At 36.4% G+C, this 56,589-nt stretch carries 61 protein-coding genes and 5 tRNA genes (2 of these 66 cut by a window edge); 30 read left to right on the top strand and 36 right to left on the bottom strand.

The annotated features are described in order from the left end of the window. From WC460_02925 to WC460_02875, 11 genes are all read right to left on the bottom strand, one after another. On the bottom strand, positions 1–571 hold the 5' portion of the coding sequence (locus WC460_02925) for a TM0106 family RecB-like putative nuclease (GenBank protein ID MFA5188287.1). The gene continues 923 nt to the left of window position 1, outside the view; 571 of the gene's 1,494 nt are visible here — the first part of the coding sequence; its start codon is at positions 569–571; its stop codon lies off the left edge, out of view. 7 nt (positions 572–578) lie between these two features. After that, complete coding sequence (locus WC460_02920; protein ID MFA5188286.1) at positions 579–791, bottom strand: KTSC domain-containing protein; 213 nt, start codon at positions 789–791, stop codon at positions 579–581. Positions 792–1,302: 511 nt separating this feature from the next. Continuing rightward, positions 1,303–1,833, bottom strand: a complete 531-nt coding sequence (locus tag WC460_02915) for a DUF4411 family protein (protein ID MFA5188285.1) — start codon at positions 1,831–1,833, stop codon at positions 1,303–1,305. Further along, positions 1,830–2,939: an XRE family transcriptional regulator gene (locus WC460_02910; protein ID MFA5188284.1), complete on the bottom strand. Its 1,110-nt coding sequence runs from the start codon at positions 2,937–2,939 to the stop codon at positions 1,830–1,832. The genes WC460_02915 and WC460_02910 overlap by 4 nt, the downstream gene beginning before the upstream one ends. A gap of 179 nt (positions 2,940–3,118) precedes the next feature. Continuing rightward, a complete protein-coding gene (locus tag WC460_02905; protein ID MFA5188283.1) occupies positions 3,119–3,655 on the bottom strand; it encodes a hypothetical protein in 537 nt (178 codons plus the stop codon). A gap of 13 nt (positions 3,656–3,668) precedes the next feature. Then, a complete protein-coding gene (locus WC460_02900) occupies positions 3,669–6,644 on the bottom strand; it encodes an N-6 DNA methylase (GenBank protein ID MFA5188282.1) in 2,976 nt (991 codons plus the stop codon). A 32-nt stretch (positions 6,645–6,676) separates the two neighbouring features. Further along, complete coding sequence (locus tag WC460_02895; protein ID MFA5188281.1) at positions 6,677–7,960, bottom strand: nucleotidyl transferase AbiEii/AbiGii toxin family protein; 1,284 nt, start codon at positions 7,958–7,960, stop codon at positions 6,677–6,679. Beyond that, entirely contained in the window at positions 7,957–8,601 is a 645-nt protein-coding gene (locus tag WC460_02890; GenBank protein ID MFA5188280.1) for a hypothetical protein, read from the bottom strand. The genes WC460_02895 and WC460_02890 overlap by 4 nt, the downstream gene beginning before the upstream one ends. Positions 8,602–8,757: 156 nt before the next feature. Further along, positions 8,758–9,810 carry a DUF4325 domain-containing protein gene (locus tag WC460_02885; protein MFA5188279.1) on the bottom strand — a complete coding sequence of 351 codons (1,053 nt, stop codon included), beginning with the start codon at positions 9,808–9,810 and terminating at the stop codon, positions 8,758–8,760. A 115-nt stretch (positions 9,811–9,925) separates the two neighbouring features. Continuing rightward, a complete protein-coding gene (locus WC460_02880) occupies positions 9,926–11,851 on the bottom strand; it encodes a VanW family protein (GenBank protein MFA5188278.1) in 1,926 nt (641 codons plus the stop codon). 28 nt (positions 11,852–11,879) lie between these two features. Continuing rightward, positions 11,880–12,356, bottom strand: a complete 477-nt coding sequence (locus WC460_02875) for an Hsp20/alpha crystallin family protein (protein ID MFA5188277.1) — start codon at positions 12,354–12,356, stop codon at positions 11,880–11,882. 246 nt (positions 12,357–12,602) lie between these two features. Between WC460_02875 and WC460_02870 the strand changes: the two genes are divergently transcribed. Continuing rightward, positions 12,603–12,752: a hypothetical protein gene (locus WC460_02870; protein MFA5188276.1), complete on the top strand. Its 150-nt coding sequence runs from the start codon at positions 12,603–12,605 to the stop codon at positions 12,750–12,752. A gap of 311 nt (positions 12,753–13,063) precedes the next feature. On the opposite strand, the gene WC460_02865 is transcribed toward WC460_02870, so the two are convergent. The 4 genes from WC460_02865 to WC460_02850 are packed head-to-tail and all read right to left on the bottom strand — an operon-like array spanning position 13,064 to position 15,598. Beyond that, positions 13,064–13,840, bottom strand: a complete 777-nt coding sequence (locus tag WC460_02865; protein ID MFA5188275.1) for a helix-turn-helix domain-containing protein — start codon at positions 13,838–13,840, stop codon at positions 13,064–13,066. A 13-nt stretch (positions 13,841–13,853) separates the two neighbouring features. After that, positions 13,854–14,411 (bottom strand): class I SAM-dependent methyltransferase, encoded by a 558-nt coding sequence (locus WC460_02860; protein ID MFA5188274.1) that lies wholly within the window; start codon positions 14,409–14,411, stop codon positions 13,854–13,856. A gap of 3 nt (positions 14,412–14,414) precedes the next feature. Then, entirely contained in the window at positions 14,415–15,020 is a 606-nt protein-coding gene (locus tag WC460_02855; protein ID MFA5188273.1) for a CDP-alcohol phosphatidyltransferase family protein, read from the bottom strand. Between the two features lie 38 nt (positions 15,021–15,058). Continuing rightward, positions 15,059–15,598 carry a CDP-archaeol synthase gene (locus WC460_02850; protein ID MFA5188272.1) on the bottom strand — a complete coding sequence of 180 codons (540 nt, stop codon included), beginning with the start codon at positions 15,596–15,598 and terminating at the stop codon, positions 15,059–15,061. Between the two features lie 143 nt (positions 15,599–15,741). On the opposite strand from WC460_02850, the gene WC460_02845 reads away from it, so the two are divergent. From WC460_02845 to WC460_02820, 6 genes are all read left to right on the top strand, one after another. Next, a tRNA-Arg gene (locus WC460_02845) sits at positions 15,742–15,815 on the top strand. A gap of 377 nt (positions 15,816–16,192) precedes the next feature. Next, positions 16,193–16,265 (top strand) — tRNA-Lys (locus WC460_02840). Between the two features lies 1 nt (position 16,266). Further along, positions 16,267–16,572, top strand: a complete 306-nt coding sequence (locus WC460_02835) for a GIY-YIG nuclease family protein (protein MFA5188271.1) — start codon at positions 16,267–16,269, stop codon at positions 16,570–16,572. Positions 16,573–16,584: 12 nt separating this feature from the next. Then, a tRNA-Lys gene (locus WC460_02830) sits at positions 16,585–16,665 on the top strand. 32 nt (positions 16,666–16,697) lie between these two features. After that, positions 16,698–17,303: a hypothetical protein gene (locus WC460_02825; GenBank protein MFA5188270.1), complete on the top strand. Its 606-nt coding sequence runs from the start codon at positions 16,698–16,700 to the stop codon at positions 17,301–17,303. A 4-nt stretch (positions 17,304–17,307) separates the two neighbouring features. Next, the gene (locus tag WC460_02820) at positions 17,308–17,475 is read left to right on the top strand and encodes a hypothetical protein (GenBank protein ID MFA5188269.1); all 168 of its coding nucleotides are present in this window, start codon (positions 17,308–17,310) and stop codon (positions 17,473–17,475) included. A gap of 238 nt (positions 17,476–17,713) precedes the next feature. Here WC460_02820 and WC460_02815 read toward each other — a convergent pair whose 3' ends face one another. Then, positions 17,714–17,956 (bottom strand): hypothetical protein, encoded by a 243-nt coding sequence (locus WC460_02815; GenBank protein ID MFA5188268.1) that lies wholly within the window; start codon positions 17,954–17,956, stop codon positions 17,714–17,716. A gap of 55 nt (positions 17,957–18,011) precedes the next feature. Between WC460_02815 and WC460_02810 the strand changes: the two genes are divergently transcribed. Together WC460_02810 and WC460_02805 are read left to right on the top strand one after the other, a co-directional pair. After that, on the top strand, positions 18,012–18,491 hold the full coding sequence (locus WC460_02810) for an 8-oxo-dGTP diphosphatase (GenBank protein MFA5188267.1): 480 nt from the start codon (positions 18,012–18,014) through the stop codon (positions 18,489–18,491). 101 nt (positions 18,492–18,592) lie between these two features. Beyond that, positions 18,593–19,162 carry a CYTH domain-containing protein gene (locus WC460_02805; protein ID MFA5188266.1) on the top strand — a complete coding sequence of 190 codons (570 nt, stop codon included), beginning with the start codon at positions 18,593–18,595 and terminating at the stop codon, positions 19,160–19,162. 31 nt (positions 19,163–19,193) lie between these two features. Here the strand turns inward: WC460_02805 and WC460_02800 are convergent, their stop codons facing one another. The 5 genes from WC460_02800 to rpmF form a co-directional block, all read right to left on the bottom strand. After that, positions 19,194–19,475, bottom strand: a complete 282-nt coding sequence (locus tag WC460_02800) for a hypothetical protein (GenBank protein ID MFA5188265.1) — start codon at positions 19,473–19,475, stop codon at positions 19,194–19,196. A gap of 214 nt (positions 19,476–19,689) precedes the next feature. Continuing rightward, a complete protein-coding gene (gene rnc / locus WC460_02795; GenBank protein MFA5188264.1) occupies positions 19,690–20,382 on the bottom strand; it encodes a ribonuclease III in 693 nt (230 codons plus the stop codon). 127 nt (positions 20,383–20,509) lie between these two features. Beyond that, positions 20,510–20,659, bottom strand: a complete 150-nt coding sequence (locus WC460_02790) for a hypothetical protein (protein ID MFA5188263.1) — start codon at positions 20,657–20,659, stop codon at positions 20,510–20,512. 68 nt (positions 20,660–20,727) lie between these two features. After that, complete coding sequence (nusB, locus tag WC460_02785; protein MFA5188262.1) at positions 20,728–21,162, bottom strand: transcription antitermination factor NusB; 435 nt, start codon at positions 21,160–21,162, stop codon at positions 20,728–20,730. Positions 21,163–21,263: 101 nt separating this feature from the next. Continuing rightward, the gene (gene rpmF / locus WC460_02780) at positions 21,264–21,506 is read right to left on the bottom strand and encodes a 50S ribosomal protein L32 (GenBank protein ID MFA5188261.1); all 243 of its coding nucleotides are present in this window, start codon (positions 21,504–21,506) and stop codon (positions 21,264–21,266) included. 323 nt (positions 21,507–21,829) lie between these two features. On the opposite strand from rpmF, the gene WC460_02775 reads away from it, so the two are divergent. Both WC460_02775 and WC460_02770 read left to right on the top strand, forming a co-directional pair. Further along, positions 21,830–22,045 (top strand): hypothetical protein, encoded by a 216-nt coding sequence (locus tag WC460_02775; protein MFA5188260.1) that lies wholly within the window; start codon positions 21,830–21,832, stop codon positions 22,043–22,045. 11 nt (positions 22,046–22,056) lie between these two features. Next, positions 22,057–22,356, top strand: a complete 300-nt coding sequence (locus WC460_02770) for a hypothetical protein (protein ID MFA5188259.1) — start codon at positions 22,057–22,059, stop codon at positions 22,354–22,356. A 138-nt stretch (positions 22,357–22,494) separates the two neighbouring features. On the opposite strand, the gene gyrA is transcribed toward WC460_02770, so the two are convergent. The 3 genes from gyrA to WC460_02755 all read right to left on the bottom strand — a co-directional run bounded on the left by gyrA (position 22,495) and on the right by WC460_02755 (position 26,555). Continuing rightward, on the bottom strand, positions 22,495–25,086 hold the full coding sequence (gene gyrA, locus WC460_02765) for a DNA gyrase subunit A (GenBank protein MFA5188258.1): 2,592 nt from the start codon (positions 25,084–25,086) through the stop codon (positions 22,495–22,497). 8 nt (positions 25,087–25,094) lie between these two features. Next, positions 25,095–25,829, bottom strand: a complete 735-nt coding sequence (locus tag WC460_02760) for a hypothetical protein (GenBank protein ID MFA5188257.1) — start codon at positions 25,827–25,829, stop codon at positions 25,095–25,097. A gap of 87 nt (positions 25,830–25,916) precedes the next feature. Beyond that, on the bottom strand, positions 25,917–26,555 hold the full coding sequence (locus WC460_02755) for an MBL fold metallo-hydrolase (protein MFA5188256.1): 639 nt from the start codon (positions 26,553–26,555) through the stop codon (positions 25,917–25,919). 176 nt (positions 26,556–26,731) lie between these two features. On the opposite strand from WC460_02755, the gene WC460_02750 reads away from it, so the two are divergent. The 3 genes from WC460_02750 to WC460_02740 all read left to right on the top strand — a co-directional run bounded on the left by WC460_02750 (position 26,732) and on the right by WC460_02740 (position 29,758). Continuing rightward, entirely contained in the window at positions 26,732–27,775 is a 1,044-nt protein-coding gene (locus tag WC460_02750; GenBank protein MFA5188255.1) for an adenylate/guanylate cyclase domain-containing protein, read from the top strand. A gap of 279 nt (positions 27,776–28,054) precedes the next feature. Beyond that, positions 28,055–29,320, top strand: a complete 1,266-nt coding sequence (locus tag WC460_02745) for a S1 RNA-binding domain-containing protein (GenBank protein ID MFA5188254.1) — start codon at positions 28,055–28,057, stop codon at positions 29,318–29,320. Between the two features lie 147 nt (positions 29,321–29,467). Then, positions 29,468–29,758, top strand: a complete 291-nt coding sequence (locus WC460_02740; GenBank protein MFA5188253.1) for a hypothetical protein — start codon at positions 29,468–29,470, stop codon at positions 29,756–29,758. A 33-nt stretch (positions 29,759–29,791) separates the two neighbouring features. Here WC460_02740 and WC460_02735 read toward each other — a convergent pair whose 3' ends face one another. Next, positions 29,792–30,088, bottom strand: a complete 297-nt coding sequence (locus WC460_02735; GenBank protein ID MFA5188252.1) for a hypothetical protein — start codon at positions 30,086–30,088, stop codon at positions 29,792–29,794. A 2,109-nt stretch (positions 30,089–32,197) separates the two neighbouring features. Here WC460_02735 and WC460_02730 point away from each other — a divergent pair. Beyond that, a complete protein-coding gene (locus tag WC460_02730; GenBank protein MFA5188251.1) occupies positions 32,198–33,559 on the top strand; it encodes an MBL fold metallo-hydrolase in 1,362 nt (453 codons plus the stop codon). Positions 33,560–33,683: 124 nt separating this feature from the next. Here the strand turns inward: WC460_02730 and WC460_02725 are convergent, their stop codons facing one another. Further along, the gene (locus WC460_02725) at positions 33,684–33,944 is read right to left on the bottom strand and encodes a KH domain-containing protein (GenBank protein MFA5188250.1); all 261 of its coding nucleotides are present in this window, start codon (positions 33,942–33,944) and stop codon (positions 33,684–33,686) included. Between the two features lie 226 nt (positions 33,945–34,170). On the opposite strand from WC460_02725, the gene WC460_02720 reads away from it, so the two are divergent. After that, complete coding sequence (locus WC460_02720; GenBank protein ID MFA5188249.1) at positions 34,171–34,452, top strand: HU family DNA-binding protein; 282 nt, start codon at positions 34,171–34,173, stop codon at positions 34,450–34,452. 48 nt (positions 34,453–34,500) lie between these two features. Here WC460_02720 and WC460_02715 read toward each other — a convergent pair whose 3' ends face one another. Further along, entirely contained in the window at positions 34,501–35,064 is a 564-nt protein-coding gene (locus WC460_02715) for a hypothetical protein (protein MFA5188248.1), read from the bottom strand. A 311-nt stretch (positions 35,065–35,375) separates the two neighbouring features. On the opposite strand from WC460_02715, the gene WC460_02710 reads away from it, so the two are divergent. The 3 genes from WC460_02710 (at position 35,376) to WC460_02700 (ending at position 38,893) form a co-directional block, all read left to right on the top strand. Then, positions 35,376–38,018, top strand: coding sequence for a lamin tail domain-containing protein (locus WC460_02710; GenBank protein MFA5188247.1), 2,643 nt, complete (start codon positions 35,376–35,378; stop codon positions 38,016–38,018). Between the two features lie 50 nt (positions 38,019–38,068). Continuing rightward, positions 38,069–38,416, top strand: a complete 348-nt coding sequence (locus WC460_02705; GenBank protein MFA5188246.1) for a four helix bundle protein — start codon at positions 38,069–38,071, stop codon at positions 38,414–38,416. A 96-nt stretch (positions 38,417–38,512) separates the two neighbouring features. Continuing rightward, on the top strand, positions 38,513–38,893 hold the full coding sequence (locus WC460_02700; protein ID MFA5188245.1) for a four helix bundle protein: 381 nt from the start codon (positions 38,513–38,515) through the stop codon (positions 38,891–38,893). Between the two features lie 138 nt (positions 38,894–39,031). Here the strand turns inward: WC460_02700 and WC460_02695 are convergent, their stop codons facing one another. The 7 genes from WC460_02695 to WC460_02665 all read right to left on the bottom strand — a co-directional run bounded on the left by WC460_02695 (position 39,032) and on the right by WC460_02665 (position 42,596). Further along, on the bottom strand, positions 39,032–39,289 hold the full coding sequence (locus tag WC460_02695) for a hypothetical protein (protein ID MFA5188244.1): 258 nt from the start codon (positions 39,287–39,289) through the stop codon (positions 39,032–39,034). Between the two features lie 174 nt (positions 39,290–39,463). After that, entirely contained in the window at positions 39,464–40,096 is a 633-nt protein-coding gene (locus WC460_02690) for a hypothetical protein (GenBank protein MFA5188243.1), read from the bottom strand. A 53-nt stretch (positions 40,097–40,149) separates the two neighbouring features. Further along, positions 40,150–40,896: a ZIP family metal transporter gene (locus tag WC460_02685; protein MFA5188242.1), complete on the bottom strand. Its 747-nt coding sequence runs from the start codon at positions 40,894–40,896 to the stop codon at positions 40,150–40,152. Positions 40,897–41,004: 108 nt separating this feature from the next. Beyond that, a tRNA-Leu gene (locus WC460_02680) sits at positions 41,005–41,090 on the bottom strand. 43 nt (positions 41,091–41,133) lie between these two features. Continuing rightward, the gene (locus tag WC460_02675) at positions 41,134–41,631 is read right to left on the bottom strand and encodes a YbaK/EbsC family protein (GenBank protein MFA5188241.1); all 498 of its coding nucleotides are present in this window, start codon (positions 41,629–41,631) and stop codon (positions 41,134–41,136) included. Positions 41,632–41,684: 53 nt separating this feature from the next. Next, positions 41,685–41,757: transfer RNA gene (locus WC460_02670), tRNA-Gly, on the bottom strand. Positions 41,758–41,852: 95 nt separating this feature from the next. After that, complete coding sequence (locus WC460_02665) at positions 41,853–42,596, bottom strand: helix-turn-helix domain-containing protein (GenBank protein ID MFA5188240.1); 744 nt, start codon at positions 42,594–42,596, stop codon at positions 41,853–41,855. Positions 42,597–42,854: 258 nt separating this feature from the next. On the opposite strand from WC460_02665, the gene WC460_02660 reads away from it, so the two are divergent. The 6 genes from WC460_02660 (at position 42,855) to WC460_02635 (ending at position 46,885) form a co-directional block, all read left to right on the top strand. Continuing rightward, complete coding sequence (locus WC460_02660) at positions 42,855–43,037, top strand: hypothetical protein (protein ID MFA5188239.1); 183 nt, start codon at positions 42,855–42,857, stop codon at positions 43,035–43,037. Between the two features lie 149 nt (positions 43,038–43,186). Then, positions 43,187–43,558, top strand: a complete 372-nt coding sequence (locus WC460_02655; protein ID MFA5188238.1) for a hypothetical protein — start codon at positions 43,187–43,189, stop codon at positions 43,556–43,558. A 141-nt stretch (positions 43,559–43,699) separates the two neighbouring features. Further along, complete coding sequence (locus WC460_02650; GenBank protein MFA5188237.1) at positions 43,700–44,074, top strand: hypothetical protein; 375 nt, start codon at positions 43,700–43,702, stop codon at positions 44,072–44,074. Further along, complete coding sequence (locus WC460_02645; protein ID MFA5188236.1) at positions 44,058–44,591, top strand: hypothetical protein; 534 nt, start codon at positions 44,058–44,060, stop codon at positions 44,589–44,591. Before WC460_02650 ends, WC460_02645 begins: the two co-directional genes overlap by 17 nt. A gap of 84 nt (positions 44,592–44,675) precedes the next feature. Continuing rightward, complete coding sequence (gene ruvB, locus WC460_02640) at positions 44,676–45,713, top strand: Holliday junction branch migration DNA helicase RuvB (GenBank protein MFA5188235.1); 1,038 nt, start codon at positions 44,676–44,678, stop codon at positions 45,711–45,713. A gap of 602 nt (positions 45,714–46,315) precedes the next feature. Continuing rightward, complete coding sequence (locus WC460_02635) at positions 46,316–46,885, top strand: PH domain-containing protein (GenBank protein ID MFA5188234.1); 570 nt, start codon at positions 46,316–46,318, stop codon at positions 46,883–46,885. Positions 46,886–46,948: 63 nt separating this feature from the next. On the opposite strand, the gene WC460_02630 is transcribed toward WC460_02635, so the two are convergent. Then, positions 46,949–47,557 carry a hypothetical protein gene (locus WC460_02630; protein MFA5188233.1) on the bottom strand — a complete coding sequence of 203 codons (609 nt, stop codon included), beginning with the start codon at positions 47,555–47,557 and terminating at the stop codon, positions 46,949–46,951. A 17-nt stretch (positions 47,558–47,574) separates the two neighbouring features. Further along, complete coding sequence (locus WC460_02625; GenBank protein MFA5188232.1) at positions 47,575–49,755, bottom strand: SpoIID/LytB domain-containing protein; 2,181 nt, start codon at positions 49,753–49,755, stop codon at positions 47,575–47,577. Positions 49,756–50,278: 523 nt separating this feature from the next. On the opposite strand from WC460_02625, the gene WC460_02620 reads away from it, so the two are divergent. From WC460_02620 to WC460_02600, 5 genes are all read left to right on the top strand, one after another. Beyond that, positions 50,279–51,733, top strand: a complete 1,455-nt coding sequence (locus tag WC460_02620; protein MFA5188231.1) for a flippase — start codon at positions 50,279–50,281, stop codon at positions 51,731–51,733. Between the two features lie 276 nt (positions 51,734–52,009). After that, complete coding sequence (locus WC460_02615) at positions 52,010–54,349, top strand: N-acetylmuramoyl-L-alanine amidase (protein MFA5188230.1); 2,340 nt, start codon at positions 52,010–52,012, stop codon at positions 54,347–54,349. 6 nt (positions 54,350–54,355) lie between these two features. Continuing rightward, on the top strand, positions 54,356–54,691 hold the full coding sequence (locus tag WC460_02610; protein MFA5188229.1) for a hypothetical protein: 336 nt from the start codon (positions 54,356–54,358) through the stop codon (positions 54,689–54,691). 220 nt (positions 54,692–54,911) lie between these two features. Next, positions 54,912–55,781 carry a UTP--glucose-1-phosphate uridylyltransferase GalU gene (gene galU, locus WC460_02605; protein ID MFA5188228.1) on the top strand — a complete coding sequence of 290 codons (870 nt, stop codon included), beginning with the start codon at positions 54,912–54,914 and terminating at the stop codon, positions 55,779–55,781. A gap of 169 nt (positions 55,782–55,950) precedes the next feature. After that, on the top strand, positions 55,951–56,589 hold the start of the coding sequence (locus WC460_02600) for an extracellular solute-binding protein (protein ID MFA5188227.1). Its footprint extends 738 nt past the window's final position; the window shows 639 of its 1,377 coding nt (coding positions 1–639); its start codon is at positions 55,951–55,953; the stop codon falls past the right edge of the window.

The following is a 56,589-nucleotide window of genomic DNA, read 5'->3' as shown; positions in this document are numbered from 1 at the left end:
TTTCTAGATATATTTGCCACCATGTTTTAGGAGTTTTAGGACCAACCTGGGAATCTAAATCATACTCCACCTCACTTTCTCTAATATCAATAATTAGTCCTTTATTTTTATTGGTAAATTTCAAATTTTTCAATAATTCAACGTAAAGACATAGCTGTACTGCATAATGCTTTTTTATTTTACCTTCTGTTTCTTCAGTTTCACCTTCCAAACCAGATCCGGCCTTTATATCTATAGGCAAATAACTGCCGTCAGCTTGACGTCGCAATAAATCAGGGATGCCCATCATATCGCCATATTTCAAAACCCCCTGATAAATAAGTTCGTCCCCGCGCTCCATAGCCTTAATAGTTTCTTTGGCCGCATCATCATAATCCCAACCGCTAAAATCAGTAAACTTACCCAGTTTGCTGACCACGTTTTTCTCGTGCTGAATACCCTTATCCCAAAGAAGTTCTACAAAAGGATTTGCCTCTTTGATCTTTTCATTTTGAGGACCATAAATATCCCGCCAAACTCTATGCTGGCATTGTAGATAATTGTATAATTTTGATGCTGTAATATGAGTCATAAAAAATTTATCTAATTTTTCTAAAACTGAAATGTTTTTTAATATGCGCATTAAAATACTTCCCGTGAGAAGCAGCCCCTATGAGGCCAGTATAAATATAATCTGGAACTTCGGAATATTGATAAATGCTTCCTTTTTTAAATTCAATTTCTAAAATATTGGTTTGAGGCTCATAGCCGACAGACTTCAGATCTGTTGAATTAACACTTTGTCTTTGCATAAAATTTACATTATTTGACTAAAATTATATTGAGTATTAAAATTTTATCAAAGGCTCTTTGAATAGCTGGCGAGGATTTACTTCGGGACTTAATTATATTTTCAGGTTAAGCCGCTTTTACCTCTCCTCTTTAGAATCTTTAAGGATTCTGGAGATGGGAGCAGCGTAAAAGTTGACTCCTGCTAATTATTAATTTGACCGGGTATGAACAAAAAAATCATACATACTGGCGAAGAGGTTGAAATCTCTGGTCAGTATAGGCCATCTGGTGGTGATACAGAGTACACCTTCGTTGAAGGTAAAAAGGTCCCACCGAATCCAGTAGGCAAACGTCAAGTGTGGATTCTAGTTGATCGAACTAGACACCATAATTGATAATTTTTAACCTCGCTGGCTTTTTAAAGGGCTTTTTTTATTTTTTAAGCTTTTGTACAAATCTAATATTTTTTACCATTACTAAAAATCCTCCACTTATTTAAATTAATGCAACTTTTTCACCTGCGAAACTTGATCATTTCTTTGAAAGTTTCGTACTTAATCCAATCTCATCAAAAAATTCTCTTAATGAACAGTGCTTTATATTAAAATATTTACAAACTGCTGGTATCTTTATTGAGGAATTCGGATTTTCCTGGCTAACTACAATTGATAAACATATTTCAAATAGAGTTGCATTTTTGGATTTTTCTATTGCAAGTGCAATTAACCATGGGTCTGCTTGTTCTTTCTCTCTGCCATAATCAATTAATCCAGGGAATTGTTTAACTATTTCCGAGACCTGTTCAATTTGAGCATTACTCATGGGAAAAAAATATGCAACCTTTTTTCTAATCCATAGTGTAATAAAGGGCGGATTTTTTGTACCGCTAATGATTTCATCAAATACAATTCTGTGTGAAATAATTTCACCATCTTTCATCATATTTTCAAGATGATTCCATAATTCATCAGGGATTCTAATTACAGTTTCACTAGTCCTACTTAATGCCAAAAAAGCACTAGTATCAAAACAATAAATTTTTTTTTGCGGTACTGAATTCATAAACGAATATTACTAGCCTTTAACCCTAGCAGGTCAGAAGCGGAAGAAAAACTTATTTTATTCATTGTTGCCGCATTCGTTATTAAACTAAAAAATTTATTTCCCCTCGTACTTTTGCTTTGAACGATCATTGATCGCGGTCCTTTGTTCTGCTTTTTGGGTAAACTATTCGATCTTACTCTAACCTCATCCAATAATCTAAAAAAACATACTTTGTCAATTTTCTGTTCTTCAAGCATTCTCCTGAGATAAACTTCTCCGCTAATATTAAATGACTTTGCAAAATTAAAAATTTCATCAACCGTATTAGCAATTTTAATACTTTGACTAGGCACTAGAAATTCTCCAGCAAAACTATTACATTCTAGCTCCATATTAGAATGATCTTCCATTAAAGAAAAATCTTGGTTACATGCGCCCGGATTATGTTTTAAAATGTGTGCTAATTCATGAAAAAGCGTAAAAATTTTCCTTACAGATTTTTTTCGATTATTTAAAACTATTGCATATGGGAAAACATCAAAAGCATAACTGAATCCATCTAGCTCAGTATCGGGCATAGAAAATTGGAATACAAAGACATTCAATTTCTCTTCTATCTTAGATCGCCAATATCTGAAAGCTTCATCAGATCTGCCTTTACCAATTTGGATATCCGAATTTTCAATTAATAATTTCCTTAAATAAGTACTCTCTTTTTTTATATTCTCTTTTCTCCCATTGAAATCTTTTAACCATTGATATCGCTGCTTCCAGGTAGAAACATCTTCCAATTCCCGAGCAACTTTTAGATATCTCTCGGTTCTACGTATTGCTAGTAAGGCATCGGGATAGAATTTTTTGTTAACAAGGGCAAAATTTCTATAGTCTTTTATCTTCTTTGTTTTTGGAGGCACATCTAGAAGAAAAAAAATCGCAGTTTGTCTTTTGTAAATTTTAGCAATCAATGCTAATTTTTCAAAAGGCACTTCTAGACCATCTTTTTCCCATTGAGCCAAATTGGCGGTTGCAATTCCTAATTTACTAGAGACATCATCTAAAGACATATCTCCAAACCTTTCCTCTCTGGCCCAGATTAATATTTTTGGGTTTATATTTATCAACATAAAATTTATATTTTTTTATTTATGTTCAATAATAATTAATTAAATCAGAGGTTAATTTTTTCTTAACTTTCACCCTTTTTAAAAAAATATTTCTGACCTATCAAGTAAAATGTCTCTCCTCCACAATCTTAACCTCCTCCTCCCCCAACCCATATAACTTATACTCCACCCGATCAATCTCATAATCCACTATTAAAAAATCTTTTTTTATTGATATTATACTTGATTAAACTTTTGATTTCCTCCTCATTTTCTATATTATTTTCGTCATATTCCACGCCACATTTTGGACAAAACATATTAATACGCGCAGAATTTTGACGCTTTAATAAATTACAATCACATTTAGGACAATAAGGTGTCATATATTCAATTTTATATCTTTCTCCTTCCTTTACATAACCCCATCTCCATGTCCATTCTTTCAATATATCATGTCTATATTTTATCCAGTCTGGATCACTGAATATAATCCTCAGGAATTTAAAAATAATGCGAAGGATAATTAAAGACATAATAATTATCCACATTTTTATGTTTGTATTTAAAAATGACAAAATAACTCCATAAATAAAAATTAAAATATTTTTGAGGTGATTTAATGTGTTAATTAAAAAATTATAATTTATAAAAGCAGTAAAAATCACGGTAAGTAAGGCAATAAAAATTCCATATAACCATTTGCTAGACAAAATTTTTTTTAAAATTTTTTTCATATTCATAATATTTTTATCTCCTCTCCACGACATTAATCTCCTCTGGCGTGAGATTGTACAACTTATACACCACCTTATCAATCTCATAATCTACTGCCTCAATCCTGGTCTTATTTTTCTCACGAGATTCAATCGTCTTATTTAATTTAAGCATTTCGTCAATTAGTTTGACCAATTTATTCTGTTGCTCCTTATTCGCGACATAAATAGGTAATTTTTTCACATCATCAGGGTACACATGTAACCCACCCCCTAATTTACTAATAAAGTACCAGTTTATTAATTTTGAATTTATTAAAGCGACCAAATATCTTAGATCATAATTTGAAGACAATTCAATTTGTTTAGTTGTAATTTCTAATCCGCGTCTTTTAACATTCTTTAAAAAGTAATAAGGGACTGCCAAGCTAACTGTATGTTCAGCATAATATTTTTCCAAATCTAAGGTTACTTTTAACCTTGACCTGCCAGAAATATCCCTTACAATTATTTTGGGGGATTCAAATAATTCTTCAAACATTGGATTGTAAAGTTCTTCCTTTTTATAAACGATGTAATCATTAGTAAAATTTAATTGGTAGCGATCAATATTCCTAGCATTAATCATTTTTTTACAAAATTGGTTAATAGATTTATTAACAACATATTTCTTAATATTCCCCGTTCTAGCACCCCAATTAACATAACAAATCTCGCCTAAATTTAAAGATACCTCTTCAATCTTAGTTAATAAATCTAGTTTTGAATTATCCAAATCTATCCTGAACATATACTTAGGCAAATCACCAAACATTTTCTGACTAAATGTTTTTTGAGGCAAAGTATCCATATGACTTGCTTCAATTTCGTTATCAATCTTTTTAACTATTGTTCGTTCATTCTTTATTGTATTCCCAATCACAATTATGCAATTTTTAACAACCGCATCACCAAAAACTTTGATATTGTAAAGGTCGATGATTTGCTTAAGATTATAATTTTCAATAATTTTTTTCCTTAATAACTCAGCGTAATTTTGATTTAAAAATGAATATGGGATGATATAACTTAATAGCCCCCCATTTCCTAAAATGCTTAGTCCCTTTTCCATAAAGGAAATGTATATATCAAATCTTTTTATGGCGGTTTCATAATTAGTCATTAAGAATATCCTATCTAAATTTGCTAAATTTTCAACATTAATATACGGCGGATTTCCAATTACAGCATCAAAACCCCCATCCTTAAATATTTCACAAAAGGCAACCGTATAATTAAAGGGATTAACTTTATCCAAATTAGTAAAGTATTTGCCTAAACCTTTATTTAAATTTCTATTAATTACGTCCTCAAGCTTTCTAATTTCAGCCAAAAGGTCTTTTTTCCTTACATCATTTATTTCCGAATAAAAGCTGCGTTTAAGTTCAGCCAGCTTGTCAGTCTCGGTTTTATAATTTTCAAGCAAATTAAGATTTTGTTCCTTTTCCTGTAATTTTTCTCCGCCAATCAAAGAATTGCCACAGCGGATATTGAGGTTTAAATTTGGCAAAAGATGGGTGCCTTTCAGGTCTTCGGGCTTAACACCTTCTAAAGTTTTGATCATTAAATTTAATTTGGTTATTTCAACAGCCTTGGCATCCAGATCAACACCGAATAAATTTTTCTGCAAAATCTTTTTCCTTAATTCAAAAGCAAAAAGACCGCCTTCTTTGCTGACCCGCTGATAAGCGTTATAAAATTCATCAAAAGCGCGAATAAGAAATGAACCTGAACCGCAGGCAGGGTCAAGCACTTTAACCTTTTCTATTTCAGCGGTTGTTTTCAGGTTTTTTAAAAGCTCGCCGACTGTGTTTTTCACGATATAGTCAACGATGTAATCAGGCGTGTAATAAATACCCTGGGATTTACGCTTTTGCTTCTGCTTATCGTTAATTTTCTTGGCATCGGTCGTTCTGGACTTTGCCAGTTCGCCTAAATAATTTTCATAGACTTCACCGATAATGTGAACGCTTAACTTTGAAAAATCAATGTCATTAAGTTCCCGGATAATAAAAGCAATTACTTCATTAGTAATTTTAATATTATCAATTTCATGAGCGGCAAAAAGCTCAGTATTGAACTTTTCATCCATTAATTTGAACTTCTCTTTTAGTTCGTCATAATACGTCCTTTTGGTCGCGCTTAAAACAGCCTGAATGTGATTTTCATTGATCACGCCCTTGTCATGGCAGATATCCATAAAAATCATGCGATCAAGTATTTTCTGAGACATTAAATCAATTTCATCAACATTATATTGGCTGGCGTAGTTTTTACTTATCCAACCTTTTAATTTAGCGCGCCAGTTTTTGATCTTGCTGAAAAATTCCTTTTTTATTTTATCCTGTTCCAGATCCAGCTGTTGCGGATAATAAACAGTGTCAGTATCTATTTTGCCATTTTTAGCCACTAGTTCAGCCTTGGACAATCGACGCAAAAATTCCAAACCGTCATCTGAAAGTAAATCGATATAGCTATTTTTATTGGCATTATCCCACAGCAAATCATGAAATGCGTATTTGCGCTCCTTATATAATCTTTTTTGAGCTACGCTATACAGACGCCATTCCACAAAGTTCGTTAAAACCCCCCAGTACAAACCCTCGCCTTCGCAGTAACCATATAATTGCTCAGTAAAAGTTTTATTTTGATAAGCGCCGTCAAGCTTATCTTTTTTTGATGCTTCTTTTGATTCAATGACTAAAAGCTTGGAAGAGTTGGACTTTAATATAATATCCGGCTTATTCCCTGTTTTTACTTCTTGTGATTCATTAATTTGTATATTTTTACTGCCAACCCAGCCGAGCAGTTCCAAAAGTTTAATCGTGAAATGAGTTTGAATGCCTTCTTCTGATTTTTGCCAGCCATTGTCAACTTTAAAATCATCAACCAGTCCTTGCAGTTGTTTTTTTAATTTATCATTATCCAATTCAAGATCTGTTTTATTTTGCATAATGCGTTTTTTGTCCATAGGTGTGTTTTAGGTTATATTAAGTTGCCTTTTTATTTTAACAGATCATCAAGTTCGCAGGAGATCAAAGCTGATTTGTTTAAGACTATCTGTTCTTTCTGATTCAAATTGTCCGCTGTCATCCTGATCAGCTTCGTATTAATAATTTCGCCAAGCATAACATGATTGGTCTTTTTGAAATAGCTTTCTGTCTTCTGGAAAAAGAGCGCGGCATACTGTCTCAATCTTTCCTCAGACGGAGGATGGCTCGTTGATCCGTTCCTGGTGAATTCAATCTTGTCTTTTATCTTCTCACTTTCTTTTGTCGGCAAATTGCTGTCGCTAAACTCAATCCAATAATCACTCATGGCATACTTAACGCTGACTGATTTACCTTCTTCGGTTTTGTACGTGTAAATGAAGTAGAAATTATCCGGCATTAGGTCGTGATGCACTCTGACATGTTCAAGCTCGGTAACCGTGCGAATTTTATAATCATCAAGCAAACGCAGATAGCTCTCACGCCAATTTTTAAGCCAATTTTCAATAAAGCGCAGGTCCGTAAAAAGCGGAGTCAAGTCCTGTTTAAGATTAGTATCGCTCACCTTATTCATCTGCAAAGTAAGCTGGTCAAATAAAGCGCGAAAATTTTTTACTTCAATGCCTTTGGCAATAAGATAATCAAGATCAGGCACGGCTTTTTTATTCATGTACCATAAAAGATCATAAATATCCCGTCCTTTTTCTTCAAAAATCGCCTCACCGACCCCGCGCGTACCGCGCAAAAAAATAGCGGCTATCTTGCTGGCCATCAGAGAAGACATGTTGTAAGTTTTTATCACAAAAGAAAACTGGCCGCGGTTAATCGGGCGACGTTCAATTACGGTTTTAGGAGCGACAAAATGATTAAGATCTATTTTTACGTGGATCTGATTTGAGGACTGCCCTAAACTTAATTCCGTGCCGACATTAAATTTCAAAAGCAATCCCCTAGCATTCGTTATTTTCACCACCAAAAAATCAGACCCGGCTGCGTAGGTATTGGCAAAATAAGTTTCTATTTCTTTTTGTAATTCCTCCAGGAATTTTTCTGTTACCGCCGTGGACACTTCAAAATCCAAATCAACTGACATCCGATCAAGGCCGTGAATTATGCGAAGCGCTGATCCGCCATACATAATCCAATCATTATACTCCGGCTGATGATAGATAAAATTTAGAACAAAAAACTGCAGCTCTTCTTTGAGGGCATTACGGCGAGTTTCCGCGTCAATTTCTCCATAAACCGCCAGTTCGTCAAGCTTTCTTTTTAATATTGAAACTATCTGTTCGCTCATAAAAATTTTTTAATTAACTCCTTAAATTTTTCCTGTTCGTTTTTATCCATTTCTTCAAAATCTATCCTCAAATCTTCGATCAGTTTCATAATCTTTTCCAGATCATCAGGCTGAAACCCGCGGAACTGATTGGTTCTAAAATATAGCAAATCAAATAATGCTTTGGCCGGTGAAGCTATAAAAAAATCAAACTTGCCCGGCTTTGAGGCAATTTTACCGTTAGCTAAAGAAAAATTAGTAAACAACTCTTTTTTTATTGACTGATAGGAAAAATTACCGGCTCTGGTTCGGTATTCCCTAGTCACCTTACCCGATGTTACTGAAGTTACTGAATGGATGGCCTCTGTAGTCAAATTATAATACTGAAGAGCCGCCCAGGAACTGACATATGAAGGCGTGCGGAGAATGTTAGCTAAATAGAATGAGTAGGACGTTTCGTCTTTATTCCTATTATAAAAATCAGCTGATACATATAAGCCATTTTTGAGCTGAAAAATATCCTTGCGCTTCAAAAAACGGCTGATATACGTATCAACTGTAGTATTTTTTAGCCCATAAGACATGCCAAGCTGATACACTGTTTCCTTATTAAAGTAGGGCAAACTTTTAAGCTGTTCAAGTAAATTTTTAGCACTTTTCATAAATATAACACAATTGTATCATATCTGAAACAAAACGTCAATATCCCTTATATTAGCTAGTTTTAGCCAATTTAACACGAGTAACTTTTACTGCTATACAACACTTCATATGTCACTTTTTCTTAAAAAAATCAATGTTGGATGAAGTTGCGGGTTTTAAAGCGATTTTTTCGCTTCATTAATTGCCCGCTCAACCATAAATTTTACCGCCTCATTCATATTTTCATTTTTAATTACTATCTGCGGATATTTATTTTTAAAAACGCGATAAATTTCATCAGCAAATGCCTGGCCAATCATCGGCACCTTATCATAATCCATGATTATGACCCTGAACTTTTCCAAATCCGAAAGCACTCGCCTGGCTTGCGAGCGGGAAATATGCACCCCGCTGTTTAAATATAATTTAACTCTGATTTCAGTTTTATCAAAGCCATAATCGCTGTCAATAACGTCTGTATATTCTTTGAAAACATCATTAAGATGGCGATTTGTTGCGGTATCAAGGCGAAATATCACTTTGGTGCCTTGTTTTTGGCCCTGGACTTTTTTTACAAAAATATCATCAATCTTGTTGTTTATAACAAGCTGATAACCATAACTGTCCAGAATAAATTCATCCCCAATTTTTGAAGTAAAAAAAATGCCTTCGCCAGAGTGGAGCTTTGGCTTGGTTGTTGTTTTTCCTTTCATCAAATCCTGAATGGCCTCAAGCTCATCTTTGAGCTTTCGTTTTTGCATTATATTCCTGAAAACGCCAATGCCAAAATCATCAACCGCAAAAACCAGCTCGTCATTGCTGATATCAACAGTAATATTAATTTTTTTTGATTCAGAGTGTTCAATCGCATTATTAAGCATTTCAGAAAATGAATAGGCAAAGATGCTTTTAATGTTTTCCGGCAAAAAAGCATAGGGGCCAAAATGCCGCTCAATATCATCAAGCACTTTGTGCTCCTCCAAGCCAGTATTAATCAATTTTTTATGGAATCGCGTTGGCAATTCATCGGGATGCAATTCAAGATAGCCAGGCGTCGCATATTTAGCACTCCTGGTAGAGCCGATTTTAACCAACTTTTTTTCCTCTACAAGCTGGGAAATTAAATTGCTAATATACTGGCGGGAGACGTTAAAATCAGCTAAAAAATCACGGGTTTTCACCAACCCTTTTTTTTGGGCAATTTTTAAAATTTGTTCTTTGTTTAACATATTGTAAGGTAATTGTAAACTAAAGCTTTTCAATTGTCAAGCGATTGTCAAGTGATTCATATTATTAAATCAAAAATCGCCTCTTACGGAAGCGATTTTTTGATTTTAGAAAAATTTATTGACTATTTATATTTTGATTCCCAGTACTCCCGCTCTCACCTCCCACTGAACTAGTGGCTGCGCTATCTGGCGCTGGCTGGGGCGGTGCAGGCTGCAAACCTATTTCATAGATATTGGGCCAAGGCACATAGTGGCTGCGGAAAGTCTCATCAATTTTTTCACCATTTGCTTTGGTAATGTGGCGATAAAAATAAGCATCAGCTCCTCTGCGGCCGGTCTCGGCCAGCCTTTTTTCACCCGGTTTTAATTTTGCATTTTCAATCAGCCGGTCAGCCGGCTGAGCAGTCCAGTTATATAAAACAGGATCTGTGATTTCTATTTTGCGGCCATCGCTTGTGCCCCAAAATTCAAAGCTCAATTTCGTGCCCTCAATTTTTATCTGCAGCAGAATATTATGCCCGGTGTCATTTAAAAATCTCACATCGGGATGCGGGCCATAAATAGTTGCATCCATGCCCAGCGGCTTATAATAAGAAACAATATAAGAATGAGGTCTTCTTTCAGTAATGGGCAGACCGCTGTAAAGCGCGGCGCGAAAAACAGTCGTGCCAATCTGGCACAGTCCTCCGCCGTATTCAGGCACTGTTCTGTCGCCTTTAATTACAAACTCCTGGAAATAACCAGTGGCTGCATTGACTTCGCCGATCGCCTCAACAATGCTAAATTCATCCGGCGGAATAATAATCCCATTCAAATGTGCAACTGCGTTTTTTATATTTTTAATTCTGTTAACATGGCTGCCGGCAAAATCTGAAACGCCAGTGCCGATTAGATCCTTGATGCCTAATGAATTAACATCTTCAGTTTTAATAACCGGCGCTGATTCTTTAACCAAAAGTTCAATCTGATTATTTTTGTTTGTAAAAAATTCATTATTAATTTTAGCCAGGCTATTTTCCAAATCCAATTCCAAGCCGCTGATGCCTGGCTGAAATTCTGTCACCTTGCCGTCAGCCATGGCAAATTTTGCATCTTGAGCCGCAATATTTATTTCTCCAGCCAGACTAAGCAGCTTCGGCTCTATCAGTTCTGGCTTAAATGCTAATTTTATCTGGCCATTATCCTTAACAAAGCCGAGCCATTTTTTAAATTCCTCATTAAGAATCTCCCATTTTTTATCTTTATAAGTAAAAACCAGTTTTTCTTGCTTTAAAATTTGCCCGATTTCTGGCAAGAGAGCCTCTCCTTCTTTTTGCGTCACCTGGGGCACGGCTGGAATCATTTTTAATTCCACTGAATTGATGGAAATTAAATTTATATTTTTCTTTAAATCAATAATAGACTGGCTATAATCAATCACACTGCCGCGAGCTTCCGAACTAATGGCAATGGTATTGTCAGGGTTAAAAACAATTTGTGCATCCTGGCCTGGATTTTCAAATTCCTTAAAATTCTGTTTTAAAATATCCTTTAATTCTGCCTCTTTTAATGTATAAATTAAGGGTATTTCCTGTTGCCTTAAGACTGCCAGAATTTGGCCTTGCAGATTATTAAACCAATCTTTATCGCGGCCAAAAGCAAATGCCCCTTCAGCCATTAATTCTGGCTCAAAATTTAAAAGCTGATAAGAAAGATCAGGATCGGTCGGCGACACAGTGGTCATTTCCACACGCTGTTTTTTAGCCTGATAAAAAAAATTTAAGCCATTATCTTTCAGATTATCAATTTGCTTATTCAGCCTTTCAATTGCCTGGGTTTGAGTCAGACCGCCCAAATTTACTCCGTCAATATAAACACCTGAATAAATTTTTTCTTTATACAGCGCTTGATAGGCGATAATCGGGCAAACAATTATCAAGCTAAAAAATACTACAAGAAAAAAAATGGTTAATATGAGTATTAACCTTTTTCTTCTATTGGCTAGTTCTTTTTTTATCTTTTCCTTAGAAAATATCTGCGGAATTAGTTCTTTCAGTTTCATTATATTTTAATTATTTTATAGGTAAAAATTAATCTTCTTTAATCTGCACGTTTATCAGCTTGGATTTCAGGGCTTTGGGCAAAATTATTTTTAAAATCCCATTTTTTAAAGTCGCTTCAACTCTATCTGCCTGAACCTCAACCGGCAAAATAATTGAGCGGGAAAATCCGCCAAAATAACATTCTTTATAAAAATAGTCAGCATCTTTGGCTTCATATTCCTGCTCGCGTTTACCGCGGATAGTTAACAGATCATTATGCAAATATATTTCCAAGCCTTCTGGTTTAACTCCGGCAATCGTTGATTTTACAATAATCGCATCCTTAGTCTGATAAACATCAACAGCCAGCTGGCCTTCATAATCTTCAGTAAACCAAGCCTCGTTCTGAGGCTCAGTCTGGGGCGATAAATCCAAAAGATGCGAGGCATTGGCTGGCTCGTTTTCCAAACTCTGCTTTAATTCATCCAGATTGGTAAAAAATATGGAATTTTGATCTTGTGGCATCTGATTTATAATATAAACTTACTTACATTATATAAAAAAAACAAATTCTTAGCAAACTAGCGCTTTAAATCTCTGAGCAAAAAGTTATCAACACCAAATCTTGACAATAATATGTTATAATAAATTTAACAAATTTTTTTGTTCGTTAACAATATGAAAGGGGGAAGGTTGGTTAAAAAAACCGACCAAGCGGCAGAGTATTAAGTTACTAAACCAGATAGCCACTCCTGAGTAAGGAGGTGTAAAATGCTAAATTTACTGCCTAATCAGACTGAATTTAATTCAAATTATGTCGGGACTAATTTAGAGGGAAAAATTAAATTTCTAGTTTTACTGCCAGTAGCAAAAAAGAATTATTTTTTAAGGCCGGTCGCACGGTGCAAAGGCGGCGGTTAGCTGTCGAGAAAAAAATTATCAGTAAAAAAACTAAGTCTGAAAAATTATTTTGCAGGTAAGGGAACAGCAGGCAAAATGAAAAGTTTTCAGAATTAGATGTCTTCAAAAAAAGTGCTAGGCTATAAAGGTATCAAAAATAATTTTGTTCCTGATTGATTTTCAGACACAGTCCGTACTCAACGGAGAAAGAATTATCTAAAAAAATACAGGTTCTGTTGCAGAACTAATGTATGGTCGATTATAAAATCAGCATCATTGCCTCTTTCAAAATCATTAAGCCCTAAAAGTTAAAACTTTTGGGGCTTTTTAAATTACTTTTTATCTTTTAAAACCTTGTACTTCTCTGCGCCAAGCCAGGCCAAATCAAATAAAAATCTCAGCCCATCAGCTATTGCTTGATTCTCAATAATAACTCCCATCCACTCACCTTTCACTGAAAGTATGGCTGCCTTATTATTATAAAGAACAAATTCAGCATTAAAACGATTTTTATTTTGAGGCAAATATCTTCTTTCTTCTTTTGGTGAAAGAGGCAGATGAGGTATGGATTCTTTAGGGTCATAAACAGCAATTGACCTATCACGTATTTGTATTTTTTTATAGATTTGCCGGTGATCTTTGGGGGAGACTGGAAAATTTTTAAGCGCAACATTTATATTATACATTTCCTCAGTGCTTTTTGGTTTTGAATTCAAAATATCTTGTTGTATCATTTTCACACCCTCTTTGCCTTCAAAAAATCTGACTTTGGCTTTTTCGCCGGTAACTTTCTGAAACATTTCTAATTCAGGCAGCATTTCCTTGACCAATTTTATTTTAAATTCCACATCTTCCTTGCGCTTTTCCAATAAATCCAAAATTTGTTTGGGGCTTTCCAAAGAAAAAAGCATTTTCTTTTTTTTGCTAAAACGGCTGAGCAAGCCTTGTTTAAGCAGGTTGTCCAAAATAATATAAGTCGTGGCGCGATTAAGGCCGGACCTGATTGTTAATTCCTGGGCAGTTGCTTCCCCGCATTCTAAAAGAGAAGCATACACCCTGGCTTCTTTTTCACTTAAGCCGATTTGTTGAAGTTTTTTTATTACTTCCATATTTTTTATAAACTTAAATTTTTTTATATAAATAAATAGTATCCTGCGTAGAAACACTTTCAACATATTCATTAAAACCCTGATAATTTTCCAAAGGAAACATGTAGGAAATAATACGGCTGCCTGGTTTTAATAAGGCAAACTTAGGCGTTAATCGTCTCAGTCCTTCAGAGGTTAAAAAACAAAAAATCACCTCAAATTGCCCCAAATTTACATTAAAAAAATCTTCATGGACAATCTGGACGCGTTTTTTTAAAAGCGGGTGGAAAAAAAGAAAAAATTTGCTTATTTTGCGCAAGGTAAAAGATTTTTCAAATCCTACGAGCAAATTTTCTTGATGCATTTTCGCCGCCTGGATTAAAATCCTGCCCGTGCCTGAACCCAGATCTACAATTCTTTCATTTGTTTTAATCTCCGCCAGTTCAATCATCTGCCTGATAATTTTTTTCGGCGTTGGCACAAAAGGCACCACATCCCGAAAACTAAACATGATAAAGGCAATAAGCGCCAAAAGCAAAATGGCTGCGATAACAAGAAAATATCTGAATATCACCAAACTTATTACCAACATAAATTAATCCTTATTTTTAATACTTATAAAATAATAAAGGCTGGAAATTGTCATCCAGATATTTAAAATTAAAAAACCCAAATTCAAAAAATTAATACCTAAAAAATATAAAAATAAAAAAAGATGAGCTAGAGTTTTAAAATAGGGCAAATATGGTTTGACTTTAAATAACCAGTCGCTTTTTTCCTTGCCTGAATTTCTAACATTTACTAAAAAATTAACTAATAATTGGATTATTAGATGATAGGCTAATAAAATAATATTTGCCGCCTGCAAATAGATAAAACCCAAAATTATAATTGAATAGACAAAATGATCAACTAAGCTGTCTAAAAATCCGCCTTTATCATTGGAAATATTCAAATGACGCGCCAGCGAGCCGTCAAAAAGATCCAAAATCCAAAACAATAGATAGAAAATAAATACCCCGGTTAAATTATTAGAATAAAAATAATAGGCTATAGGGAAAATAAAAAGCAAGCGAAAGGTTGTGATTTGATTAGGAGTTATTTTCAATTTTGCCAGCAATATTAAAATCGGCTGGAAATATTTCGCCCGCCACGTGTATGACCATTGCCTGAATTTATTAAAATTGGTTTGAAACCACATATTTATTTAATAACCAATATACAATTTTTTAGGAATTATTACCAAGATACATTTTTAATTTTTAATAAATAACCCAGCCAATTTGCTATAATCGGCAAGAGAGGTGAAATAATTACCACTAAAAATATTATCGGCCAAACTGGCATATAAACAAAGGCAATTAAAATCAGACCGCCTAAAAAATCCAACTGATCCCAGGGGAACCATTTATCACCTGGCTTAATTTTTGCCCGTCTTTTAAAAAAACTTTTAACCGCATCGCCCAAAATCACCCCAAAGCCAAACAAAAATCCGTAAAGAATTAAATTAATCTGGGTATAATCCAAAATACTTATACTTTTAAAAAATTCAAATTGAAACAAATAACTTTGCAAATAAACTGTTAAAACCCCGATTAACACTCCCGCAATTAAGCCGCGCCAGGTTTTATTTTTGCCTAAAAATTCCTGGCCCTTATATTTTTTGCCAAAATCAAGAGGCCAAGCCAGCTTCTTGCCAAAAATTTTAGCTGCAAAAACAGGCGCCATATTGGCAAAATAGGCAGGGAGCATAAAATATAGAGCTTGAAGTATAATCATATTGAAATTATAGCAAAAAAACATAACTTTGGCGATAGAATTAAGATTGACTAATCTAATTTTTTTTGCTAAACTAAGAACAAGCTTTCTAATAAAAATACCTTATTTTTGATTTTTGAATTTTGTTTTTTGGATTTTATTATGCACCCATAGCTCAACTGGATAGAGCGCTTGGCTTCGGACCAAGAGGTTGAGGGTTCAAATCCTTCTGGGTGCACCGACGACTGAGGGTTTCCGCCTACGTTGCACTTCGGTGGACGCAGCAAATCCTTCTGGGTGCACTTAATGCGACTCGGTAGCTCCCGCCTTCGATCCGCAACGCGGAGCTATGGCGGGCAGGCAGTCCAGAATCTAAGTATTATTGGACGGTCTACCGGCTTCGCTACCGATGAACCTTATACTTTAAAAACTTTTAACTTTATAAACTATACGGGTCGGTAGCTCCCACCTCCGCACTCTTGCTATATTTTCCAAGCATTAACTTGAGAGAAAAATCGTAAGAGCGCTACGGTGGGCAGGCAGTCAGAATTTATGTATTTATGGACGATACCAGCTTCGCTACCGACAAACTTTATAACATTACAAACTTAATACGACTCGGTAGCTCAGCTGGTAGAGCAACTGCCTCTTAAGCAGTGGGTCCAGGGTTCGAATCCCTGCCGGGTCACATGGAATATTTTGTCTACTTTTTACATAGCTTAAAAGATTACGGCTTTTACATTGGTTGTACTTCGGAGAAACCTGCGGAAAGATTAAAGAATTATCACAATAAAGGTTGGGTTAAATCAACTAAACCCAGGATCCCTTTTGAACTAGTTTATTATGAAATTTATAATGATAAAAATTTAGCCTTTAAAAGAGAATTCTATTTAAAACACCCGAAAGGATTTAACGAGAAAAGGGCTATCATAAATTTAATAAAAAATACTGAAAAAAATAAACTTCCGATAATTATTAAAAATATTAAAAATTAATTTTGAGGTAAATAGCTCAGAGCCAAAGGCTCCCCTTTGGGGCTGGTAGAGCAACTGCCTCTTAAGCAGTGGGTCCAGGGTTCGAATCCCTGGGCCGAAGGCCCCCCTTTGGGGCCGGGTCACCTATGAAACGTTTGCCATTAATATCTATTTTAATATTATTGACTGCGGGCATTTTCTTGGTTATTGCGCCGATCTCCTGGATTCCGTCTTTTATTGATGTTCGTTATCTAGGTTGGTCAATGATTATAGGCGCATTAACAATCTACTTATTGCCTAAATTCATCAGGGTCTCGGCAAATTCACCTGATGCGGCCAAAAAAAATCGTGCCGCCGAACTATTACAATTATTGCTTACCATTGCTATTGCTGCCAACGCCCTTGGCTCTCTTGGACTTTATGAATTATATCAGTATGGAATCCCTTATTCTTATATTCTGCATGTCATTATTCCTTTGATAAGCATTATTTTATTACCCGTTGTAATTTCTTTGCGCTGGCAAATCCCAATTCAAAGGTCGACAATCATTGCCTTTTGTTTAGTGATTATATGTAGCATTCTCTGGGAAATATTTGAAAATTATAGCGACAATACCTGGGGTACGCACTTAAAAGTTTTGGGTTTGGATAATACAACAGATACTACCGTAGTAAATTTAATTCAAGATACTATTGGCGCAGCAATTGGAGCAATTATCGTTTTATTAAGTCCTCGTTTTGTTAAAAAATAAATTTATGAGAATAACCATCTGCGGATCCATGCATTTCGCTAAAGAAATGCTGGAAGTTCAAAAATTATATGAATTGCCTGATGAAAAGGAATTACGTTATGCTTTAGAAATAAAAGTCATGAAACCATTTATTTTAAACGGCAGCATTTCCAATATAAATAATTATTCTTAATTCTTACTATTTAATACTTAATTCTATATTTATGGCAAAAGGTAAAAAAATCACAACCGGCGTTAAGCTTCCCAAATTAAAGTGGCGAGAAAAAAAAGCAAAGAGAAAATAATGCCCATTTATCCGAAGAAGTGATTTATAAATCGCTTCTTCGTTGTTTATAATTGATTTTTGTGCTAAAAATTAAGTATAGAAAAAAGAGCCCAGGTGGACCCTTTAAAAATTAACTTTGAATTTTTTATTGTGACGCACAGGAATGCTTCTTCCATCGTCTGTCCCAGTCTTCATTTTGCCTTTTTTCCCGCTCCCTGCGATTTATCTCGCTCTGAACCACTTCAAGTTCTTTGGATGCCCATCCATAGGCCTTGTCGTCGGGATGATAATTAGCCCTGACTAACCTATAATGGACAATCTCATCAATAAGTTGCTGATCAGTCAGTCTGCTTAACTGTTCTTTTGTCATTTCAGCTGGACTTGGCATTTTTTACCTCCTGTAGATTTTTTCTTATCTTAAATCAACTTAATTAACTTGTCAAATGGACTACGCCTTTAATTACACAACCAACCTCTGCTACCTGCTCAATAACAAAAATCAGGTACTTTTGATTATGAAGAAAAAAGGCCTTGGCCAGGGAAAATGGAATGGCCCAGGCGGCAAAGTTAAAGATGGCGAAAATATTGAACAGGCGGTTATTCGCGAAGTTGAGGAAGAAACTGGGTACACTCCAATCAAGCCAAAACATTTAGGTTTCATTGAATTTATTTGGCCAAATTTTAAAAATGAGAATAATCAGCATTGTGATATTTTCTTAGCCTATGAATTTGAAGGTGAATTAAAAGAATCAGATGAAACTCTGCCACTGTGGTGGGAGATTGATAAAATTCCGTACACCCAAATGTGGCCTGATGATATTTACTGGCTGCCAGAAGCTTTAGCTGGACAAGAAATCAAATATCGTTTTTTCTTTGATGAGGATAATGGGTATCTTAACCACGAAAAAATAATCACGAAATAGCACGAAAAAATTAAAATCTTCCAACCTTCGTTGGCCGAAGCCAACTTCGGTTGGCGAAGGCCAATCCATATTACTTATTTCTAATTTCATATTCCCAACCTATGAATATTGAATACGAAGCCACCTTTACCAAAATCAACAAAGACCAAATGCGCCAAAAACTCAAATCCATTGGCGCCAAGCTTATTAAACCAGAATTTTTAATGAAACGGGTGGTTTTTGTTCCGCCAAAGAAAATTAAAAATGGCTGGTTGAGAGTCAGAGATGAGGGGGATAAAATTACTATGAGCTTAAAAATTGTTCACGGCAAAAAGATTACTGACCAAAAAGAAATTGAGTTAACAATAAATAATTTTGAAAATGGCTGTAATTTTTTGGAATCCATCGGCGCCAAGCGTAAATCTTATCAAGAAACCAAGAGAGAACTCTGGCATTTTAATGACGTAGAAATTACTCTTGATACCTGGCCGGGCTTAAAACCAATAATAGAAATTGAAGGCAAGAACGAACAAGGAGTTAAAGCAGTGGCTGGAAAATTGGGATTTGATTGGTCAGAGGCAATTTTTGATTCCATTGATTATGTTTACAAGCAGGAATTAGGCATTTCCCGCGAGGTGATAAATAACCAAACTCCGGAAGCAACTTTTAAAAATCCGCCCAAAAAACAATAAGGATTGAATTACATCAATCCTTATTTATAATCTATTTTATTGCTTCGGGGTCTCTAATGTGGGCGTGTATTTCGGGTATAAGGGTAACGCCCGGGAATCCCGATAATTTTTTTCTAATATCGCTATCTCTGATAGCGCTAAAAGACGAACCTTTTGTTGCGACCTTGATCAATTTACCGGGATATTTATTTTTTAAATAATCTTCTAGTCCTTGTTGAATCTTTTCCAAATCCGTACGCTTCTCATCACAGTGTATAAAAATTTCCTCTCCCACGTTCGGCCGGCAGGATTCAATAACTACCTTAACAATCATGGCTATTCCTCCTTTCAAATTTTGTTATAACAAGACTAACAATTATTGTAATTTTTGTCAATATAAAAATACCCAAATTCAGCTAATACAAAACAAAAAAGACAAACCGTCATAATTTTACAGACCACTTTAGTGGTCGTACGATGACATGGCCTCGCCAATGCGGGCTAAAGTCATCTGTAAGGTTAAAGGTTTGTCTTTTTTTTATTTCAAACTATTCCCAATTTTTCACATGTAAAGCCTCGTGTGCGGCACTAACCTGGGCTTCTTGTTTACTCGTGCCCTCGCCTTTGGCTACTAAATCCTTTTTTAAAAACACGCCGACCACAAAATGCTTGGCGTGGTCTGGCCCTGATTCTTCTAAAACCTTATAACTCGGGGTGACCCCGACTTTTTCCTGGCTTATTTCCTGAAATCTGCTTTTGGGATCCTGATATAATTTATGTTCTAAAATATATGGCAATTTTACAATAACTTTTTCTTCAATAAATTTCTTGGCGACTTTATAATCTTTATCCAAATAAATCGCGCCGATTACTGCTTCCATGGCATTGGCCAAAATAAATTGCCGCGCCTTGGAATTTATATCCTGAGCTTCGCCCTTGCTTAAATATAAAAATTCTTCAATCTCTAAATCGCGGGCAATTTCAGAAAGGATTACGGCATTGACCAACGAAGCGCGCCAATTTGTTAATTCACCTTCTGGATTTGGATAATTAAGGTAAAGAAATTCCGTAACAATGAGTTCCAAGACCGCATCGCCTAAAAATTCCAGGCGTTCATTGTGGTCCAGCTCAAATTCCGGGTGCTCATTGATATATGAACGATGAACTACGGCCTGCCTGATTAAATCTTTGTTTTTAAATTTTACGCCTAATTTTTTTTCAAGTTTGGAAAAATCTTTCATAGATTTAGCAACGGAGCGACAAACTTAAATGTGCTACCTCTTTAGGTAGCAAACTAAAGTCTGTCATTCCATAAATTATTCATAAAAAATACTTTTGGGTTGATGAGGGAGGATTCTCCCTCAAAATTTATTCGCGGAAAAGAAAATCTTTTACTTGCATGGCCCTAAACTGGCCGAGATACGGACCGACCAAAATATTGATTGCCTCCTCAATCACCATTCTGGCCAATTTTCTGGCCGACATTTTCTTTTTCGCTCCTTCATTCACCTTGGTCATTTTTACCTCCTTTTGCACAAAAATGCCCTTGAATTTATTTTGACCAACCTAAAAATACTTCTTAAATTTTATTCTTTAATCTGTCCCTTGGCTTCCATTTCTTTATAAATCGCGCCTAAAACACCATTGACAAATTTACCCGATGAATCTCCGCCATAAGTTTTGGCGACTTCAATCGCTTCGTTAATTGCCACCTTGGAAGGAATGTCCGGATCAAATTTTAATTCATAAATGCCCAGGCGCAAAATATTGCGATCAATAACCGTAATTTGCTCAAGCGGCCATTCAGTTGCGTACTTTCTAATAGATTCATCAATGTCCGCAATATTTTTAATTACGCCTTCAACCAAATGTTTGGCAAAACCATCGTCATTGAAACCCGGCGCAAACTCCTTGATATTATAATCCAAAAGCTGCTCCAAATTGTTTTCTTTTTGGTCATTAAAATCCCATTGGTAAAGAGTCTGCATGGCAATGGTGCGGGATAAATGTCTGTTGGACATAATGATATTGTTAACTTAACCACTGATTTTACTCACAGCTAACACTGACGAAAATAAACATCTGTGCAATCAGTGAATTAAATCTGTGGTTCAGGCATTCCTTAGTGAGTCTGTTTCTCGGCACTTTTGGCTTTCTGTTTGTTCATTTTTTTCAATTCCTTCTTATCCAGTTTTGATTTTAAGATTTCGCGATTTTTATAAGTACCGCATGAAGTACAAACAGCATGGGGCATTTTGGGCTTTTTGCATTTTGGGCACAAATTATATTGAACTTTTTTTAAAGCAAAATGGGCTGCCCTGCGCCTTTTTTCACTTCTTGGTCTGCGTTTAGCTGGGACTGACATAGAACTTGGGAAGACTGAAACACAGATTAATAATCACAGATTTACACGGATATAAATCAGTGTTATCAGTGAACAAAAATCCGTGGTTCGGTTATCAATTAATAATTAAAATTGTAGATTTCCCTACAATTATATCCCATCTTACACTAAATTTCAATTTTTGGCAAGTGTTGACAATGCTACTTTAAATTGTTAAGTTATTTTTAACTGGAAAGGAGGAGAAAATGAGTACTTTAAAATTTAATAAAGAAGAAACAAGACCAATTCCCAAACTGCTCCAGGCTAATTTGTTGACTGGTGAAATATCCTAAAAGGAGGACAAAATGGCAAAACTGAAATTTGATGTTTATCGTGCAACCTTCCATATGATCATCAATCCTCTTCGAAGCTTCTATAAAGAATGTCTTTCTGTTAGCAAGGTAGAGTTTAAAGAAGATAAAGCCTGCTTTACTGTTTCTGGGACATTACCAGACATAGAGGCAGTCCAACAGCATTTGAAAAGAGAAGGATTGCCAACCGGCGAACTCATAGAGAACTAAAGGAGGTAAAAATGGCAGAACTAAATCTTATAGCTGGAGAGATGACTAATAGCATAATGTATAATCACCTCGGTTGTTTTAAAAATTGGGAACAAATCAAACGCAGACGCAGAAAAGATAAAATTTGCTCCACAATTTCCGGCTCCTTGGCTGAATTAAGCAGGATTCGTAGCCATCTATTAAAAGAGGGCTTTCGGGTTGGCGCGCTAAAGGTAAAAGGCAAAGTAATAAAAAGGCCATCACGGCCATCGAAAGGGAGCATCATGATTAACCAATTTTTGGCCAACAGCCGTCCCCCACGTGTAGATTAAAAGACAAAATAATTTTAAACATATAGAGAACCAAAAATCCCGCACATCGTACGGGATTTTTTTATTTCAATCAGTGTTATCAGTGAATATTAATCTGCCTGCCTGCCGAAGTTTTAACGAAGGCGGGTGGTTAAGCCATCAAATTAGCGTAATACTTGCCACCTTATCCTTCACCTCCTTAAATCTCATTAATCTAACACCCTGAGTAGCGCGGCCTAAATGGCTGACAGATTTCAAAGGCAGACGAATGACCTGGCCTTTTTCTGAAATTATAATCATGTCGCGATCCAAATCTTTATTATTAATCAAACGCGCGCCAACAATCTTACCTGTCTTGGAAGTTATTTTAGCAGCCTTAATGCCAGTACCGCCACGGCCCTGCAACCTATATTCTTTTATACTGGTTCGTTTGCCAAAACCATTTTCCATGACAACCAGTAAATCCAAATTTTCATCTTTAACAGCTTTTTCACTGATATCCATGCGCACAACCACATCATCACCTTTTAATCTAATGCCTCTGACACCAGAAGCTGCCCGCCCCATAGCTCTTATGCCTTTTTCCTTAAACCTGACTGACATGCCGCCAGAAGTGACTAAAATAATTTCATCATCACCTGTCGCTGGTTTAGCCCAGAGCAAAATATCGCCGCCTGATTTTAATTTAATGGCAATCAAGCCGCTTTTTCTGACTTTAGTTATTTCCTGAATATCAACTTTTTTAATCAAGCCTTTTTTCGTGACCAAAACTAAATATTTATAACCGCTCAAATCGGCCAGATCTAAAACTGAAGTGACTTTTTCATGCGGCGCCAGCTGTAAAAAGTTTACCAAAGCCTGGCCTTTTGAAGTTCTGGTTGTTTGCGGCACTTCATAAGCTTTGAGCTGGAAAACTCGGCCGCTCGTGGTAAAGAATAATAAATCTGAATGAGTAGTTGTCGCAAAAAAATGTTCCACAATATCTTCTTCTTTCGTGGTCAAGCCAATTACTCCCTTGCCGCCGCGCGATTGGGTTTTAAAAGTATCTGTCGGCAAGCGTTTAATATAGCCGTCTTGAGTAACCATCACCATTGTCGGTTCATTTGGTATTAAATCTTTAACTGAAAATTCACCGACTGGAGATTTAACTATGTCTGTTCTTCTGTCATCTCCGTATTTATCTTTAATCTCAATTAAATCTTTTTTAATGATGTTTAAAATTTTTGTTCTTGATTTCAAAATTGATTCCAGCTCTTCAATCAATTTCCTCTTCTCTTTTAATTCATCAATTAATCTCTGCCTTTCCAGATTAGCCAATTGTTGTAAGCGCATTTCCAAAATGGCAATAGCCTGAATTTCTGTAAACTTAAATTTTTTCATTAAATTATTTTTGGCTTCATCTTTATCTTTTGACTTCTTGATTGTTTCAATTACCCGATCAATATCTTTTAGCGCCTTAACTAAGCCCTCCAAAATATGGGCTCTTTCTTTGGCTTTGTTCAAATCAAATTCAGTCCTGCGCCTGATCACAATTTCGCGGTGTTTGACATATTCTTCTAAAATCATTTTTAAAGTCAAAACTCTGGGCTGTAAGCCATCAATCAAAGCCAGGGCATTAACATGGAAAGTTTCCTGCAACTGGGTTAGTTTATAAAGCTGATTTAAAATCTTTTTTGGATATGATTCTTTTTTCAGTTCAATCACGATGCGCACCCCGTCTTTATTTGATTCATCGCGCAAATCCTTAATGTCTTTGATTTTCTTTTCCTGAACCAAGGTGGCAATTTTTTCCACTAAAGTCGCCTTATTAACCTGATAAGGAATTTCTGTCACAATAATTTTAAATTTGCCTTGTGCTTCCACTATTTCAGCTTTGGCTCTCATCACAATCGCGCCTTTGCCTGTGGCATATGCTCTTTGGATTTCTTTAATATCATATATAATGCCGCCAGTCGGGAAATCAGGACCTTTAATGAATTTCATTAAGTCCTCAACCGTGGCTTTGGGATTATCAATTAGATGAGTAATCCCGTCGCATAGTTCGGTCAAATTATGGGGTGGAATATTAGTTGCCATACCCACGGCAATGCCCATGGTGCCGTTTAATAAAAGATTTGGCAATTTAGCCGGCAAAACCAATGGTTCATTATGCGAACCATCATAATTAGGAATGAAATTAACAGTATCCTTATCAATATCCATTAACATTTCCTCAGCGATTGCTTTTAATTTGGCTTCAGTATAACGATAGGCAGCCGCACGATCGCCATCCATGGAACCAAAATTGCCCTGGCCCCAAACCAAAGGATAGCGCAAAGAAAAATCCTGAGCCATTCTAACCATGGAATCATAAACAGCCACATCGCCATGCGGATGGTATTTGCCCAAAACTTCACCGACGATCGTGGCAGATTTTCTAAATTTGGCACTGGATTTCAAGCCAATATCCCACATGGCATATAAAATCCTGCGGTGAACTGGCTTTAAGCCATCACGTACATCTGGCAAAGCGCGGGCCACAATCACAGACATGGCATAATCCAAATATGACTCCTGCATTTCATCAACCAAGGATCTTTCTTCTAATTTCCCTAAATTTGTCACAACCATGGCTGTCGTATCCTGCTTAACATCCTCGTCTTTTGGTTTAATTTCAAGCTCGGCTTGGCTGGATTTTAAAACCTTAGCCTCTTTCGGGGCTTTTGGTTTTGTGATTTTCTTTAATTTTTTATTAACTTTCTTCGCTGACATAAAATATTTTATTCTGCGGTGTTAGCATTTAATTCTGCCTCGGAATTTATATTCTGATTTTGCAATTTATCTTTTAATTTTTGGGCAACATCATTTTTTATCTGCTCTTCAATAATTAATTCCTCGGCCTTATTTTTAATATCGGTAATTGAACTCGCCTGATTATCAAGCTGGGTTTTTATCTCCGAGATCTGCTGGTTGGCTGAATTTAAGCCCTGTTTCACTCCCTGGACTTCATTGATATTGAAATTGAGGCCTTTTAAATTCTGGCCAAAGCTTGCTTTCAGGCCCACAAACCAAAAACCTACTATTATAACCATGACACAAGTCAGGGAAATATACATTATCAAATTTTTTTGTCTGGGAGTTAAATTTTGCCAGGGTTCTGGGTTCTTGGAATCAGCGGGGTTAATTTGCTCCTGTGGAGCCATTGCTTCATCTGCCTGCGAAATCTCATTATTTATTTCCTCATTTGGATCCGCTTCTTGAATCAAGATAGGATTATCATAAGCGTTAAAACTTTGACGTTCAGTTTTGTCCTCAAAATCATTACTCTCAAATTCAAACGATTCATCTTTTGTCGCTTCAAATGGCGATAAACTTGCGCCCACAATTGTTTCAACTGCAGCTTCTTTTTCTTCTTTTACTTTTATCCTGGTGCCTAAATTAGAACGAACTTTTTTCCGCCCTATTTTTTTAACTAACTTTTTCTTGGTTTTTTGTTTTGCCTTTTTTCTCGCCATAGTTTTTTAAACACTAATTTTATTCACAGATTACCCTGATTGTATCAGTGCAGTCAGTGATTATTAATCTGTGGCTTATCATTCTTATTAGCTCTTTTCTAAAACAATTACCTTGGTTTCTTCCTGTGGCAGATCTTTTTTATTAATCTTCAACTTATCCATTTTCTCAGGGCTAGCAACCCCAAATTCTTTCAAGAATTTATCAAGCGGATCCAGCTTTATATTTACTCCCGGAATTTTATAATGCATAGGGATGACAATGCGCGGTTGAATCTGGCTGATTATTTTGACAGCGCCTGTAGCATTAATAGTTTCTTCACCACCAACCGGAATTAACAAAATGTCAACACCTTCCAATTCTTCTAATTGCTCATCAGTCAAGCTGTCTTGCCCAATATCGCCCAAATGGGCAATCTTCATGCCTTCCATTTCAATAACATAAACAGTTATCTGCCCGCTTTCTGCCCCCTGTTTATTGTCATGGTAAGCTGGCAAGCCATAGACAAAAACATTTTTTACTTCATATTCGCCCTGGCTGTCAATTACAAAAGGCTCGCCTTTAATGGCGTCAAGATAATTATGGTCAGAATGATCGTGAGTAATAAGCAGTATTTCAGCCTGAAATTTCGGCATTTTTAGGCCAATTTTATCATAAGGATCAATCGCCACAGTCACTTCCTTATCCACGATTTTGAAAGCTGCCTGGCCTAACCAAAAAATAGTCATAATTAAATTAAGCTAATTAAGTAAATTAAGAATTTCCGCCTTTGGCGGAAAGATAATCAATTTAATTTAATTTTATCATAAAGTTGAAAATAAAAAAAGGGGTGCTTACCTCTTTTAATTTTCCAAATTTTACAGTATATTAATAGCACGGGGACTAAAATATACTCCTGAAAAATATGCTCTCAACCAAACATTTATCCATCATGTTCACGGATATGAAGGGCTTTACCGCCCGCGCATCCACCCAATCGCGCCAGCAATTGCATCATCTTTTAGAATTGCAGGACGAATTGATTAAGCCGGCAATCAAGCAATTTGACGGTACTATAGTCAAAACTATTGGTGATGCTTTTTTGGTGACTTTTGAAAGCCCGACTGACGCTGTCCTTTGCGGCATGAAAATTCAGGAAAACATTTTAAACCATAATGCCCGCGCAACTTCCAGCGACCAGATAGAAGTCAGAATTGCCATTAATTCCGGAGAAGTCAATCTTAAGGACGGAGATGTTTTCGGCGAGCCAGTCAATATTGCTTCACGCATTGAAGCCATTGCCGAACCAAATGAAGTTTATTTTACAGAAGCTGTTTATCTGACTATGAATAAAAATGAAATTCCGACTGCTGAAGTCGGCTACCGCAAATTAAAGGGCATCCCGGAAGAAATTAAAGCTTATAAAGTTGTGACTGAACAAACCAATTTGATCCGCGCTAAATTAAAACGCCAGCAGATGGCCGAGGCTCATGCCAATTTATCAAAAGAAGAAATAAATATCCCTGTTGAGAACCAGACGCCAATAGAAAAAAATTTGGGAGAGAAAGAGCCTATTTCATTGTTGCCAAAACAGCTCCGAAAGACCTTCTGGCAAAAACACAAAAAGAAAATTATTATTATTGCTATTATCTTTTTTCTTTTGTTAATCATTGCCAAGATTAATGAAAATAAACAAATAAAAGAAGCAGGCTTATACCCTTCGCAGGCGCAAGAAATAAAAAATAAGCTGGATATTTATAAAAAGGATTTTGCCCAGGCATTGGAAACCAGTGACCAGCAAAAAATCAAAGAAATATTACTCGGTTTGCAAAAACTGCTTAATCAACAATTACCCCCAGTCCTTAAAGACCCGATAATTTCATTTCTCCGCAACCAATTAACAAATTCAAATCTTAGCATGGAAAATAAAAAACTCCTGACCAACCTGCTCCAGGAATTCAAGCCTTGACTTATTTTTTATTTTAAGCTAAACTCTAAATATAAGTTAGATCTATAAAATTTGCTAATTCACCCCTCCTAAACATTTCAAAAGGATGGGACTTGTCAAGGCAATTTTAAAAGCTTTGCGCAGGTTAACCTTAAATAAAGTCTCTCAATTTAAGGGAGATTGTTTTATTTAAAAATAGAAACTGAAATAAGTAATACGTAATACGGAAAGGATAATTTTATAAAAATATAATCCCAATCCTTATTACCTATTACATATTACCTATTTCCATATAATCCTATGTCAAAAAAAGATCCTAAAAAACCAGAAAACACAAATTCCGAATTCGCCAAATTACTGAGTGGCGATTCACCATATTTAAAATTACCAAAAATCAGCGAAGTCATTAAAGGCAAGGTAATCTCTGCTTCCAAAGCCGAGGTGCGCCTTGATATTGACGGCATTAAAACCGGTATTGTGCGCGGACGCGAACTTTATAATGAATCAGAGGAATTCGGCCATCTTAAAATCGGAGATAGCGTTGAAGCAACTGTCATAGACATGGAAAATGAAAATGGCGAAATGGAACTTTCTTTTCGTTATGCCGGCCAGCAAAGAGCCTGGGACAGTTTAAAAGATCTGATGAAATCAGGCGAAGTTCTGACGGTTAAAATTAGTGATGCAAACAAAGGCGGCCTGATGACTAAAATCGGCCATATTGCCGGCTTTTTGCCTGTTTCCCAATTAATACCCGAACATTATCCACGCGTTGAAGGCGGAGACAAAAATAAAATTTTAGAATTCTTAAGAAAATTTATTAATCAGCCTTTGCAGGTTAAAGTGCTTGATGTTGATGAAAAAGAGGAAAAGCTGATTGTATCTGAAAAAGCAGCCTGGGAAGAATCACAAGAAAAGGTTGTTTCCAAATATAAAGTTGGCGATAGAATCAAAGGGAAGGTCACTGCAGTCACAGATTTTGGCGTCTTTGTGGAATTTGACAACAAAATGGAAGGCCTGGTTCATATTTCTGAACTTGCCTGGCAAAGAATTGATGACCCGCGCGACTTTATCAAGGTTGGAGATGTCGTAGAAGCGGAAATAATTAATATTGAAGGCACAAAGATATTTCTGTCAATGAAAAAACTAAAAGAAGATCCCTGGGTTCATGTTTATGATAAGTATAAAGTCAATGATTTGGTTGAGGGCAAAGTTTTAAAGGCTAACCCGTTTGGCTTATTTGTAGAATTAGATCCAGACATTCACGGTTTGGCTCATATTTCTGAACTTTCTGATAAACCTATTACTGATTTAAATGAAATTGCCAAAGCAGGAGATACTATAAAATTCAGAATAATTTCTATTGAACCAAAAGATCACCGCTTAGGCTTAAGCCTTAAAGCTCTCAAAGAGGTCAAAAAGCAAACAGCCGAGACTGAAACTCCCGAAGTTAAAGAACCAAAAGCAAAAGAAAAAGAAGATAAGGCAGAAAAAAAAGAGGCAAAGCCAGAAACTAAGGAAAAGAAAGCCAAAGCTGTTAAAGAAAAAAAAGTTAAAGCAAAAAAATAGATTAAACAACCTAATGATTATAAAAAGGGACAGCTTGACTGTCTCTTTTTAGTTCTCTTAAAAATCTGGATTTAATCTGAAATCTGTAATCGTAATCCGCAATCTGAAAACATTTATCCACAAATTCCTTGCCAATAATATTTTTCTTTGTTAAATTTAAAGCAGAGGTTGCCGCGGGTGACCATAATATATTCCCTGGCACGAAAGTTGCCCGTAAACCCGAACAGAGGAGGTAAGTATGTCGAAAAAGAGAGCAAGAGCAGGTCCGAAATTGGAAGTCAGCAAAAGCTTACCGGCCCGAGCGGCCACGAAGAAAACGGCACTGTAAACGGCGAACCAGAAAAGGGAGGACATAGTGGAACTGCGCTGTGTAATATAAAGCCCCTAGAGGAAACTCTTGAGGGCGATATAAAAAGCGGCAAAATCCCCGCGATTTAAAGGCGGGCTTATCCACGAACATCTCAATCTGGGTCAAAAAAGGAGGCCCTTATGATTGTAACGTTCAACAAAAGCGATCTGTTTTCCGCGTACGGCGCCTTGGAAAACGGCGTGCACGCTGACAAAGAAACCGCGAACATAGCGATAGGCTAACACATCTTCAGGGCAAAAGCCTGTCACACGAGCCGGGATTGGCAAATTCAACAAATGTTTATACTTAATTAAAAGCCCATCCCGGCTTTTTAATTTGCCAAATTTATCCACAAATTTCTTGCCTGATCTTTTTTTCTTTGGTAAATTAAAGACAGAGGTCATTTCGGCCAAAAACATTGACACGGACAAACCCTGCCCAAAACAATCCAGGAGGTGACTTATGGCAAGAGCAGGTCCGAAAGTAGTCGCTGGAAAAATGTCGCAGGCCACGACGCAGAAATCGGCCGCAAGCAAGCAGGACAAAAAAGCGTAAACGGCGAACCAGGCAAAGGAAGGAGCAAATTGTGGAAAATAATTTCAATGTCTAAGGCCCATGGGGTAGGGACTTCATGGGCGTAACAAATGCGGAGACATTCTTTTGTTCTGACAATAAATCATCGGGATCTAAAAGGAGACCCAGATATGATTGTCACCAATTTACAGACAACGGGATTCCACTCAATGGCAGTATTGCCTGCCACCGAACTGCGGGCATGAGCGCCAAAAAGGCCATGTTGTGCCCGAGATCGTTTCACAATACCACGAACAAACAGGAGATCATCTTATGATTGTAACGTTAAAAACGAACACTTCTAAGATTTTCGCGTACAACGCCCCGGGAAAGGACATAGTACGCTGCAAAGAAACCACGAGTGTAGTGGCAGGCTAAGCCGTCTTCGAGGCTAGCTCACGTCACGAGGTCATCACGACCAAAGACTATTGAACCGGGCAGACAATGTCCAAAAACAATCCAGGAGGTGCCTTATGGCAAGAGCAGGTCCGAAATTGGAAGTCAGCAAAAGCTTACCGGCCCGAGTGGCCACGAAGAAAACGGCACTGTAAACGGCGAACCGGAAAAGGGAGGACATGGTGGAACTACGCTGTGTAATATAAAGCCCCTAGAGGAAACTCTTGAGGGCGATATAAAAAGCGGCAAAATCCCCCGCGATTTAAATGCGGACTTATCCGTAAACATTTCAATACGGATCAAAAAGGAGTCCATTATATGATTGTAACGTTGAGGACAACTAAGCAGTCGTTGCACACAAAGTGCGCTGCAAGACCCAAGAGCATAGCGGCAGACTAAGCCATCGCCACAAGGCAAAAGCCTGTCACACGAGCCGGGATTGGCAAATTCAACAAATGTTTATACTTAATTAAAAGCCCATCCCGGCTTTTTAATTTGCCAAATTTATCCACAAATTTTAATTTGCTCAAACTGTATTTTTTGCTACAATTAAATCAAAGGTTGCTGCAGTAGCCCATAATATTGTCAAGGCACAAAGTGCCCCAAAACCGAGGAGGACAATCATGTCAGAAGTAAGAGCAAGGGCAGGACCAAGAGAAGTTCGGCAGGAAAAAAGGCAAACCGCATTCAAAAAAGAGGAAAACCGGTTATAACGGCCTTCTCCGGCCACTGGCTATCCTCAGGGACACTTATTATTGTCCCGAATTACCTTCTTACTAAGTCAAAGTTACGCCAGGCTCTATTTTCAACCCGCAATGAAAGGTAAAAATTATGATTGTTTTCGGAATGAAAACTCAGGCCTCACAAGGGGAGAAGGAAAGCGCAGCGGGCTGATCCAAAGGCTAGGATTACACTGCCTAAAAAAGCAGTAACAGCCTAAAACAAAACTCCAGCGCCGGGATTGGCAAATTCAACAAATGTTATTACTTAATTAAAAGCCATCCCGGCTTTTTAATTTCCCGAAATATATTGTTTAATTATATTCTTTTTGTTATATTAAATTTAAAGAATAAGGCTTTGTAATCTCACAAAAAGGAGACAGATAATGCCAAGAAACAGTACTAAACTATTTAAAGGTATACGATTGGTTCCCCGGTCCAAAATATCCATAATAAAAAGAGTGGGGAAAGCAGTGCTTCTAAGCGCGCGCTTGGAAAAGCCCTATATTCCATGCAGAAAACACATAGTGCTAGTAAGTGATCTCAAGATTCCATGCAGGTAGACCTAAACCCTGCTAAGACCAAAGAGCACATTTGGAGAAAGGAGGAGCCTATATAGAGAGCGGCTGTCAAGTGTCCTAAATGGGCAAAACCTCAAGGCAACACAAAAAGGGTACAAATTAAAGTGGCGGCACTGTCGCCACTTTTCTTATGAGAGAAAAATCAATTATGCTATAATTAACTCAAATTTACAACCAAATAAATAAATAAACCAACCTTCGTTGGCCGAAACTAAATTTCGGTTGGCGAAGACGAATTTATTAATAACCCAATTAACCAATGAAATTACATTTCTACGGGGGTGCCGGGGTTGTCACAGGCTCAAATTACTTAATAGAAGTTGGCAAAACCAGGCTCCTGGTTGACTGTGGCTTGTTTCAGGGTCCGTCTGAGGTCAATGAATTAAACCACCAGCCCTTTCCTTATGATCCAAAAACAATTGATTATGTTTTTGTCACTCATTCGCATTTAGACCATTGCGGCCGGCTGGGCCAGCTGGTCAAAAACGGTTTTAAAGGGCAAATCTTTTGCACTCCTCCCACCAAAGACCTCATGGCCGTAGCCTTGGAAGATGCGGTTCATTTAATGTCAGAGGAATTTAAAAACAATGGGCTTGAGCCATTATATGGCCAGCAAGATTTACAAAACATGTTGAATCAAATTAAAATTCATGAATATGACCAGCCGAACAAATTAAACGATAACTTGGAATTTACTCTAAGAGATGCCGGCCACATTCTCGGCTCCAGCATGATTGAACTGCAATTAACTGAAGACACTAAAAAAGTTAAAATTGTTTTTACCGGTGATTTGGGCAACCCGCCTACTCCGCTTTTAAATCCCACTTACCAAATTACTGACACTGACTACCTGCTCGTTGATTCAGCATATGGTGACAGGAATCATGAATCTAAAAAAGAAAGCAAAGCCCTGCTTTTGCAAACTTTTTTAGATACCATCAAAAGAAAAGCGGTTTTAATGATTCCTTCTTTTGCGCTTGAACGCACCCAGGAACTTTTATACGAATTAAATGCTTTTGTGGAAAATAAAATTATTCCTCAGGTGCCGATTTTCATTGACAGCCCTTTGGCCATAAAAATTACTGAGGTTTATAAAAAACACCAATCATATTTTAATCAAAAAACTCGCTATATAATTGCTTCGGGTGATGATATTTTTAATTTCCCTGGTTTAAAATTCACTGCTTCATCTCAAGAATCTAAAAGAATAATAAAAGTAAACGCGCCCAAAGTAATTATTGCCGGCGGCGGCATGTCAACTGGCGGTCGAATTTTGTTCCATGAAAAAGATTATCTGCCCAATCCAAACAATATCTTTCTAGTTATTGGTTTTCAGGTTGAAGGCACCTTGGGCAGAAAAATACTAGAAGGCCTGCCTCTTGTACGCATAATGGGCGTGGATATAAAAAATATGGCTGAAGGCCGGGCAATCGGCGGGTATTCTGCCCATGCTGACAAAAAAGGAATTTTAAATTTTATTCAAAATATAAAAAGTCCGCTTAAAAAAGTCTTTACGGTTCAGGGTGAAAAAGAGCCAGCTGAAGTTTTAAAAAACCTGCTTGCTGGTAAATTAGGCATTAATGCTGAAGCGCCTAAATATGGACAAATCGTGGAACTTTAAAATTCGTCTCGACTGGTATTTATCCTTAAATTTAAGTTTTAATTTAATCCGGGTCAAAGCCCGGACAAAAATAACCCAAGTCCATGAGACTGGGTTATTTATATAAAATTTTATTTTTTAAAAATTATTTAGCTTCTTCCCGATCAGGCTGATTTAATTTGACGCTAACAAAAGCCTTTTCTTTCATGCCGATTATTCTGACCAAGCCTCGGATCGCATCAATATTTCTGCCCTGCTTGCCAATCAAAGTGCCTAAATCCTCGGGATCAACATCAATTGTCAGCAAAACTCCTCTTTCATTTACCATGCGCGCAACCTTTACTTTCTTGGGCTTGGAAACAAGCATGTCTAACAAAGTTTCTAAAAATTTCTGGTCTTTTTCCATAAAGCAATTACTTAATTAATTAGATTATTTAAGTAATAGTAGCTAAATCTGACACTTTTATTATACCTCAAATTAGCAAAATTTTTAAATTGTGTCAACAAAAAGCAAAACATGCCCGAATTAACTAAAAAACCCTGATTGTGGAAAAACCCTTTATTTTCTTCACATTTTTACTCTTATGTTATATAATGTAAGTGGACTAATAATTAAATAATTATAAAAGATTATGGCAAAAATGACCAAATCTCAGGCGCTTGCAGCTTTAGCTGAAAGCACCAACATGAAGAAAAAAGAAGTGGAAGCTGTGATGATGGCAATGATTGAATTGGCTTACAAGGAAGTTAAGAAAAATGGGGTCTTTGCAATCCCAGGCTTAGGCAAGTTTGTTAAAGTACACCGCAAAGAAAGAATGGGCCGAAATCCAGCAACTGGCGCTTCTATCAAGATTCCGGCGAAAACAGTGGTCAAGTTCCGTGTGGCCAAAGCTGCCAAAGAAGCTGTTTTGTAAAAAAACTAAAAAAAACGCCCCCTGTACCATCTGGTACAGGGGGATTTTTTATTGTGAGGTTTTTAAGCTAGTGAGCGATACTCCCATCTTAGTCAACAGCTCTCCAGCCAAAGGATTCCCGCTCTCCTGCCAAAATTCAAAAAGTTTAAGGATTTCTTGTTCAGGCAGATTTTTCAATCTGACCTCACTGATCATGTTGGCCAAGATTACAAAATTTAGCGCTAAGGAATGGAAGAGAAGAGATCTTTCTTTCAGCCTCAGGCTTAAATCAAAATAGGCGCTTTTGCCAGCCATTACAAAATTTCTACGAGGCGGCACCCTTTTGGTATTAAAATCTAAAGGGAAGATACCCGTCCTAAACAGACAAAAGTCTGCTAGGCCTTGAATTTTAGGAATGCCCGCGTTTCCATTCAATCTCAAATCATAGAGTGGGGTAGCCGTAAAATCCCTGGTAAATTCTTCTGTTTTGAAAAACCTAACCAAAATACCGACAACATAGGGCAAATTAAGCTGAAAAATTGATTCATTTTTTGGCAAAAGATTCTGTCTTTTGGCAAAAACATCAAATAGCTCTGTCTCAAAAAATTCCTGCAAGTTTTGCTTGTAAAGCATTCTACTCCTCCTTTGTTAAAGTCCAGAATTATATCTTAATGCAAAATTTCTAAAATTGCAAATTAAAATTTATCCCCAAAAATAAAAATTAGCTGTTAAAAATTTTTAACAAAAATCCGCCTCTTTTATCATTCCGCATATAATGATGAATAGATGATTCTTCGCCTTGCTCTAAAGAACAAGGGAGGTTTTTGTTTTCCTGTGTGTATAAATCATCTAATCATTTCTAACAAAATCTCAGCCCAAATTAATATTGACCCTAAAATTTTGTTTGCTATGCTAAAAGTATAAATAAAATAAAAATAAAATCTATGAAAAACAAAAAACAAAGATTTGCGGTCCTAACTTTATTATTGTTGGGATTTTTTAATTTCCCGATTTATGCTTACGCTGCTGATTCTGATATTGTCATCTCAGAAATCGGCGCATATGAAACAAGCGACAATGAATGGGTGGAAATTTATAATAAAGGCGCAGAACCGGTTGATTTAACTAACTGGAAATTTTACGAAGACCAGACTAATCACCGCTTAAGCGCATTCCAAAACGATTTAATCATTGATCCAGGTGAATATGCCATCATCGCCAACAAAGCTGATTTGTTCAAACAAAAATATTCTGACTTTACTGGCACAATTATTGATAGCTCCTGGTCCAGTTTGCGCGAAGATGGCGAAGAAATTGGCTTAAAAAATTCTGCCGGCGAAACCATTGAAATTTTTACTTATTTGCCTTGCCCTGACACTTCTTTGCAAAGAGTTGATTTAAATTTAAATGATTATACAACGGCTAACTGGCAAGTTCATGCCGCTGCCAATTCCGCTGGCAAGGCCAATGAATTTCCAAATCAGCCTCCGATTGACCCGCCGCCGGCTGATGACCCGCCGCCCGATGACGATCCTCCGGCAGATGAGCCTCCCACAGACGACCCGCCGCCTGATCAACCGCCGGCCGATGATCCTCAACCGGAAGACAATCCCCTTGCTTCAACCTCAAGCAACAGAAAAATTGTTTCCTCCGGAACCTTAGTAATTAATGAGTTTGTCTCAGATCCGGCTGATGGAGAAGTGGAATGGCTAGAACTTTACAATAAAAATATTTTTGATATTGATTTGGCCGGCTATACAATCACTGACGGCTCAGGCGCGCAAACCAATCTGACTGGTACAATCGGCTCAAATTTTGATAATAAATTTCTGGTCATTGAGAATCCTAAGGGCAAATTAAATAATAGCGGCGATGCCATAATTTTAAAAGATGATAAAAATAATATTATTGATGCTGTCTTTTACGGCAACTGGGATAATGGCTTCCCCGAGAATAACGCGCCTGTCGCCAAAGACCCAGATTCCACAGCCAGGATTTTTGACGGTGCTGAAACTTTCAATAATAAAAATGACTTCGCAGTTACCCAAACACCGACTAAAGGTGAAGCAAATATAATTTCTTTAACAGAGGAAGAAAAAAGTAAAACAGCGACTGAAACAACAGACAAAGAAAGCAAGCAAAAAATTAAAGATAAAATTGTTATAAATGAACTTTTTCCTAATCCGCCCGGTTCTGACCTGGAATTTGAGTTCATTGAATTAAAAAATACAGGCGACCAAGAAGCAGACCTAAAGGGTTGGCAAATTCAGGATGCAAGTAAGAAAAAATATAGAATTTCTATAAATGATTTTACAACAACCATTCTCAAACCCAATGAATTCTTAGCTATTGAAAGAAAAATCAGCGGCCTGGCTTTAAACAATGACAAAGAAACTCTAAAATTAATTTCCCCTGATGATAAAACCATTCAAACAGTAAAATATAGCGAGGATGAGAATGTGCCAGAAAATACTTCTTATATCCAAGATGAAAATGGCTACTGGTTTTGGACAATTACGCCAACCCCGGGCAAAGAAAATGTTTTGACCAAGTTAAACCATGCGCCGGAAATTAATCTTGATTGTCCTAAGACAGCCAATATTAATGAAATAATCACCTGTGATGCTTCAGATTCATTTGATCTGGAAGATGATGAATTAAATTTTACCTGGCAAATAGAAGACCAATCTTATGCTTCTGTGATTGCCCAGCACCAATTCAAACAAAAAGGCACCTATTCAATTACTTTAATAGTGAGTGATGGACAGCTGGAAACTAAAGAAGCCCAAAAGATTAAAATTACTGCAACTACAGAATCAAGCGGGAGTGAAGTTAGCGCCCAAACAGCCAAAAGCACTGCTGTAAAAAGTACTGCTAAAAAATCAAGCGCAAAAAAAGTCGTCTCAGTTGATTTAAAAGATATTAAAAATTTGGCTGTTGGCACATTAGTCAAAACCCAGGGCGTTGTTTCAGTCCTGCCAAATATTTTTGGTAAAACCATGATGTATGTAGCTGGTTCTGGCATTCAGGTTTATATGTCAAAAGCTAACTGGCCTGATCTGAAAATCGGGGATTTAGTGGATTTAAACGGCACCTTGAGTGAAGCCTTGGGTGAAAAACGAATTAAACTGGCGTCTGCCCAAGATATTAAAGTTATTTCAAATCAAGATCCGCCACAACCAAAAATTATAACCTCTCAAGAAATTAACAATGATCTAGTCGGTTATTTAGTACAAATTACCGGACTGCTTTTAGATAAAAATGGCTCAAAATTTATGATCAAAGATGAAAGCGGGGAAGCGGAAATTTATTTTAAAACTAATACCAAAATCAACAAAGCTAATTTTGCTGAAGGAGATAATTTGAAAATTACCGGCATCTTGAGTAAAAATAATGAAGAATACAGAATACTACCTCGGTCTGAAGCAGATATTGAAAAACAAATAATCCCTGCCCCTGAAGCCTCCACGCAAATTCCACCCAATAAATTAGGAAATTCGGTTTTGAAATACTTAATTGCATCTGCTGTGTTTTTGGCACTAAGTTTGGCTGCGGTCATATATAAATTCCGAAAGCCAAAAACTTAACTATGAATTATGAACTATGAGATATGAGATTTATTATTAATTAATTCAATATGGATACCGAAATAAGAACCTACAATTTTGCGATCAACACAATTAAATTAGTGAATCAATTCCCAAAGACTACGGCCGCCTTTATTATAGGCAAACAATTAATCCGATCTGGAACGTCTATAAATTCAAACATAATTCACGCAAAAAATTCTTTAAGTAAAAAAGAATTTACTTATTACTTAAATATTTCAAGAAAGGAGGCTAAGGAGACCAAAAGTTGGCTACTAATGTCAATTGATGCTGATTTAATAAAGAAAGAAAGAGCATCTAAATTATTAGATGAAATCGAAGAAATAATCAAAATACTAGTCAAAAGTGTTAAAACATTACAAAAAAAGTATTATTAGCAACATCTCATATTTCATATCTCTTAGTTCATAATTAAATAATTAAAGGTCGAACTAATTAATCAAACCAAATCCTAAAAATTAAAAACAAAACCTATGCAAAAATACAAAGACATTTTGGAGAATTTTTCTGAGAAATTCCCCATTTTAGATAAAACCTATGACCTCTATAAAGAGGCTGGCGAAATCTCAAAAAATGAAGAAAACACTTTAAGAAAAAGTTCTGAAATTACAATCTTAGAAATTTTGGAACTCATTGTCATTGCCACCAGGCAAGGCAAGGAGGAAAAGAAACACACTTTAATCCAGGCTCTGAGAAAGCTAGACACGCTGAAAGTTTTTGCCAATATGGCCAAGGATTTAAAAAATCTTAGCGAGGCAAAATATAGTGAAATCCAAGAAGCTTTAAATTCTGTCGGCCAAATGCTGGGCGGCTGGTTAAAGGCAGTCAATGCGCCTGCAAAGGAGGCGAAATAAAAAAACATTTTAAATTTAAAAGCGGACCGAAAAAACATCGGACCGCTTTTTTTATGTAAAAAAAGAACCCTTCTTGGTGAAGGGCTCCAAATGGAGATTTTGGTGGGATTTAAAGGGGTAGAATAACCCCTGGTTAGGCTAGGCTGCTACTAATTCTGGGTTAAAAGGCAATTTTTTGTCTTTCAAACATTGCTCTCGGAACCAGGCAACTTGCTTTTTTGCAAAACGTGAACTGGACAGATCTTTAGCTTGTTCATAAAGATGGCTGAGCTGCAGCCATATCCTGGCTGATTCCTCATTGCCCAAGTCGCCAACTCGAAGTCTTTCTTCGAGTTTTCCAATAGCCATTTTCAAAGCTTTTTTATCATACCTCTCAACAATATCATCTATAGTCATGTTGTCTCCTCCTTGTCAAGTTGTTAAAAGGAAAGTAAATCACTTTACAATCCATTATATTAGCACAAACATACCACTTTGTCAAGGCCAAAACCCAAATTAAACTATTATTTTGACTAATTTTAGCAAAAAAACTCGCCTTTTAGCGAGTTAATTACTTATATTTAAATGAATTTAAAATTTGGTATAGCCAGCTTGCTTTAGTACATTTAACACCTGCTCTTGTGATGAAGTCGCTTTGTCCCAGGTTTGCGCCATAATGCTTTGCCAGCCATTTTTAGATATGTAATTGGCAACCCAAAACAATTGTTTATTTATTTTTTTATAATGATATTCATCACCCAAACCCATCATGTGCCCTGCCTCATGAGCCGCGTTTAATCCCGTAGTATAAATTGTCCATTCACCCTGGCTGTTTTGATTACTGTTAGGCACTGATAAAGTGGAGTCAGAGATATTACCGCGCTGATTTCTATCTGTCTCCACAACCTGATAACAATGCGCGCTGGGAAAATCATTGCAGGTTTTGCCTCCTGGTATTTTATCTAAAGTAAAAATAAATTTTGCCTGGCATTTTTCATTTTTATAAGCGTGCCAAACCTGGTTCATGCCATTTTGCCACTCTGCCAGTAATGAATCCGCCAAATCCTGTGCTTTTGGCGTCTTAAAATCAAAGACCATCTTTACTTTTATTTCGTACTGGCAATCTGCTTTTTCTTCAATTCTAGTTTTGGCAAAAGCCTTGGAACTAAAAAAAATTGAGATTAAAAAAATCAAGACAAAAGTGAAAAAAAGCTTAAATTTCATAGTTAAAAATTTTTTATGTCTTGATGTTATAAATAAGTCCACAAAAAGTCAAATTAACCGCCGATAATTTTTATTAGGAGCATAAAGATCAAAGCCAGTAAAAAAACAAAAAAATGGTAAAATGAACTCTTTGCTTTAATTTCTTTCTGTAATTCAGGTATTAAATCAGTGGCTGCAATGTAAATGAATCCGCCGGCTGCAGCAGGCAATAAAAGATTGTTTAAACCTGCAACAGAATTAATTAACAAATAGCCTATTATTACGCCTAAAATTGCAATTAATGCCACTAAAAAATTATAGCCAAGCATTTTTGATTTTTTCATGCCAGAATAAAGCAAGACGCCAAAGTCGCCCATTTCTTGCGGGATTTCATGGGAAATGATAGAAATAGTAGTTACAATTCCCAAGGCAGTATTGACCATAAAAGCTGAAACAATAATCAGGCCATCAATAAAATTGTGGATGCCATCACCGATTAAATTCATATAGCCCAAATGGCTATTATCATGACAATCTTTATCATGGCAATGATGCCAGCGCAAAAATTTTTCTAAAATGAAAAAGAAGCAAAACCCTACCAGCAGATAAGCAAAAACTTGTAATGAATTTTCCTGTTCAGCTAAAGCCTCTGGCAACAAATGAAAAAAAGCGCCGCCGATCATAGCGCCGGCTGAAAAGCTGACTAAATAAAAAATAATTTTTCTGGAAAAATTTTCCTGCCACAGCAAAAGAAAAAAAACCGCCAAGCCGATTAGGCTGACTATCAGTCCGGAAATTATGGCATAGAATAAGGCTGTCATATAGTTTATTATAGCTAATTTTGCTAAAAAAACAAAAAGACCCTCAAAAAGAGAGTCAATCTGTTTATAAAAGTAGTAAAAGAACACTTCTTCAATTTAGAAGAATAGTGCCGAGGGCGGGACTCGAACCCGCACGGAGGTTTAACTCCAAAGGATTTTAAGTCCTTCGTGTATACCAGTTTCACCACCTCGGCCAGTTAGTAGCAACGGCTATTCGCCTTAAAAAGCTTTTTCAATCTATTGATTAAAGCCTGTGATCTCTTGCACATTATTACCAAGAGAGTTAAATACTTTCTTTAAATCTGATCCTTTTGCTTGCACTGTTTTTGTTGGAACGACTGGACTAAACAGCATCCATTCCTGATCGTAAATCTTAGGGTCTACATAAATATCGTATTGGGCATCAAATCCAAAAGGATAAGCACACCCTGGTTTAGCACCGAAATACTCGCTTAATTCTTCTGGAGTAGACAATCTAACTTTATTCACCCCAAGTTTTTCTTTAATTGCATCAAAATTAACTCTTTCTCCTTGCAGCGTGACATAAATAATTAGTTTTTCGCCTGCCTTTAGTACCAAGCATTTCATCTCTGTTCCAAAAAATCCTGTCTCTTTTTGTACTTCAGCTAATTCTTCGTAGGTTAAAGCTTCTCTATGGGAAAACAATTTATATTCAACTTGATTTCTATCAAGCAAATTGATTAGTTCCTCGTAAACGCTGTTTCGATCAATCATATATTATCTCCTGTCTTTTCTGATAACTTTTTGTTTATTTTTGAAACTTCTTGAGCGGGTGACCGGATTTGAACCGGCGACCTTTTCCTTGGCAAGGAAACGTTCTAGCCACTGAACTACACCCGCTTGATTAAATTCCAAATGACAAAACCCAAATAACAAAAATTGGGATATTTATAGATAAAATTATTTTATACTATTTATTTAAAAAAATCAAGGGTTTATTCCAAGCCCTCTGCGCCTCTCCAAGCCAGCTCAAAAATTGCCCTTTGCGCCCTGGCAATTTCTTCTGATTCAATGATCATGGCAAACATTTCCTTGCCATAACTGGCAATCGCAATTTTATTGGCGTAAATATTGGTTTCATTATTGACCGGAAAATCCTTATGATCTAAAAGTCTGACAGTGCGTAATTGCTCCTGATTTTTCGCCATATATTCCATAATGCCCTTTTCTTTTTTATATATCCCCCTGAATCTGATTCCCTTAGCTACTCTTTCGGCGATATACTCATCTGAATATTTAGGCAAATACTGCAATATTCCTTCACCCACATAACCCAAAATCTCATCCCCTTTTTTCAAACTTTTTAAACTGTCATTGTACATTTCTTTAATACCTTCTTTGCCTTCAAAATATTTAATGGTTGGCTTAATTTTCGGCGCATTATATAAATTTTCCAGTTCAGGCAAAATCGCCTTGATATTCTCTTCTTTTTCTTTGGCTTTCTTTAATAATCTTCCTGGATCAGCAGGAAAATAATATTTTTTCTTGGCTTTTAAAGATTTATAAACCAGCCCCTCATTTAAGAGCTGGCTTAAAATATCATAAACAGTGGGCCTTTTTAGTCCCACTTTTTTGGCAATGGAATAAGCAGTTGCCCCGCCCATTTCCAAACAAGCCAGATAGATATCTGCTTTTTTGCCAATAATATCAATTTGTTCTAAAGCTTCTTTGGTATTCATGTGGATTTCCGAGGTTCGGCCTCCAATTTGGAGGCCGAACCTCTGTTGATAATATTCGTAAAATTCCGACTACTAATTGAAGTATAGCATATTTGGCAAATTTGTCAATATAATTAGCCATTTTAGCCATATTTAATGTTTTAATTTATCTATAATAGGCGGTAATCATTGACTAAAATTAAATTCCCAGATATAATTTAATATCTTGCAAAATGGGCAAGGTGAGATCTTCACAAATCAACCAAAGGAGGAGCAGTAATGTGGGGAATTAAAATATTTTCGCAAGCTTTACTTTTTGTAGGCGCAATCAGTCTACTACAATGGGAATCATTTGGGGCCGAAGCCCTACCTGCTATAAAAACCCTATTTCTAATGACAATATTCTTTGGAGCATGGTGGGCTGTCCTATTTTACGCAGTAAAAAAAGCAGGCGAAGGATAACAAGTATTTTCAAAAAAATAGACAACTCATGGGCGAAGCCGTTATGCAACCCGCCCCCTTTTTCCAGGCCACGATAAAGTATCGCGGGCTGAAAATTGGTTTGTAACTTTGACAACTTAAAAAGGCGCAAAGCGCCGAAGGAGAAAAAAATGAAGATCAATAAAAAGTCCTGGCATTATCGTTTAATCTATTGGAGCGAGGGGAGGGATTTTCGTTTCCCGCCCACCTGCGAAGAGCTTGACGGCAAGATGCCTCAAACGCTATGCTCGTATCTTTATAGCATCTTGGCTATATTTTGTTCAATCTTCGTGACTATGTTTTTAACTGTTGGGTCTTTGGCTATCGTGATAACGGCTATTTTGACTCACCCCCAAGAAGCCAAGCTTACTCTTATAACATTGCCAACATTCTGCGTTTTAGCTGTCCTAGCTTGGATAGTCTATAATTTGATCATTGATTTTATTTGGAAACCAATCCAAAAACGGCTGCGTAATCACTGTCCAAGAATAGACTACGAGTAAAATATTATCGGACAATCACACATCATTCCGGGCGACTCCGAGTCGCCCCCTTTTTCCAGGCCGAGACAAGTTGTCGCGGGCTGAAAATTGGTTTGTAACTTTGACAACTTAAAAATGCGCAAGGCGCCGAAGGAGAAAAAAATGACAAATCAAGAACAAAAACCTGACAAAAATGTGCGCGAAGAAAAAATTCACCCCACAATTATTAAACTAGCAAAAATTGCTCTCAAGGAATATTTGGTTAATTTACCAGCAGATACTTCTGTTTGCTACGAAGATATTAAAAGTGCATTACAACTAAGAAATGTTTACCTAAACTGGTATGATACTGCCCAAATTATACTGCCCATGATAACTGGTAAAACCAAGGTTAGAGACTTTCGTTTTTGGTTTCGGAAAATGGATGATAAAGGCAAAGCTGATTGTTTAACTATCTGGCCAGTCATATCGACTAAAGACAGTGGCAAAGCCAGCTGCGAAGCGGCCGAAGGAGGAAAAAATGAAGCACCTAAATAAGCTAACAGGAAAAAAGGTTATTGAAACTATTATTGAAGAAAGCGATGGGAATATTCTTCGCGATATAATTTTACTTTGGGGCAGTAATTTCAACGTCCTTAGTTTAAAAGCGCGGAGTATATTGATGGACAAATTTTTTAGCAATAAGCCGAGTCTTTTTGACTATACAGACAGGGCATGCAATGGAGAAAACAATTTTACCTGGGAGGCTCGGGCAGATTGCAAGGAAGAAAATCAAAGGGCATTTTTTGCGTGCCTGCACCTGAAATATTCTTTTCCTCCGCCAGACGACAAAATTATTGAAAAAGCCTTAAAAATAGGCGGAGAAAAAACAGCGCGCAATATTTTTAAAATAATAAGGAGGGACCCTAAAAAAATAATACTTTTCACTAAAGAAGCAAAAAAAGTGATAAGAAAATATTTATTCATTGGGGGAAATGAAGAAAGGATACTGGAAAACGAGAATGATTATCAACGCGATTTTATAGAAGCAGTAAAGGCGCTTTGTGCAGAATAAAAAAACAAAAGGGATTACTTAGAGTAATTCCTTTTTAAATTGCCTTGTTTTTTTACTCAAAAACAGATAAGATAAAATTAAATTATGCCTAAAAAACAAGACCAAAACCGCATAGTTTCCACCAAAGAGTCAGCTGAAGAAGTAGCGTTTGAGAAATCTTTGCGGCCGAAAAAATTAAATGAATATATTGGCCAAAATAAAGTCAAAGATAATTTGGAAATTTTTATGGCTGCCGCTAAAAAGCGAGGCGAGCCAATTGAGCATGTTTTACTGCATGGCTGTCCTGGCTTGGGCAAAACAACTTTGGCCCATGTGATTGCCAATGAAATGGGCGCAAATATTAAAGTCACCTCTGGTCCAGCTATTGAACGGACTGGTGATCTGGCAGCGATATTAACTAACTTGGCCAATGGTGATATTTTATTTATTGATGAAATCCACCGTTTAAATAAAGTGATTGAAGAAGTGCTTTATCCAGCTATGGAAGATTATGCCCTGGATATTGTAATTGGCAAAGGACCAAGTGCCAGAACTTTAAGATTAGATCTGCCCAAATTTACCTTAATCGGCGCCACCACGCGCGTAAGTTTAATTTCTTCTCCCTTGCGCGACCGCTTTGGCGCCACTTTCAGATTGGATTTTTATCAGGATGAAGATATTAAAAAAATTATTGAACGCAATGCCAAAATTTTAGATACAGAAATTGAACCAATTGCCTGCCAGCTCATTGCCCAGCGCGCCAGAAAAACACCGCGCGTGGCCAACCGTTTACTCAAACGCGTTCGTGACTATGCCCAGGTTAAAGCAGATGGCAAAATTTCAGAACCAATGGCCAAAGAAGCCTTAGCTTTATTGGAAATAGATGAACTCGGCCTGGATGGAATAGATCGCAAAATTTTAGAAATTATTATTGAAAAATTCTCAGGCGGTCCTGTTGGCTTAAATACACTGGCCGCGGCCTCAAGCGAGGAAATGGAGACGCTTGAAGACATTTATGAGCCATTTTTAATGCAACTGGGTTTTTTAAATCGCACACCTAAAGGACGAACCGCGACTAAATTAGCCTATGAACATCTGGGCTTAAAACCAAGGCTTGAAAATTCCCAAAATCCCCTAATATAGAATTTAAATTTGTAAACTGCTAAAATAAGATTGGCTACTAATCTACATATTTACTACTAATCTACTAATAATTTCGCCAAATTACCTATTAGTATTATTAGTAGCTAATTCGTAGATTCGTATCCTAAAAACCATCTTGTAACGCACTGACCAAAAATCTATGATAGAGATTTCCATATCAGTCTATCTTATCCTCTATGGCATCCTTATAGGAATTTTTATTATTTTTGCCCTGATTAATCTCTACCATTTATTTGTTTTTGGGTTTCTCAGCTATTTAAGTTTTTTAATGACTTTTTTATTTCTAGCTGCAGTAACTTTAATTTTATTCATTACTTATAAATACGGCCTGCTAATTGACTGGTCTCAAACATTCATAATTTAAAACCCAACGAAACTACAAATTTAGTTACAAATGTTACGAAATTCATTTGTTAAAGGCACTTTAGTGAGTTATTTTGAATTTTTGACTTAAGCACCGTTCCTACCAAAACTTTTTGTAAATTTGTATCAAGATTTGTAAATTCGCTGGAGATAATGACAGCCAATAGTACAAATCGCAATAATTATCCATAAGTCAATTCCCCATTTAACAGTAAAATATGTTTATAGAAAATCAAATCCCTAACCGCCAAAAAGATGAAAAGCTGATCTTGTTTTTACGCAGGCACATCATTGTCCTGCTTGGCAAATGGCTGATGTATTTGTTTTTGGCTTTGGTGCCGGTAGCGATTTATTTTTTCCTGCAAAATTTTCAGCCCTGGATTTTAAATAACAAAAACATTTATCCCTTTTTATTTCTGCTAACCAGCGTCTATTACCTTTATACTGCCATGTTTTTATTCAGTTCTTTTATTGATTATTACCTTGATGTCTGGATTGTCACTGATCAGAGGATAATCAATATAGAACAGCGGGGACTTTTCAACAGGGAAATAGCTGAACAGGATCTGGACCGCATTCAGGATGTGTCTGGCTCCCAAAAAGGCGTTTTGCAAACATTTTTCAAATTTGGCGACGTGCATATTCAGACAGCAGGCGAAGTGCAAAAATTCATTTTCCGCCAAGTGCCTAAGCCCTTTGAAATAGTCAGAATTATAAATACCTTTTTAGAAAAACAGGACAAAAAATTTGAGCATCAGCTGGCAGAAAAGATTAAGCCTCAGGAATAAATTTTAATTTAAGAAAACAAAAAGAAGACGAACTCAATCGCCTTCTTTTTTATTTATATGCACTTATTTTTTAAGAGCATCTATTAGCTCCTGCCCAATGCTTTTAGACATGGCCTCAAATGACCTGCCTTGATCAAGCCTTTTCCAATCCTCACCATGTGCTTTTAATTGTTCCTGATATTCTCCGGGAAATTTAGCTTTAGCTAAATTTAAAACTGTCTGTTTTAAATTGGCAATTGCCCTATTAACATTATCAAGAACGACCTCTTTATCATAATCTTTTGATTCTGGCACAAACTCGGACGCATTAACATCAACTAAATTGTAAAGCTCCGCAACTAAAAATACTTCATTCAGATCTTCTTTGGCTAATGTTTCTAGCATCTCTTCTTGAAATTTTTCAGTGCCTTTTTCATACATTGATTTCCTAAAATTTTCCAGCATTAAAAAAATATATTTTAAAGCTTCCAAGCCTTCTTTAGATTCCTCGGAAACTTTTAGAGACTCCTCTTTAATCCATTTTAATTGTTCTTCCGCGTAATTCTTATACTTTTCAAGAACTTGGACAGGAACTTCTTCTAAATTATCATTTAGATCGAGTCTGTATGCACCATAAGCCTCTAAATTATTTTCTTTTTCGCCTTGAGGCATTTCTGGTGTAAATTTTGGCATACTTTTATATATTAATATTAATAAATCTTTTTCAGCTCAATTCCAGTGTAATAATATTTCAAAATCTGGTCAAAGGTGTAATTATAATAAACTGCTAAGTGCAAGGCGCCATGAGCTGAAAGGCCAACTCCATGTCCATACATTGTAGTTTTGTCATAACCAGCTGGTTCAGCTACTGAACGGCACCAAGCGACTGAGCTGCCGCCCCAAACATCTTCCCAATTTCTGGTATGGCCATCACTATATGAAAAATATGGAGTGACAACTACCTGGCCATTATATGTTACAACCTGACCTTTAGTTTCTTCTACCGCTTGTGAAACTTTTGGCAAACGTATCTGGGAATTATAACCTTTATACACCTGGTCATAAGTTGCATCTAAAGTATAATATTCAGCCGCATGTTTTGTGCCGCGATTATAATGATACATGGCATAGGTGCGCGCCGCAGTGACTAAAGCTTTCTGATATTCTAAAGGCGAATCATTGCTTGTTTCAGCTAAACCTTTCAAATAATTTTCCACAGCCAATTCATTAATCACCCATAACTTGTTAGTATTAGGACTATATCTGACTTCTATCGCACCTAAAAACTTATTATCATTTAAACTAGTGTTCCAGGCTGGTCGCCAATTTAAGGAGACTATTTCAAAAACTGTATTTGCTGAATCAGATTCAAAGCGTAAATATGAACTTGTGGCTAAATTTGTACCATTAGCTACTAAGCTATAAGTTCTAGATGAAAAATTAAAAGTAATTTGGCTTTGAATGTTGGCTGGAACTGTAGCCAAAACAGTTTGAGTTTGGTCTTTTACTTTATATGAATAATTGGCAGTTATTGTAATTGGGTTACTAGTAGAATATAAGCCAATTCTAACTAAAGGCCCGTAACTTGAATCAACCACAGGAGTTGGATTAGGTGTTGGTGTAGGAATTGGCACAGGAGCTGGCGTTGGTGTAGGCGCGGGCACAGGTACTGGACTTGGCTGCAGATTAATATATGAAGTACCTTCATTTGTCACGCTAATCCCAATTTTCAAGCATTCATCAATCAAACGCTGGTCAACCATGGCAGCTTTAAAATCAGCAGGCTTAATGCTTAAACAAATTTCAGCCAAGCCAACCGGCTTGTTTTGATTACCCGCTGCAATAGTAGCATTGTTAGTTGATGGACTAGTATTTGTCTTAGTTTTTGCGGCAACTACCTTGATAACAATTTGAAATTCACTGCCGGAAATTTTTGTTTTGCCATCACGCGCTAAAACATAATTAAATTTATATGTGCCCAAGCTGCTGGGCGCTGTTAATGCGGTGTAAAAATAACCTATTTGGCCAGGCTTATTTTCTAAAGCTGCTAACGAGGCTTTAAAAGCCAAACCGCTGGAATCCACTCTGCGCAATTCAACTTTGCCTGAACCTGTTTTTTGCCAAACGCTTGAACCATTATTTTTGAACCCGACTGAAAAATCCATCTTTTCGCTTTTTGTCATTTCAAAATCATTCTGCGACTGAATCATTTTAATGGCTTCAGCGCTGGAATTTACGACTGCCAAACTTGCCACGGACTGGCTTGACGCAGTGGCAATGGCTTGACTGGCAATTGTTGAACTTGCTACTGATTTACTAGCAACTACCTTGATAACAATTTGAAGTTCGCTGCCGGAAATTTTTGTTTTGCCATCACGCACTAAAACATAATTAAATTTATATGTGCCTACACTGCTGGGCGCAAGTAATGTAGTGTAAAAATAACCGATCTGACCCGGCTTATTTTCTGCACTGGCTAAAGAAGCTTTAAAAGTCAACCCGCTGGAATCCACTCTGCGCAATTCAACTTTGCCTGAACCTGTTTTTTGCCAAACGCTTGAACCATTATTTTTAAACCCGACCGAAAAATCAATCTTTTCGCTTTTTGTCATTTCAAAATCATTCTGCGACTGAATCATTTTAATGGCTTCATTTTCAGCTGCTAAAACTCGATTAATAGCCAAAGGATTAATTAAAGAAAAATCAGTATTGCCTAATGGCACTCTGATTGCTTGATCTAAGCGGGACAAGAGCTGGGAAATAACAATGATAATTAAAAAAGCTATGATAATGCTTATCAAAAAGTCAATCTGCGACCTTTTTTTTATCACAGCTTTGTTTTGCAGTTGGTTATATTTCCAGCCAAATAAATAGGCAGTTTGATTTTTCATAGGTATTTTTTTATTTTTGTTTTTTTTGAATGCTAATCTACGAATAATGCGAATCTGCGAATTTCGAAAGACTGAGGACTTTACGTTATAAATTGGGGCAGAGTTGTATTCGGATTTTAAATATTCGCCTGCCTGCCGTAGCTCCAAAGGAGCGAAGGTAGGTGGCATTTGCATTAAAATATTATTCGCATTTTTATATTATAATTATACCATTTATGTCAAGCCCATTCAATGAAAAACCCTCTTTTGTATAAAAATTTTGTTCACTAATTTTAGGCTAATTTTATATAAGGATTTAAGTCTGTATCTAAAAATATGAGTTCAATTTATCAGTTTATTTAGTACCTAATTAATTTCCGAACATTTATTAAAATCGTTCTTTTTGTTATGATTACCTAAAGGAAATCCCATCTTACCCCCTTTTACTTGTCATCCGAAGTTTTCCTGCCTGCCGAAGTTTCAACGAAGGCAGGAGCGTAGGATGACCCTTCTTACTCTTTTTCCTCATCTTACCCTTATACATATGAGTTTAACCCAAAAAATTGCCCACAATACACTTATCCAATTCAGCGGTAAAATAATTGGCACTATTTTAGGCGTGCTGACTATTGCTATTATGACTCGCTATCTGGGGCAAATTGGTTTTGGCCAGTATTCAACCATTACCGCCTTTTTACAATTTTTTGCTATCCTCGTAGATTTCGGCCTCTCAGTAACAGTAGTCCGGCTAATTTCCGATCCGCATTATGACCAGCAAAAAATAATTAATAATGTTTTTTCCCTGCGTTTTATCAGCGCCTTTATTTTTTTGGGCCTGGCGCCTTTAGTGGTTCTATTTTTTCCTTATGATAATCTGATTAAACTCGGGGTGGCTGTTACCACTATCTCATATTTTTTCTCTGCCCTGAATATAATTATTATTGGCCTGTTCCAAAAAAAATTAAAGATGCTGGGCGTAACTTTTGCTGAAGTGGCGGGACGCATTGTGCTTTTAGCCTTGGTTTTTATATTCGCCCTTTTAAACAAAGGACTTCTTTTTATAATGCTGGCCGTAGTACTCGGCAGCTTTATAAATTTTTTATTAAATTATATTTTTGTTTTAAAGTATATCAAAATTTCTTTTGCCTTCAACTGGACTATCTGGAAAAAAATTATAAAGACCACCTGGCCCATTGCCATTACCATTGCCCTAAACTTAGTTTATTTCAAAGCTGACACTATTATTCTTTCATTATTTCGCTCGCAGGCAGAAGTAGGAATATATAACGCGCCTTATCGAGTCCTGGAAATCCTGACAAATTTTATCTATTTATTCATTGGCTTAATTTTCCCAATCTTAACACTGCACTGGGCGCAAAAAAATTATGCGAAATTTAAAGAAATTTTCCAAAGCACCTTTGATGCTCTGATAATAATTGCCGTACCCATGGTTTTTGGCACTTTATTTATTGCCAAAGATTTAATGGTTTTAATTGCCGGCCCTGATTTTACTGATTCCGGTATTATCTTAAAAATAATTATTTTTGCTACTGCTATTATTTTTATTAATTCTCTGTTTGGTTTTACCGTGGTCGCGATTGATAAACAAAGAAAAATGGTAGGGGCCTATATTTTCGTGGCTATAGTGTCTTTAGCCGGCTATCTGATAACGATTCCAATTTATGGCTATTATGGCGCTGCTGCCTTTACCATTGTTTCTGAAGCTCTAATTTTTATTTTCAATTTCCTGGTTACTTACCGAACGATTAAGTTTTTGCCCTCAATTAAAATTTTGTTTAAGGCGACCTTGGCTTCAATTGTAATGTCAATTTTTTTATACTTATTAGCTGGTCAAAACGTCATTTTACAGCTAATTTTGGCGACTTTAATATATTTGATAACTTTATATTTTATGAAGGGTTTTTCTAAAGAATTAGCGGCAGAAATACTTAGCCTTAAAAGTCAGCCAGAAACTGAAAAAATTGACGGTTCTATTTAATAATTACATATTTTAGCTACTTTGAAGCTAAAATTAGCAAAAATAAATCTTCCTGCTCTTTACAACTTAAAAAAAATATGCTATAATTATAATACCTACAAAAATACAAATTCTTCACAAAAACTACAAAATTTTCCATATTATTCCGATTTGAGAGTTGAAATTATTAAAACCCTAAAATTTTCTCCATTTATCCCTCTCAAATCATTAATTCTCTTGTTTTTTGTATAATTTGTAAATAAATTCGTAATTTTGTAGGATTAAAATAAAAACAAAATGAAACCTAAAATTAGAACAAAATTGGTTATTTTTATTGTTTTATGCTGGTCAATAGCCTTTATTTTCGCTTTAGTTAGCGCAAAAACTACTTCTGAAGTAAAAGAAGGCAATCTTTTAGTAAATGAACCTGGAAAAAATGGTTCTTTTTTTATTTCTAGTAATAACAAAACAGACACAAATGAGGTCATTTCCCCTATTTTAAAGGCTGATTTTCCATTTAATGCCTTATACGTAAAAATGGAAGACCCAAGCTTGTCTCAAAATACCCAAGATTTCCAACTTTATATGCGATTTTTAAATGAAAATTGGACTGAATGGTTTCAAACGGCCTTAGACGATGATAGCCAAGGCAAAGATTCCAGCCTGCCAGTTTTGATGAGCCAGATGATACCTACTAAGCTCACTGATTCATTTCAGTACAAACTTATTTTTAATAATAAAACTGCTAAAGACTCATTAAAAAATTTACAATTTATCTATTTAGACACGACCAAAGGACCAAGCGGTAATTTCCGTATCAGTACTCAAAATAACAATGATGATTTACATATTATTTCTCGGGCTGAATGGGGAGCTAATGAAAGTTACCGCTACGACGCAAATGGCCAGGATTTATGGCCAGAAGAATATTACACGCCACAAAAATTTGTCATCCACCACACAGCCGGAGAAAAAGCTAATGTTGATCCCAAATCAACGATTCGCGCTATTCAATATTATCATGCTAAAGTCAGGGGCTGGGGCGATATTGGCTATAACTACTTAATTGATTCCAAGGGCAATATTTATGAAGGCCGAGCTGGCGGTGAAGGCACTGTGGGCGGCCATGCTTATTTGAGAAACAGGAATACGATTGGCATTGCAATTTTAGGCTGTTATGACACGGCCCTAAATAGCAAGAATAAACCAGACTGCAATACTCCTGATAATTTAACTGAAGCAACTAAAATTGCCCTGGATAAATTAATCGCTAAAAAATCTCAAGAATTTAATATAGACCCTTTAGCCACCAGTGAATTTCATGGCCAAATTTTGCCCAATGTACTTGGCCACCGTGATGTTGGTAGTACGACCTGTCCGGGAAATTTAATTTATGATCAGTTGCCGCAAACCAGGCAGTTAGCTTATAACTTACTGCAAGATTATGGCGGTTATCAAAAACCATTGCCCAGCGCAGCTGAATTTGTCAGCCTGAGCGCCAAAGATCTAAACATTGAGGAAACAAAAACCGCTGATGTTTATGTAGAATTTAAAAATATCGGCCAGGCAGTCTGGCGCGGATACGAGGATAATTATGTTTATATTTCTGATGCCAGTTTAAAAAATAAATTAACTAAAATTGATTCTGTTAAAATAGCTTTAACTTCTGATAAAGATGGGGAGCTTGCTAACCAAACTTCCAGCCAGACAGTTTTTAAATTGCTTGGCGGGAATGTATATCCCGGAGAAATTGGCAAATTCAAATTAGTCTTAAATCCTCCACAAGATAAAAAGACTGAAACCAAAAATTTTACATTAGCCTGGCAAAATAAAGGCTATTTCCCCAATACAGATTTTTCAATTGCCCTAAATAAAATCGCCTGCCAAACTTGTAATCAAAATACTAATCCCGTGGCAGAAACTTACAATGCAACTTTAAGCCAATCAAACTTAGCCCAACAAATGGCATCCGGCAGCATGGCCACGGTTAATCTCCAATTTAAAAATACAGGCAATGTCGCCTGGAATAAGAGCAAATTAAAGCTAAAGATTGTTTATGAAAAAACTAATATCTCTCCTTTTAGAAATGATTCGTGGCATACTGAATGGGCAGATATTCCACCTCAAGAAACAATAATTTACCCTAATTCCAGCGCGAATTTTGAGTTTAAATTAAAAGCGCCGAATGTCCTAGCTACATTCCCCCATACTCTAACTTTAAATTACGATGACAACCAAATTTACCAATTAGACCAGATTATTGAGGTCACTTCTCCCTATGCAGCCCAAATTACAGTTAATACCCTGCCCCAGACAGCCAAGCCAAATTCCCGGCCAAAAGTTACAATAACTTTTAAAAATACCGGCACTAAAACTTGGACTAATCTGGCTTTAAAAAGCTATGATCTTGATTACACAAATTCCTGGTTTAAAGATTGGTCATGGCTTGATAGCAAAACAGTTAAAAAAATTAAAACAACAGTAAGCCCCGGAGAAGATATTACCTTTTCCTTTCGTCTTTTGGCCTACTGGAAACAAAATACCTATCCGCAATTATTTAAGCTCATGGATGGCAAAAATGAAATCTACTTAGACGGCAAGAAAGAATTAATTGCCTATACCAAAGTAGCCAAATAAAAATTTATGGAAAAACCAAATCTGCCAGAGCGAAAAGAACAATTTGAAAAACTGGACTTAAAAATAATTCCGCCGCAGCTTGATAAAAATTACATGATTGCTTATGACTGTAAGACAAAACTTCAATGCCAGGCTTACAGATATGCTGTAAATAAAGTATTAGAAGACGCTCATCTAAAACCTTTTCATCAGGTTGGTGAATCACCCGATTCAGTTGGTTATCATGCTTTTGAATGCTGGAAAGCTGATAAAGACCCGGCCTTTGCACATAAAATTTCCAGTTTAATTGATAAAATACACGACATAGCAAAAGAGGAATTTTTATTTTATAGAGACTTCTAAAGTACAAGTCTTTGGGTTATTTGATGGCAAAAAAACAAATTCATCTATACAACAAAAAAGAGCTCCTAAAATAACCACTGATGACCAAATAAAAATTGTCCCGCGCGCGGGACAATTTTTATTTATTTTTACCTTGTTTTATGGTATTATATAAACAAATTCTGGATTATAGACAACTGTATTTCAGAATTCATAATTCAGAGTTCGGAATTTAATCTTTATGGACAAAATCAAGAAAGCCATTATCCCGGTCGCTGGTTTTGGCACGCGCTTTTTGCCAGCCACCAAAGCCATGCCCAAGGAAATGCTGCCGATTATTGATAAGCCTGTTATCCAATACATAGTGGAAGAAGCGGTTGCTTCCGGCATAGAAGACATCATTTTAGTCACGGGCGCTTCTAAACGAGCGATTGAAGACCACTTTGATTATAATTATGAATTGCAGAATTGGTTAAAAAAACAGGGCAAAGAAGAACAGCGGGAAGAAATTAAAAGGATTGCTGATCTGGCAAATTTTATTTATATCAGGCAAAAAGGCCCTTATGGCAATGGCACGCCGATTTTAAATTCTAAGAAAATAATCGGCAATGAACCATTTGCCGTAATCTTTGGCGATGATCTTTTTATAAATAAAAAAAAGCCCAGGTTAAAACAGCTGATTGAAGTTTTTCAAAAATATCACGATCCTGTTTTAACTGCTATAAAAATTGACGATGAGGGCACAAAAAAATATGGAGTAATTGACGGGGTAGAAATTGAAAAAAATATTTACCAGCTCAAAAAAATTATTGAAAAGCCAGGTCCAGACAAAGCGCCCAGCCGAATTGGCACTCTTGGCGCCTATATTTTAACTCCGGATATTTTTGAAATTTTGGAAAAAACTAAAATTGGCCAGGGCAATGAGCTTTGGCTGGTTGATGCTATTTTTAATCTTTCAAAAATACGTCCGATCTATGCTTCACTTGTTGAGGGAACTTATTATGACACTGGCTCTAAGCTCGGCTGGCTGCAGGCCAATGTTGATTTTGCTCTAGAGCGCGCAGATTTAAATAAAAATTTTATAAAATATTTAAGGACTCTAAAAATTTAGGTCCATTCACAAGGTTATAGTTAGATGGCCAGTTTTGTCAGAAGGTAAAATTTTAAGTCTTACACTTAAATCACTTTGCTATAACCTTAACCTAAAATGGCTTCATTAAACTAACCCAAAACATTACTCATTTCATAATTCATATCTCATAATTCATAATTTAAATATTATGCTCAAATTTCTCCAAAACAAAAAACTAGTTATCGTTATGGTTATCCTCATAGTTTTAATAACCACTGGCGCCAAATGCCAAAGCTTGCCTGCTAACACAATTGCCGGCAGCCCAAAGCCTGTGACCTTAGAATATTGGAAAGTCTATGAGGAAAGCTTCAATATCTCTGACTTAATTTCTAATTATCAAAAGCAATATCCTTATGTGACAATAAACTTTAAAAATTTCACGCCAGAAGAATATGAGAATGAGCTGCTTAAAGCTTTTGCTGAAGACCGCGGCCCTGATATTTTTTCTATCCACACGACCTGGATGAAAAAATATCAGAGTTTAAATTTGCCTATGCCGGCTGAAATCACCATGCCCTATACTTACCAAAAAGGCACTTTCCAAAAAGAAACTTTTACTGAAATGCGCCCGCAAAAAACCTTAACTTTGCGTGATATTAATAATCTTTTTCCTGATGTAGTTTATAATAATCAGGTCATTAATAACCAAATCTATGGCCTGCCTTTGAGCATTGATACCTTGGCTTTATTTTTTAATCGCGACCTTTTAAATAATGCTAATATTGCCAGCCCGCCCAAAACTTGGGATGAATTTCGCGATCAAGTGATAAAACTTACAAAATTGGAT

Source organism: Patescibacteria group bacterium (assembly GCA_041651155.1).
Classification (GTDB): Bacteria; Patescibacteriota; Patescibacteriia; order CAIXNZ01; family CAIXNZ01; genus JAPLYF01.
This window is presented reverse-complemented; position numbering and strand designations above follow the sequence as displayed.

Excerpts from the sequence above, each read along its gene's own strand:
- WC460_02625 (MFA5188232.1), bottom strand. The coding sequence starts at position 49,755 with ATGAAAAATCAAACTGCCTATTTATTTGGCTGGAAATATAACCAACTG.
- WC460_02750 (MFA5188255.1), top strand. The coding sequence starts at position 26,732 with ATGCTCTCAACCAAACATTTATCCATCATGTTCACGGATATGAAGGGC.
- WC460_02630 (MFA5188233.1), bottom strand. The coding sequence starts at position 47,557 with ATGCCAAAATTTACACCAGAAATGCCTCAAGGCGAAAAAGAAAATAAT.
- WC460_02905 (MFA5188283.1), bottom strand. The coding sequence starts at position 3,655 with ATGAAAAAAATTTTAAAAAAAATTTTGTCTAGCAAATGGTTATATGGA.
- WC460_02665 (MFA5188240.1), bottom strand. The coding sequence starts at position 42,596 with ATGAATACCAAAGAAGCTTTAGAACAAATTGATATTATTGGCAAAAAA.
- WC460_02720 (MFA5188249.1), top strand. The coding sequence starts at position 34,171 with ATGGCAAAAATGACCAAATCTCAGGCGCTTGCAGCTTTAGCTGAAAGC.
- WC460_02885 (MFA5188279.1), bottom strand. The coding sequence starts at position 9,810 with ATGTTAAACAAAGAACAAATTTTAAAAATTGCCCAAAAAAAAGGGTTG.
- WC460_02685 (MFA5188242.1), bottom strand. The coding sequence starts at position 40,896 with ATGACAGCCTTATTCTATGCCATAATTTCCGGACTGATAGTCAGCCTA.
- WC460_02860 (MFA5188274.1), bottom strand. The coding sequence starts at position 14,411 with ATGTTGGTAATAAGTTTGGTGATATTCAGATATTTTCTTGTTATCGCA.
- WC460_02635 (MFA5188234.1), top strand. The coding sequence starts at position 46,316 with ATGTTTATAGAAAATCAAATCCCTAACCGCCAAAAAGATGAAAAGCTG.
- WC460_02735 (MFA5188252.1), bottom strand. The coding sequence starts at position 30,088 with ATGTTTTTGGCCGAAATGACCTCTGTCTTTAATTTACCAAAGAAAAAA.
- WC460_02870 (MFA5188276.1), top strand. The coding sequence starts at position 12,603 with ATGCTAAATTTACTGCCTAATCAGACTGAATTTAATTCAAATTATGTC.
- WC460_02910 (MFA5188284.1), bottom strand. The coding sequence starts at position 2,939 with ATGTTGATAAATATAAACCCAAAAATATTAATCTGGGCCAGAGAGGAA.
- WC460_02855 (MFA5188273.1), bottom strand. The coding sequence starts at position 15,020 with ATGTGGTTTCAAACCAATTTTAATAAATTCAGGCAATGGTCATACACG.
- WC460_02760 (MFA5188257.1), bottom strand. The coding sequence starts at position 25,829 with ATGGCGAGAAAAAAGGCAAAACAAAAAACCAAGAAAAAGTTAGTTAAA.
- WC460_02920 (MFA5188286.1), bottom strand. The coding sequence starts at position 791 with ATGCAAAGACAAAGTGTTAATTCAACAGATCTGAAGTCTGTCGGCTAT.
- WC460_02710 (MFA5188247.1), top strand. The coding sequence starts at position 35,376 with ATGAAAAACAAAAAACAAAGATTTGCGGTCCTAACTTTATTATTGTTG.
- WC460_02820 (MFA5188269.1), top strand. The coding sequence starts at position 17,308 with ATGAGAATAACCATCTGCGGATCCATGCATTTCGCTAAAGAAATGCTG.
- WC460_02880 (MFA5188278.1), bottom strand. The coding sequence starts at position 11,851 with ATGAAACTGAAAGAACTAATTCCGCAGATATTTTCTAAGGAAAAGATA.
- WC460_02915 (MFA5188285.1), bottom strand. The coding sequence starts at position 1,833 with ATGAATTCAGTACCGCAAAAAAAAATTTATTGTTTTGATACTAGTGCT.
- WC460_02890 (MFA5188280.1), bottom strand. The coding sequence starts at position 8,601 with ATGAAAAGTGCTAAAAATTTACTTGAACAGCTTAAAAGTTTGCCCTAC.
- WC460_02725 (MFA5188250.1), bottom strand. The coding sequence starts at position 33,944 with ATGGAAAAAGACCAGAAATTTTTAGAAACTTTGTTAGACATGCTTGTT.
- WC460_02875 (MFA5188277.1), bottom strand. The coding sequence starts at position 12,356 with ATGCCACAAGATCAAAATTCCATATTTTTTACCAATCTGGATGAATTA.
- nusB (MFA5188262.1), bottom strand. The coding sequence starts at position 21,162 with ATGTCCAACAGACATTTATCCCGCACCATTGCCATGCAGACTCTTTAC.
- WC460_02615 (MFA5188230.1), top strand. The coding sequence starts at position 52,010 with ATGAAACCTAAAATTAGAACAAAATTGGTTATTTTTATTGTTTTATGC.
- WC460_02620 (MFA5188231.1), top strand. The coding sequence starts at position 50,279 with ATGAGTTTAACCCAAAAAATTGCCCACAATACACTTATCCAATTCAGC.
- WC460_02775 (MFA5188260.1), top strand. The coding sequence starts at position 21,830 with ATGGCAAAACTGAAATTTGATGTTTATCGTGCAACCTTCCATATGATC.
- WC460_02790 (MFA5188263.1), bottom strand. The coding sequence starts at position 20,659 with ATGACCAAGGTGAATGAAGGAGCGAAAAAGAAAATGTCGGCCAGAAAA.
- galU (MFA5188228.1), top strand. The coding sequence starts at position 54,912 with ATGGACAAAATCAAGAAAGCCATTATCCCGGTCGCTGGTTTTGGCACG.
- WC460_02610 (MFA5188229.1), top strand. The coding sequence starts at position 54,356 with ATGGAAAAACCAAATCTGCCAGAGCGAAAAGAACAATTTGAAAAACTG.
- WC460_02655 (MFA5188238.1), top strand. The coding sequence starts at position 43,187 with ATGAAGATCAATAAAAAGTCCTGGCATTATCGTTTAATCTATTGGAGC.
- WC460_02815 (MFA5188268.1), bottom strand. The coding sequence starts at position 17,956 with ATGCCAAGTCCAGCTGAAATGACAAAAGAACAGTTAAGCAGACTGACT.
- WC460_02900 (MFA5188282.1), bottom strand. The coding sequence starts at position 6,644 with ATGGACAAAAAACGCATTATGCAAAATAAAACAGATCTTGAATTGGAT.
- rpmF (MFA5188261.1), bottom strand. The coding sequence starts at position 21,506 with ATGTCAGTCCCAGCTAAACGCAGACCAAGAAGTGAAAAAAGGCGCAGG.
- WC460_02770 (MFA5188259.1), top strand. The coding sequence starts at position 22,057 with ATGGCAGAACTAAATCTTATAGCTGGAGAGATGACTAATAGCATAATG.
- WC460_02865 (MFA5188275.1), bottom strand. The coding sequence starts at position 13,840 with ATGGAAGTAATAAAAAAACTTCAACAAATCGGCTTAAGTGAAAAAGAA.
- WC460_02810 (MFA5188267.1), top strand. The coding sequence starts at position 18,012 with ATGGACTACGCCTTTAATTACACAACCAACCTCTGCTACCTGCTCAAT.
- WC460_02800 (MFA5188265.1), bottom strand. The coding sequence starts at position 19,475 with ATGATTGTTAAGGTAGTTATTGAATCCTGCCGGCCGAACGTGGGAGAG.
- WC460_02650 (MFA5188237.1), top strand. The coding sequence starts at position 43,700 with ATGACAAATCAAGAACAAAAACCTGACAAAAATGTGCGCGAAGAAAAA.
- WC460_02895 (MFA5188281.1), bottom strand. The coding sequence starts at position 7,960 with ATGAGCGAACAGATAGTTTCAATATTAAAAAGAAAGCTTGACGAACTG.
- ruvB (MFA5188235.1), top strand. The coding sequence starts at position 44,676 with ATGCCTAAAAAACAAGACCAAAACCGCATAGTTTCCACCAAAGAGTCA.
- WC460_02645 (MFA5188236.1), top strand. The coding sequence starts at position 44,058 with ATGAAGCACCTAAATAAGCTAACAGGAAAAAAGGTTATTGAAACTATT.
- gyrA (MFA5188258.1), bottom strand. The coding sequence starts at position 25,086 with ATGTCAGCGAAGAAAGTTAATAAAAAATTAAAGAAAATCACAAAACCA.
- WC460_02730 (MFA5188251.1), top strand. The coding sequence starts at position 32,198 with ATGAAATTACATTTCTACGGGGGTGCCGGGGTTGTCACAGGCTCAAAT.
- WC460_02715 (MFA5188248.1), bottom strand. The coding sequence starts at position 35,064 with ATGCTTTACAAGCAAAACTTGCAGGAATTTTTTGAGACAGAGCTATTT.
- rnc (MFA5188264.1), bottom strand. The coding sequence starts at position 20,382 with ATGAAAGATTTTTCCAAACTTGAAAAAAAATTAGGCGTAAAATTTAAA.
- WC460_02755 (MFA5188256.1), bottom strand. The coding sequence starts at position 26,555 with ATGACTATTTTTTGGTTAGGCCAGGCAGCTTTCAAAATCGTGGATAAG.
- WC460_02745 (MFA5188254.1), top strand. The coding sequence starts at position 28,055 with ATGTCAAAAAAAGATCCTAAAAAACCAGAAAACACAAATTCCGAATTC.
- WC460_02690 (MFA5188243.1), bottom strand. The coding sequence starts at position 40,096 with ATGAAATTTAAGCTTTTTTTCACTTTTGTCTTGATTTTTTTAATCTCA.
- WC460_02850 (MFA5188272.1), bottom strand. The coding sequence starts at position 15,598 with ATGATTATACTTCAAGCTCTATATTTTATGCTCCCTGCCTATTTTGCC.
- WC460_02660 (MFA5188239.1), top strand. The coding sequence starts at position 42,855 with ATGTGGGGAATTAAAATATTTTCGCAAGCTTTACTTTTTGTAGGCGCA.
- WC460_02835 (MFA5188271.1), top strand. The coding sequence starts at position 16,267 with ATGGAATATTTTGTCTACTTTTTACATAGCTTAAAAGATTACGGCTTT.
- WC460_02675 (MFA5188241.1), bottom strand. The coding sequence starts at position 41,631 with ATGATTGATCGAAACAGCGTTTACGAGGAACTAATCAATTTGCTTGAT.
- WC460_02695 (MFA5188244.1), bottom strand. The coding sequence starts at position 39,289 with ATGACTATAGATGATATTGTTGAGAGGTATGATAAAAAAGCTTTGAAA.
- WC460_02705 (MFA5188246.1), top strand. The coding sequence starts at position 38,069 with ATGGATACCGAAATAAGAACCTACAATTTTGCGATCAACACAATTAAA.
- WC460_02805 (MFA5188266.1), top strand. The coding sequence starts at position 18,593 with ATGAATATTGAATACGAAGCCACCTTTACCAAAATCAACAAAGACCAA.
- WC460_02825 (MFA5188270.1), top strand. The coding sequence starts at position 16,698 with ATGAAACGTTTGCCATTAATATCTATTTTAATATTATTGACTGCGGGC.
- WC460_02700 (MFA5188245.1), top strand. The coding sequence starts at position 38,513 with ATGCAAAAATACAAAGACATTTTGGAGAATTTTTCTGAGAAATTCCCC.